The following is a 44765-nucleotide window of genomic DNA, read 5'->3' on the forward strand; positions in this document are numbered from 1 at the left end:
GTCCCGCGATGACCGCGGCAGCGTTCTCACGAACGCCCCCAACGTTCCTGGGACATCAAGCCCTGGCAAGCCTCAGACAGCGACGGTCATAACAGTGCAGCCCGCCGTCCAGACGGTCTTCGAGCAGCTGCACCACGTCGCCACGCAGATTGCTTGCCAGTTGGCGCGGCGGAGGGCTGACCGCGCCCATTGCACCTCCGGCTACAAGCATCGCCAGGACCGTCGCGGTTGCGCGCATTGCGCGCAGGCCGTCAGCGCTTGGCGGGCGGCGGCTCGACCCAGGCTTCGTCGTCATCGGCATGCGTGGTGGCTTTGGGAGTTTGCCGTGGCACAGGCGTCGCGGCAGTAGGCAGTGGCGCAGGCTTCATGGCGGCAGGCACGCTGATCGGGCCACGGTTGCTGCTCCGGGCGGAGGCTGCCGACGCAGGCGCGTTGGAGGCCGACGGGTCAACAATGACGGGCTCGGGCAAGCCGTCGTAACTGCGATCGGCCACCAGGCTGCGCGGCAGCCGCCCATCGGGCTGCGGGCCTTGCCCTGCCACGTCGCCAGCCACAGCCAGCAACTGGCCCGCACGGTTGGACTCGGGCGGAGTCTCCCAGACAAGCAGCGCGCGCGGCATGATGGCGGCTGCCATGCCGGGCCGATGAAGGTCCACCACCTCGCGCTGCGGGAAGGGGCCGGCATTGAGCGCGCCGAGGGCGCGCACATCGAACACCAGTTCAGCCCATACCAGGCGGTCCGGATTGATCCGATGCAGCAAAGCGTCGGCACGGGTTTCGTCCACGCGAAGCCGCGGCCAGAGGCCCGCATTGGAGACACCGGGAAGAATGAGCTGCATGGTCGGCGGCAGTTCGGCGTTCCCGGGTTGCGGAGTGCCAGCTCGCCACTGCGGATTTGGCCGCTGCTGGCACAGCGTCAGCAGCAGGAAGTAGGGGGCGACCTCATCGGGGCGGACGTACTCGCCTCCATAGTTTTCCCAGACGCAGACGCTGCCCCGGCCGGTATAGCCGCGAGGTCCGGAACGCGGCGACTCGCCGCCATAGACACCGGTGTTCAGGCGCGGCTGGCGGCTGCGGGAGAACAGCGGATAACGCACCGCGAAGCTCTGGGTGGCGAGGTCGTAGTCCAGCAACTGCACCCAGAGGCCCAACACCAGCCGCGGCTCGGCCACTTGATTGCCCAGCCGCTGAACGAGAGCCTGGATCGCCCGCGGTCGGGCGATCTCGTTGCCACGGGTGCTCTGGGCCACCTGCGGGTCCATCTGCTCCAGCAACTGGTTCTGGAAGTCCTGATCACGCCGGGCGTTGCCACTGGCGGGCCCGAACAGGCGCTGCGCCGCGTACTGGCTCAGCAGCGCCTGCGGCGCCTCGGGAATGAAGTCAGCCTCACCTGGGCGATCCAGTCCCGTACCCACCTTGCCCAATTGCTGGGCTGATACCGGCGCACGGCCCAATTGGGCCGAGACGCCCCGCAGCCGCGCGACGATGTCCTGCGGAAAGTGGAAGCCGGCGCACATGTTCTGGACGGAACTGCAGCGGGCCGTCGCATCATTGCCCGTGGCCAACGCGCCTGCCATGCGGTAGTAGCGGTCGGCGGCTGCCCAGGCCTGCATCCCCTCGGCCGCCACGCCCAGGTAGAAGTAGGCGATGTCGCGCCGATAGCTGGTCTTGGCCGTGGCCAAGGCCAGCCCGGGCCAGTCCTGTGAACGATAGAGCTGCTGCAACCGGGTCTGGTTGATGGCGTAGATCGGCATACAGGCCAGTCCGCAGTCCATCTGCACGGTACCGGCCTTGATGTTGGCCAGAAGCTGCGCCTCGCCACCGGGCGGGACGGCGTTCGGTGCGGTGCAGCCCACAAGGACGAATGCCAGCGGAGCACAGAGCTTGAGGAGCAGGGCGTGTCGTGTCATTTCCATTGACCTCGCTTGGCAGCCATGGCCTGGTCCATGGCATCCTTGTAGTTGGGCGGCGCATCGGCCGAGGCGCTGGCCACGCCGTTGAGCAACAGGGCTTCGGCCACGTCGATCTGACGCCGCGTCAGGCAGCGGAAGGTGCCGGAGGAGGCGGGCTCGCAGCTGAGGTAGTTCTCATGGCTGCCCAGCCAGCTCTCGAAGCGGCCGCGCTGCGCGGCGGCGATGAAAGCGACACCGTGCAGCGGCAGAGCTCGGCCATCGATCTGTGGCCATCCGTCGACTGAAATGCCCTGCACGGCGCCAGCCACGGCTGTCGCCTTGGAGGAAGCCTGGATCTGAGGCGCAGGCACAACTGCCGGCGTGGCCGGGCCAGCCACAGGCGCGCTGCCTCGCCGGACTAGCGCCTGCGGAATAGCGACCTCCGCATTGTCCAACCGACTACCGCAACGGGCCGGCGCTTTGGGCACATGGGCAGACCAGCGAGCTTCGGGCCAATTGCCGACGGCAGGACGCAAGCCGGTGACGGGGGTGCCAGGTGGCAGGGTGCAAACGGAGCCATGGCCGTCGCGCACAACGAAGTTCGTCAACAGCACGCCATCACCCAGGCTGGCCACCACGGCAGGCGTGCGCGCAGGTTCCACGGCGCGGTGCTCGCCGCTCCATTCCAGCAGCGCCCACACGGGCAGCAAGATGACGCCCATCAGCGCCAACGTCGTCAGCAGTGATCGCAGCTTGCCGTGCTGCGCCTGGGCCGGCCCCCCGGCGTTGCGGTATTTCTCATAGGGCTCGGCTGACGCCACGGCACGGCTGGTAACGAAAGCCGAGGCGGCAGCCAATATCAGGGCCACGAACAGCAGTGGCTGCCCCCAGAAATACATCAGCCTCAGCGGGCCGAGAGGCAGGTTGTGCGAAGCCTGCTGCAAGGCTGCCGCCGCCATGACGCCCAGCACACCCAGCAACAGCGGCCCGGCCACGAGCCAGCGTATCCAGCCGCCGAAGGAGCGCACCGCGGCCTTGAGGCGTGCGCCCAACCGCTGCCACGCACCGTCCAGCGTCAGCCATAGCGCGAGCTCGATCACCAGCATCTCGCCGTAACTCAACCCCAGCGCCACCGGGTCAGCGCCGATTGCCCCGCCGGAATGCAGCACCCCACCCCCCAAGGTCAGCAGCGGAGAAAGCAGAGCCAGCAGCGTGAGCGCCTTCAGCAGGGAGGCACCCAGCATGCGCAGCCGGCCACGCCACACCAGGCCGGCGCCAGGCGCCAGCAACGGCTCCAGCGCCGCGGCCTTGCGCATGCGGGCGTAAGTACCTGGCAGCATGGCGGCATCGCCCGCCTGGCTGCGCGAAGCGCCATGGGCAAGCAGCAGTCGCGTCAGCCCCTCATGGCCCCAGAAGGCGGCCCAGTGCAATGGCGCCTTGCCCTGGCTCAAACCGTCCACGCGAGCGCCCGCCGCGAGCAGGCGCTCGATGACGGGCAGGTAGGCCTCGGCGTCCTGGTGCAGGAAGTGGAAGGCGTAGAGCGCCGTGAACAAGGAGTCGCAAGGCGGCTGCCCTTCGACCGCGAGGTTGGGGCCCATGCGGTGGATGTCGGCGCCGCGCGCCAACAGCAGCTCCAGCAAGGGCGGCACCCGGTCCAATGGGCTGGTGGTCAACGCCAGATGCAGCGGCAACCGGCCGTCCGCACCGGTCGTCTGGTTGACGTCGGCACCCGCATCAAGCAGGCGCTGCACCAACGCCACGTCCACCGGGTACTGGTTCTTCTGCGTCCGGAAGGCGGTCAGGGCCAGGCCCAACACGGTATGGCCGTCGGGCCGCACATGGCGATGGCTGGCGCCGCGCGCCAACAGCAGCGCCACCATGTTCTCGCGCCGATAGCGCGCGGCAGCCGCCAGCGCGGTGTCCCCCTCGGTGTCTGCCACTTCCAGATCCGCACCGTGGTCCAGCATGTAAGTGACGGCAGGCTCGTTGCCGTTGGCCGCGGCCGTGACCAGCGGCTTCCACGGCTCGGCCGGAGCATTGAAGTCCAGGCCTTGGGCGACGAACTCCTCCAGCAGGTCCAAACGCTTGGCCTTGAGCAGCTCATGGGCAAGGGTGCCCTGGCGCTGGGTCAGGTCGGGGACGAACTCGGCCAGCCTCAGTCCCTTGAAGGCCCGCACTGCGCCAAGTTGGTCGGCTGGCTGGGCCTGGGGCAGCGCCTCCAGGTGTTCGACGATGCCCAGGCGCTGGAGCCAAAGCAGCACCCGCGAATGGCGCTCGGCCAGGCCTGCACGCAGCGCCGCCTGCACATCGGCCGGCGCGCCTGCCAGATCCTCGGGCAGGAAGAAGTAACGCCCCGCCAGCTGCAGGCGGTTGCGGCCGCCGCTGTGAAGGTCATAGACCAACTGGTTGAAAGCCAGCAATGCGCCCTGTGGGCCCAGGAAGCGCGCACGCGCCGCAGTGGCAAACTCGCCCTCGCCGCGGGCCTGAAGGAAGAGGTAGAACGGGTCAAACGGCTGTGTCAGCGCCTGCACGTAGTGGGCCTGCTCGGCCAGCAAGGCGTCGCCCAGCTCGTCCTCGGTGGCGCAGCGTCGGCCTCCGGCCGTGACGAAGGGACGGGCCGCGTCCAGCGTGTAGACCGCGCGCAGCAGGCCAGCCTGCCTGTGGGCATCGTCCTGGTCGAACTGGCGCACGATCTTCTCGATCTGGGTGGCCAGCTCCATGTCCCGGGCAGCATCCAGCCATTTGCCGATGGTGCCGAGGTAGAGATAGTCCAGCCCCAGCGCCGTATGTTTCTCCAACAGGGCTGCCAGCTCGGCGGGCGTCTGGTAGTACTCGTCGCCGCGGAAGGCCAGGCGCTCGTAGACGCGCTGAGTACGGGTGTAGTCCACCTCCAGCGCCTGGCGGTCCACCCACCGCCGCACCTGCTCCAGTCCGAAGCGCTGCTTGGCGCTGGGATTGAGCAGGCCCTTGATGAGCGTCTCCAGCGAGGCATCCATGCCCGGAGGGAACGGCACCTCGCAGTCCTGGACCTGGCGTTTGCGCACGCCGTCCGAAACGCCCTGGAATGGGCACTGGCCCTGCCAGCACTCCAGCAGCGTGATGCCCAGTGCGAAGTAGTCCACCTTCTCGGTGACCAGGGTCTGCGTCTCGTTGGCGAAGCGGGAAAGCTCGGGCGCCGCGTACTCGCGCGTGCCGTTGGCGGTGACCTGCACCTCCGTCGCGCCGGGCGCTCGCAACGAGGAGATGCCGAAGTCCGCCACCGCCACGCTCTCGAAGCCAGGACCGGAGATCAGGATGTTTTCGGGTTTCAGGTCCTGGTAGATCAGGCCCACGCGCTGATGCAGATGCTCCAGGCCGTCGGCCAATTGGCGCACCAGGCGACGCAGCCGCTCGAGATCCTGCAGCGGACCCTCGCGGCGCAGCAATTGGTCCAGCGTGCCAGCAGGAAAGTACTCGAGCAGCTCGTAGTCCTGGCCAGACTCGCTACCGAAGCCGTGGATGGCAACGACATTGGCATGGGGACGGGCCTGCAGCGCTGCCAGGGCGGAGAGCGGCGCGTGAAGGCCGGGGCGGTAGTGCTTGAGCACCAGACGCTGCGTACCGTCGCTGACCACATACGTGCGAGCCTCGCTGGTGGTGGTACTGAGCGCCGACTCGACCCGGTAGCCAGTACCACGCAGCGTCACTGTCTGGCCGATCATCAGATGCTGGCCGCCATCGCTGCCCATCTGGGCCGCAGGCGACCCGGGTGCGGCGGACTGCGCGTCGACGCGTGCCGTCCCCTCGGGGCCCGCTGCGGCCTGGGGCGCCACGCGCGCCGTGCCTGCCGGGCCTGCAGCGGCAGGATCGACACGAGCGGTCCCCGCGGGGCCTGCGTTGGCGGCATCGATGCGCGCGGTGCCTGCCGGGCCTGCCGGGCCTGCCGCTGCAGCGTCAATTCGGGCAGTGCCGGCGGGACCCGTCGGGACGGCGTCGATGCGGGCAGTGCCGGCCGGGCCTTGGTCGGTGCTGGATCTCATGGTTAGGCAGAGGGCTGGAGTTCTGGGAGTGCCGGGCGCGGGATGTCAGCCACCAGCACGGAAATGTTGTCGAGGCCGCCGGCCTGGCGCGCGAGCTGCACCAGGGTCTGTGCGGCGGTCTCGCGATCGCCGACCAGGGCCTGGGCGATATGGGTGTCGTCCACCATCTCGTGCAAGCCGTCGCTGCACAGCAGGAAGCGATCGAATGGCTGCACACCGTCGGCGATCTCGGCCAGCTCCAAGTAACTCTGGCCGCCACCGCCCAACGAGTTCACCAAGAGGTTGCCGGGCAGATTGGCATCGCCCGCCGCTTGCCGAAGAGAATGATCCCGGGTAAGGCACTCCAGCACGCCTGCGCGACGGCGATAGAGCCGGCTGTCGCCCGCATGGAAGCGCCAGGCGCGCCCCTGACAAAGCAGGAGCCCGACCACCGTGGTCCCCATGCCGGCGAGCTGCGGGTCTGTCTGGGCTTGTGCCAGCAGCATGGCGTTGGTGCGGTGAGCCCACATGGGCAGCACGCCGGCCAGCTCATCACCGTCCAGGCCCTCGGGAAGGGCTTGAGTCAGGTCGCGCAGCTGGGTCAGTGCAATCTCGCTGGCTCGCTCACCAGCGGCAGCGCCACCCATGCCATCGGCGACAGCCAACACCAGATGCCCCTGATGGTCTGCAGTGTCCAGCCGCAGGCTGAGCGAAGCGTCTCGCAGCAGCCGGGTGCCGAGCAGGACCATGTCCTCGTTGTTGCCACGCACGCAACCGACGTCGCAGCAGGCGTCGACATCGGCCCTCATTCGAAACTCACCGTGAAGGCCACATCGCCCAGCGACAGTGTGGCCCCCGCCTCCAGGCGTTGTGGCTGACCGGGTACCAGCTGGCGCCCGTTATAGAAACTGTGGTTGAAGGAGTTCATATCCTCGCCGAACCACTGGCCGGCCGCATCGCGCCGCAGCTCCATGTGATTGCTGGATATCTGCGAGAAACGTGCAAGCACTTCGGCGTGCGGGCCGAAGCGCCGCCCCAGAACGTCGCCCGGCGCCGGCTTCAGCTCCACGCCGTGAGCTGCGCAGCGCAGGCACAAGCCAAGGGCGGATGTGGCTGGCGCACCTGGGACCGTCGGAGCGGCTACCGACGCACCCGTCGAAGGCTGTGGGGCCGGGGACGCAGCCGTCGAACTGCTGCCTGCCAGCGCCTTGGCGGGCAGCAGCGGCGTGCGGTCACGGGGGCAGACTTTGCCCTTGCCGGTGTAGCCGCACATGCCACACTTCATCAGCTCTGCGCCACATTGGTCGCAATAGAAAGAGTCATCGTCGATGTCGGCCTTGCAGCCGGGGCATTGCAAGCTCATGCGGGGTCTCGCTGCTGAAGGTCGGCGGGGGTGAACAGCCGCATCGCGGCAGGCTGCTCAGCCTCGGACAGCTGCAAGGCCGTCACACGTTCGCCGCAGGCCGACTTGACGTCATTGAACAGCCGCCGTACGGCTCGCGCATTGCCAAAGTTGACGGTGCGCGCGGCATGCAGGGCCCGCAGACGCTCACTCAGCACGTCGTCGAAGCCCGGTGCGCGCTGGCAGCCTTCAGCGTCGCACATCGAGATGAAGATCTGCTGCAGTTCGGAGGGCCCGTAGTCGGTGAAGTTGATGGTGTCGCTGAAGCGGTCCTTGAGGCCGCTGTTGCTGTCAAGGAATTCCTTCATCTCGCGGTGGTAGCCAGCGGCGACGACGACGAACTTGCCACGGTCGTCCTCCATGCGCTTGAGCAGCGTATTGACGGCCTCGATGCCGAAGTCGCCCTGGGCGCCGCGAGGCAGCAGCCCGTAGGCCTCATCGATGAACAGCACGCCGCCCATTGCCTTGTCGATGAACTGGTCGGTGAGCTTGGCCGTCTGGCCCACGTAGCCGGCCACCAAGTCGGTGCGCGTGACCTCGACGACACGGTCCGTGGGCAGCATGCCCAGGCCGTGGAAGACGCGCCCCATCAGCTTGGCAACGGTGGTCTTGCCGGTGCCGGGACCGCCCAGGAACAGGAAATGCCGCTCCAGCGGCTTGTTGCTCCCGAGCACACGTTCGCGGTTGAGCGTGGCGGCCAGCCTACTGACCGCGTCCTTGACCTCCTGAAGGCCGGTGAGCGCCTGCAGTTCACCCAAGGCAGCGGCCAGCGTCTGCGGCGAGCCCGTCGCAACGCCGGGCACGTCCTCGGGCAGCAGTACGACCATCTCGCCCGCGTCGGGCGCCCGGCCCTGGCGGCTCAGGCGCCCGGACTGCGCACTGCGCACGTCGTCGAACAAATTGCGCGCCTCACGACCATTGGCGAAGTCGCCGGTCTTGCGCGCGCAGCGCGCCGCGAAAAACGCCAGTACCCGCTCGCGCGTGCCGGCGCCAAGCGTGTAGCGCTTGGCGGCCGCCTGCACATTGAAGATCTCGGTGAGTTCGTCCGGGGTGTAGTCGTCAAGGTGGTAGGTGCGCTTGAATCGGGACTTCAGTCCCGGGTTGGTTCGCACAAACTCCTGCATCTCACCGTCGTAGCCAGCGGCGATGACGACGTATTTGCCTCGGTCGTCCTCCATCCGCTTGAGCAGCGTGTCCACGGCCTCTCGGCCGAAGCTGTCGTTGTTGCCCTGCACAAGTGCATAGGCCTCGTCGACGAAAAGCACACCGCCCTCGGCCTGCTTGCAGGCGGCCACAACTTTGGTGGCCGTGTGCCCCTGGTACTCGCCGACAAGCTTGCTGCGGTCCACTTCCACGACATGGCCGGTAGGCAGCACGCCCAGGGCCTCGAACACCTCGCCGAGCTTGCGAGCCACCGTCGTCTTGCCTGTGCCAGGGTTGCCGGTGAGGATGAAGTGATAGGCCAGCTTGTCGTCCTCGTCCCCGGCCAACCCCAGCGACGCGCGCAGCCGGTTGTTCTCGATGTCACGGTGCAATGTGCGCATCTCGGTCTTGATCGATCCCATGCCGATCAGGTCATCGACCGCGGCCATGATTTCCTCGATGGACTTGACGCGATCCACATCCTTGCCCATGTCCTCGGGCAATAGAACGTTGTCGCTGCCGCCGCGGGTGTAGTAGCGACGCTCGATCTCGGCCGCTTCGTCCAGCGCCAGCCGGCCATTCACGGCGCGGATATCCGGGCCGCCCGACTTGAGCCGGCGGTAGAGCCAGCGCATGCGCATCAGCAACTGCCCCCGCGTGTCATCGGGCAACGAGAAGCTGTTGCCCAGCAGCGCATTGGCGCAGATCTGCGCCAGTTGCTCCGGCAAGTAGTCGGCGATGCGGAACACGTGGCTGAAGCGGCCCAACAGGTTGCGCGACGCAGCGCGCTGACAGAACGCTTCCAGGCCAGACGGCAAGCCCGCCATGACGACCACGGGGTCAAGCGGCGAGCCTTCCATCAGATGCATCAGTTGGTTGAAAGGCGCCTGCGGCTCACCCTGCGGGCTCAACAGGAGTTGCGCGTTGTCCACGAACAGAACGCTGCCCTTGGCCTTGGAGAAGGCGGCGGCCAGCTTCTGGCTGTCCAGGTCGTCCTGCTGCAGGCCATTGACGACGACGGGCTGCACGCGCGCCACGAGCTGCAGGTCATGCAGCACGCTGGCGAGCATCGGGCCCAGCTGCGACTTGGCGGTACCCGAGTCGCCGATGATCAGCAGCGCCAACGCCCGCCGCGGGTCGCGGCCGCTGCGCCGGCGCCCCTCGGCCTCAAGGCGAATCGCGTCCAGCGCGGCTCGCAGGTTATCCAGCCCCACCAGGGATGCCAGCGTCTGCGCCGCCGTGGGCGCAGCAAGACCGGTTCCGCAGAACTTGCAGAACTTCGCGCCAGGGCGGTTGGCCCCGGCGCAGGATGCACAAGCTTTCACGTCCTCTCCTGCCCTCTTGTCTTGTTATGGGCTCAACGGCTGCGGTTCACCTAGCCGCCCTCCCCTCTCTTCTTTCAGCCCGCGCTATTTCGCGGCGAGATCATTCAAACAGCCAGCGCCCTCCCAGCGACGGGTTGCCGCATTCGTTCGGGTTGTCGTGCTTGCAAGTGGCCCAGTTGCACAACCACTTGGTGGGCGTCTGGCCTTCGCCGACCAACTGGCTTCGAATCTGCATGAAATACCGACGTGCCGACTGGGCATCCGGGAAGCTGCGAGCGTCGGACACAGCCATCAGCGCCTGGATGCGCTCGCGGGCCTCCTTCAGCCGCAGCGACAGCCCGAAGGCCTTGACCTCGCTCTGCGCCATCTCCTGTTGGCGTGCGGCGCGCAGCGCTTCCTCACGCGCAGCCTGGGCCGCTTGGACAGCAGCTTCGGCTGCGCTAGCCTGGGCCTCCTGGCGGGCACGGGCGGCTTGTTCACGGGCCTGTTCGGCTGACGCCGCGTCTCGTGCTGCCGCGTCCTGCATGCTTCGCCGTGCACCGGAGAGATCAAACCGCGGCTTCGCCGCGGGCGATGGCGGCCGCGCCTGACCGACGTCGTCCCGGATCTCGGTGCCGATCTGGCGCAACTGTTGCAAGGCCTGGGCCAGCGCCGCATCCTGCGGCGGCGCTTGCATCAGGCCCAAGGCAAGATCGGACAGCGCGTCGCCACAATCACTGCAGAAATCGAAAAAACCGCGAGTGCCGCAACGCGTGCAACTCAGGCCCAATTGGTCGGCACTGCATTCGACGCAGAAAGCAGCCCCCTCGGGCAACTCCGCATAGCAGAAGCGGCAGCAGCCCGGCTTGAGCCATAGACCGCAGGCCTCGCAGAAATCGCAGCCGCCGACCTCGGTGCCACATTGAGGGCATGGGCTGCCAAGCGCATGACCACACTCGACGCAAAAGATCGCGCCCGGCACGAGCGCCTCATTGCAGCAAGGGCACGCTTGTGCGGCGTCGGACCGGGTCTTGCCTTGCTCGACCTGTCGAGTGGCACTCCGCTCGTCCGACAACTGGCTCAACGCGTCGTCGGCACTCAACGCCTGCACCCCTTCGCGCAGTCGACGTCGCTCGCGAACTTCCTAGCAGTCAAGCTTGACGCCACGTCAATTGCGGTCATCGAAAGGTGCGCTGCGTGCCACATCGATGTCTATCGGTCATTGTTGGAAGACTCAAAACATCTTATCCAACAAATCCGTCGCCGCCGTCCCCAGCCTCCCACGCAGTCAGAGGGTAATCCTCCTACTGCGCCGGCCAACATTGCACCGTGAATCGCAACTGCCCGTCGAAGCGAATTTCCTGGCGTTCCAGCCTTCAGATTCCAGGTGTGGCAGGCTCTCACGGGCTTGACCTGCAGTTCGGTCTCCTCGTTTTCGGCAGCAAAGCGTATGCACGCCGCACCCCTGCTTCCTGGTGCGAGCAGCGTTCACCGCCGCGTTCAACGCTAGACATGGTCGCCGCTGAGTAGGCGGCCGGTCTCCAACATCGTAGGTTGCACGTCGAGGCGTGTAGAGCTACATGCTGTGAGTTGCGTCGTCAGCAACCAGGAGACCGACCATGGAAGAGCGTACCAAGATTCACGTGGGCCTGGACGTCCACAAGGACAGCATCAGCGTGGCTGCCGCCGAGCCGGGACGCACCCCGCGCGTTTGATCGGCAACGCGGAGCGCCTGGGCGCGGTGCATCCAATAGGCCTTCCAGCCTCAGTTGGACGTAACGACCTCGCCACTTGGACACCGTCTGAGGCGTCACCAGCTGGCGCGTGGCGACCGTGTTGTTGTCCAGTCCGTCGGCGCATCCCAACACGATGCGCGCCCGCAGCGCCAGTGCCTGCGCGGTCTTGCGTCGCAGAGTCAGCGCAACGAGCTCGTCTCGCTCTGCATCGCTGCCGGCAGTTGAACGTTGCCGAACTCGGCTCCTCGTCGACCATCGGAGCGAACGCCCCATCGCCACGTCGCCACCACTTCACGTCGAAGTGGTATCGGGGCCCGAATGCAACGACTCGCTCGCCCGGCCCAATGGCTAGCGTTTTCTGGTCAGTCTCAGGAGGCCGCCATGGAATCGCCCTCGCTCCCAATCGCCGAGGCTCTGGCCAGCAGCGACCCGTCAGACATTCAGAGGTTGCCGCTCGTGCGTCGACGACGGGCCTCGGCCGCTCCACGATCTATCGTCTGATGTCGAACGGCAGCTTCCAACGCGCAGTTCAGCTGACGCCGCGCGCCGTGGGCTGGCCCAAGGCCGTCATCGACGCCTGGCTTGAAGCGCGCCCGAAGGTCGCTCACTGAACGGCGGGTGACAACCACAGCGCCAGCTTCATCACGACCCCGACCAGCGCCAGCAACGCGAAAAACCGCGCCACCCACCAACTGGTGAACCAGTAGCGGTGGTTGTTGAAGATCGCGCCGCTCAGCCTGAAAAACGCACACAGTGCGGCGACGATGGTCACCGGGACGACAAGCCCTGCCGCCTGTGGGTACTGGTGCACGAGCACGACCCAAGCGAGAGGCCAACCCACCGCATCCACGGCTGCAAGCAGGCGGCGCCCAGGCCAATAGGGAGCATCGGGGCGTGGCTCACGCTGCACCAAGACAATCATTGCGCCTCCCGTGATCGCGACTAACTGCTCGGCGCGCAGACGCAATGGAATCACCAATCGCCTTCGCGTAGGCACAACACGGAAACAAAACGTAAAACTGCAGTGACCAAAACAGCACTCCCTAAGCAGAGAACGAATGGCGCCCCGAAATTTCCTAACCCTTCATCCACTCGAAAACCCTATCAGCACGAACCACCGAACGCGACGTCGCTGAAAACGTTCGGTGGAACGAGTGCACCGGGACGTTGAGAGACATAGTGGCGATGCCGCAGAACCCGCTCGCGACCGTTCGGTCGGCGGCGGACCGATCTAGACAGTCCATCCACAAAAGTCTGCAATGCGCCCCGGGGGCATGTCACTCGCCACTCCAGACCCGCCGCAAGAGCGGATCGCTGTCAGGCGCAGCCACCGGAGAAGGGGATGGATTCATCTGACACCGACCAAGGCGCCATCAACCGCGGAAGGCGAAGCGCCATCTTTCGTTCCGCGCACAAACGCCTCGATCCGATTCCCAGGCCACTGGGCATCAAGCGGTCGGCACTCCAGGCCCAGAAGCTTCGACGCACCGCGCTCGAGGGGCACGTCGGCCTGATCAGAACAGCCGGCAGGCCAGGCGCCAGCGTCCTGATCTCGGCAGATGGCATGACCGCGTTCGCCGTCAGCGAGATGGCCACCGCGTTGGTCATCGAGAAGCGGCACTGCCCTCAGGACGGTCCGCGAACTTCCCACGTGATGCTGTTCGAGAACGCTGCGGTGTTCGACCGCTGGTGCGACATCGAGCCCTCCCGCTTCGAGGACCCACTGCTGTGCGACCAGTTGCGCCGCAAAGGCCATGAGTTCTTCGCCGCGCACGGCTGACCTGTCGGACTCCACAGCGCAGGCTGACACTGCGGAACCTGTGCTGCGCGTCGTCCAGTACCTCCCGCGCATCCGTCAGGCAGGCAGCGCGGAGTCGGCCGTCGCGGTGTTCCGACACCTGCTTGGCATGCTGGGCGCTGACGGAGGCATCTTCCTCAGCGTCATCACGGACGACGCCATGCGCACATCCGTTCGATCGCTGCTCGCCTGCGATCCCCGATGGGTGATCGAGTACTCGCGAGACGGCTGGCACGACCGGGATCCGTGGCTGAGGTACGCCATGGATTGCCAAACGCCTGTTCGAAGCGCTGAGCTATTCGTGCACCCCTGGGAAGAGGAATTCGCGATGAAGGCATCGACTCTCGGCTTCGCGTCGGCTGTCGTCGTCCCCGCCCCAACCAGCTTCGGCGCGGCACGCGTTGGCGTGCTGGTGCTGGGATCGAACAACGCCGGCCACTACGACGGCGAGGACTACCAGCTGGTTCAGATCGTCGCCAGGGCGCTGGCGATGGAGCTTCATGAGTGGCTGCTGCGCACCATCCGCGACGACTTACTGGCGCGGTCACGGATCACGCCCGATCAGATCGAACTGCTTCGGTACGAGGCGGCCGGACGCAGCAGCAAATCAATTGCCGCCGAACTGGGCATCAACCCGAAGGCCGTGGACCGTCGCTTTCAGCGGGTGTGCGAAAAGCTCGATGCCCCGGACCGTCGCATCGCCGTCCGAATTGCGCGCCTGTACGACCTGATCTGACCGTGAGTGGCATCGGGACGCGAATGCCCCTCACGACCCAGGCCGCCCGACAACTAATTTGACTTCATGGCTCCTCAGCGAGCCGAACGAAACGCCAGCGATGGCGCACTTCATTCAAGGTCAATGCCATGAAGTTCCAGTTGCTCGAGAGGACACCCCAGCGCGGCGACACCGGCATTTGCCTGCGGATCGGCAAACTCGAATCGCCGCTCTGCAGACTCGGCACCTTTGTCGTCTGCCTGGCCACGCTGACGCCTACAGCCTCGCATGCTGTCGATGGCTGCACGGTCCTGCTGTGCCTGGCCGCCCCCAGCTGGCGATCCATCTCGCAATGCGTGCCGCCGGTCGTGCAGGCGTTTCGGGACCTGGCGCGCGGCAAGCCGTTCCCGACCTGCGCCATGGCAGGCGCCGGCAACTCTGCGTCGCACACCTGGTCCAGCGCCCCGAGCTTCTGCCCGCCGCAATACACGCATGAATGGCCCGGCCCCAACAGGTCGACCTACACCTGTGATTTTTCGGGCGCCATCTCGGTGTCGATCAACGGCGCGCCGTTCAGCCAGACCTGGTGGTCGGCGTCGGGCGACACCGTCACGTCTTTCAGCGCGGCTGCCAAGGCCCAGCTTGGCAGCTGGGACACCCGATTCGATGACGACTACGCCGCCTGGCTGGCCTCCCAGCCGGCGCCCGTCAATGCGAATTGAGACGGCCATGGACGCATCCACCTTCATCACCCTCGCCTTGGCCTGCGCACCCCGCGTCCATGTGGACACCGCCCGCGCCCTCGCCCAAGTCGAAAGCGGCCTCAATCCCTGGGTCATCGGCGTCGTCGGTGGCGCGCTGCAGCGGCAACCCTGGAGCCGGGCCGAAGCGCTGGCCACCGCAAGAGCCCTGCAGGCCCAAGGCTGGAATTTCAGCGTCGGCCTGGCACAGATCAACGTCCGCAACTTCGCGAGGCTCGGGCTGACCCTCGAGACGGCGTTCGAGCCCTGCGCCAACCTGGCCGCCTTGCAGATCGTGTTGACCGACTGCTTCGACCGAGCCGGCAGCTCGGGAGACGGCGAGCAGCGCGCTCTCAGGCAGGCCCTGTCCTGCTACTACAGCGGCAACTTCGCCACCGGCTTTCGGCACGGTTACGTGCAGCGTGTCGTCCATGCCGCGACCAGACCGAAGCCTTCTGTTTCCCCAACGCCCTCGAAGGAGCAGTCATGAACCGCAATGCCAAGTTCCAGAGCACCCTGCCCGCACTCGCCGTCCAGCTTCCCCTGGTCGTGACGTCGCCTGCGTTCGCCGCCGGTTTCGACAAACTCAACGACACGGTCACCAACGTCAACACGATCCTCGTCACGATCTCGATCGCCGTGGTGACCATCGCCATCATCTGGGCCGGCTTCAAGATGATCTTCCAGGGCGCCCGTTTGGTCGACGTCGCCAATGTGCTGATTGGCGGAACGCTGATCGGCGGTGCCGGTGCCATGGCCTCCTACATCGTCAGCTGACAACCGAGGAATGGTCGTGCAAGGCGAAGCCATCTACAAGGGCGCCACACGCCCGGCGATGAAGTTCGGCGTCCCACTGGTGCCTCTCGTGGTGCTGTTCGGCGGCGGCACGCTGCTGATCCTGTGGAGCGGCGCCCTGATCAGCTGGTGGTGCTCTCTCGCCGTTGCGCTGGCCATCGTGCCAACCCTGCTCTGGATGCGATTCGTCACCACCAAGGACGACCAGCGCTTCAGGCAGGTGTTCGTTGCCATGAAGCTGCACCTGCATGACCACAACCACCGTCTCTGGCACGCGCGCAGCTACTCACCCACCGTCTACAGGGGAGCACGCGATGCTTGGCATGCCTGACAGTTCCAACGGCAGTTCACGCTGGAGCGGCCGTCGCAACGCGATGCCACGGCTGTGGACGCGGGCCAGGGTCGAGAACCCGCTTGGCAGCTTCGTACCCTTCTCGTCGCTGGTCAGCCTGAACGATGTCGTCACGCGAGGCGGCGACTACTTCCGGGTCTGGCGCCTGGATGGCATTCCCTTCGAGAGCGCCGATGAGCACTTGGTCGCCGAACGCCATGAAGCGCTGTGCAGCCTGCTGCGCAACCTCGCCGGCGGCCAATGGGGCGTCTGGACGCACAGGCTGCACCGTGCCGTGACTGACCGTCTCCAGGATCCGGAAGCGCCGGGTTTCGCGCAGGATCTGTCGCGCGCCTATCAAGCCAAGCTCGCCCAGCTCCCGATGATGAGCAACGAGCTCTACCTGACGTTGCTCTACAGGCCCCAGGTGTCCCGCATAGGTCGGGCGCTGCAGCCCAGGCAGCGGACGCGCACCGCGATTGCCGATGCGCAAGCCGACGCGCTGCGCGTCATGGAGGAACGGTCGGCCCTCGTCGAGCGGGTCCTGCGCGGCTTCACCCCGCGGCTGCTCGGGACTCGACAGGCGCAAGGACGCACGTTCTCGGAGCTCGCCGAGTTCCTCGGCTACCTGGTCAACGGCCGCTGGCGTGCCATCCCGATGGCCAGCGGCCCGCTGTACCGCACGCTGCCAACCACGAGGCTCTCCTTCGGTGGCGACAAGCTCGAGCTTCGGCATGGCGACGAGCGTCGGTTTGCCGCACTCGTCGATATCAAGGAGTACGCCGACGCGGTCGAGCCCGGAGTGCTCAACGCCCTCCTCTACGAAGCCAGCGAGTTCATCGAGACGCAGAGCTTCTCCATCCTGCCGCGGCGGGAGGCGATGCGCGCGCTGGAGCTGCAACGCGATCAGCTGATCGCCAGCGACGACGTCGTTGCCAGCCAGATCGAAGAGATGGATGTCGCGCTGAACGAGCTGGGCGATGGCCAGTTCTGCATGGGCGAGTACCACTACTCCCTGGTCGTCTTCGGCAAGAGCGTTGCCGATGCCGGTCGCCGGGCCGCGAATGCCATCGGTGCCGTCGGCGAATCCTGCAGCCTGCAGCTGTCGCCCATCGATCTCGTGGCTGACGCCGCCTGGTTTGCCCAGTTGCCAGGCAACTGGCAATGGCGTCCCCGCGACGCCAAGCTGTCGTCCCGCGCCTTTGCCGCCCTGTCCAGTGCCCACAACTTTGCCTGCGGCAAGCGCGACGGCAACCCCTGGGGCGAGGCCCTTGCGCTGATGCGCACGCCGTCAGGCCAGCCGTTCTATCTGAACCTGCACAGCAGCCCGAGCGATGAAGACTCGGAAGACAAGAAACTTCCGGGCAACACGCTGATCATCGGCTCGACCGGCGTAGGCAAGACGACCCTGGAAATGTTTCTGCTGGCGTTGACCCGCAAATGGAATCCTGCTCCACGCCTTGTGCTCTTCGACCTCGACCGCGGCTGTGAGATCGCCATTCGGGCATTGGGCGGCCGCTACTTCACGCTCGAAGCAGGCAAGCCGACGGGCTGCAATCCCCTCCAGTGGGAACCGACGCCGGCCCGCGTCCAGTTCTGGGAACAGCTGATCCGGACCTGTATCGCCACGCTGGCCCTGCCATTGATGCCGGCCGACGAACGGGCCATCGCCCATGCAGTCCGAGCGGTGGCCCTGATGCCCACCGCATTGCGACGCTTCTCCACCGTCCGCCAGAACCTGCCCAAGGCCGGCGAGAACAGCCTCTATGAAAGACTGGGCAGGTGGTGCGAGGGTGGCGCGCTCGGCTGGGTGTTCGACCAGGCCGATGACCGGCTTCAAGAACTCCACAGGGCGCCGGCCATCGCGTTCGACACCACCGAGTTCCTCGACCTGCCCGAGGTGCGCACGCCGGTGATGATGTACCTGCTGCAGGTCATGCAGGAGCTGGTCAACGGCGAGCGGCTGATCTATGTGATCTCAGAATTCTGGAAGGCGCTGGACCACGAGATCTTCAGCGACTTCGCCAAGCAGAAGCAGAAGACCATCCGCAAGCAGAACGGCCTGGGCATCTTCGACACGCAGAGCCCGTCCGACGTGCTGCGCCATCCCATCGGCCGCACGATGGTCGAGCAGAGCGTGACCAAGATCTTCCTGGCCAACCCGGAGGCGGTTCGCGAGGAATACATGGAGGGCTTCGGGCTCAGCGAGGCCGAGTTCGACATCGTCCGCAGCCTCGGCGCCCGGGGCGGCCGGCGCTTCCTCATCAAGCAGGGCAATGCCAGCGCGATCTGCGAGCTCGACCTGGCCAGCCTGGAGGACTTCGTCACCGTCCTCTCAGCCACTACGGACAACGTCGCACTCCTGGACGCCATCCGCGCCCGTCATGGCAACGACCCGATCCAGTGGCTTCCCGTACTGCTACGCGAGGTCCAGGACCGAAAACTTCGCAACCTCGGGAGATCCACATGAATGTCGTCACCAACATCGTCGCGCTGGCGTCAGCGGCCATGCTGGCCGCGCCGGCCCAGGCTCAGTTCGTCAAAGGGAATGAAGCCGTATCGGTCAGGGCCGATGGGGCCCGAAAGGTCGAAACCCCACCCATCCCCTCTGCCACCTTGGGTCCGCCGTGCAAAGCGGTCGACCCCGCCTGCTGGTCGTTGGGCGCCTGGCTGATGCTTGAGACGGCAGACGGGCTACAGGAATGCACCGAGCTCTATGCCCGACCGGAAACCTGTAGGGCATCGACGTTCGGGTCGCTCAAGAGGCTGAGGCTCTGGGTGGTCAAGGTGAAAGGCCAATGGATGCAGTGCCCGCGCCCCGACATCGACAGCGGCTGCCTCAGCACAAAGGCTCTGCCGCCGGTCACCACCGTTCAGTGAAGAAACCGAGGCATCACCATGTTTACTTGGGTCGGCGCTCAATTCGACATCGTGCTGAACGGCTACGTTGTCGACGTCGTCACCGCGCTGATGAGGGCGATCGCTCCCATCGCGTTGACGACGATGACGCTGTGGATCGCCCTGTATGGCTGGGCCGTCCTTCGGAACGAAGTCTCGGAGACCGTGCCGGCCTTCATGTGGAAGGTGTTCAAGATCGGCATGGTCCTGGCCTTCGCACTGCAGTCCGGCTTCTACGTCAGCAACGTGGTCGAAACCGCGAATGCTCTCGGCACCGGCGTGGCGACAACGTTCCTGCCTCCATCGGCGGATGCAACAACGATCAGCGGGCCCTACGTGCTCCTGGACGCCTTCAACGACAAGGCCAGCCAGCTGGTCCTCGACCTGCTGAAGGACGCGGGCATCACGCGGCCTGACCTGCTGTTCGCCGCAGCCGCGACCTCAATCGCCAATGTGATCTTCCTGTGCCTGGCCCTCTTCGTGGTCACGCTCGCAAAGGTGTTCCTCACCTTCACGCTCGCGGTCGGACCGCTGTTCATCCTCTGTCTCGCCTGGCGGCCCACTGCACGTTTCTTCGACAGCTGGCTGTCCATGCTGCTGAACTCCGTGGTGTTGGCCTGGTTCGCGTTCTTCGCACTCGGCCTGAGTTCCTTTATGGGCGGATCGCTGGTCAAGGCCATCCAGGACCAGGGCGGCTTCCAGGGACCGACCTTCAACGTCGTCGCCGAATCCCTGAAGTACTGCATCGTCATGATCCTGATGGCCATCCTCTGCTTCCAGGCACCCAGCCTCGCCTCAGCGCTCACCGGCGGCACAGCGATCCAGCAAGGTGTCCAGATGATCCAGAACGCACTGACGGTCTCAAGGCATCTGACCAAGACCGGCGCGGGTCATGCAACCGGACCCGGTGCCCAGGGTGGCGTCGTGCGCGCCGGCGTCGGCCTCCCATTCATGGCCGGCAAGGCCACCGCTACGGCTGCAGCTGGGGCGGCGAGCGCCGCGCGCTACGGCTACAGAACCGCCAGGACCGCTGCCTACAAGCTCGCCGCGATGCGCGGCCGCATATGACACCCCACTGCACAGGAGCTTCACCATGAACCTGTTTCTGAAGTTCGCCGCGTCCATCGCCGCCACGGCCTGGGTGGGCGCCGCAGAGGCCCAAGGCATCCCCGTGATCGACGTGGCCAATCTCGTGCAGACCGTGCAGCAGGTGATGAACGACATCACCAAGATCAACAACCAGGTACAGCAGATCACGCGGCTCCAGGCCCAGCTGAACAGCATGAACGGCTCGAGGAACCTCGGCAAGGTCTTCAACAATCCCGCGCTGATGAACTACGTTCCCGCCAAGGCCTACACGCAGTTCAACGCGCTGGACGCGTCGGGCTATGCCGGCCTCACGTCGACGGCGAAGACGCTGCGGGATGCCGGCATGGTCTACAACTGCATGGACCTGTCCGCTGGCACCCGCAGGAGCTGCCAGGCGAGGCTGGCCCAGCCCTACCAACAGAAGGGAATGATCCAGGATGCGATGGCCGCGGCCGCCGGCCGTCTGAGCCAGATCCAGTCCCTGATGGGCCAGATCAACGCGACGACGGATCAGAAGTCGGTGCAGGAAATCCAGGCCCGCATCGGCGCCGAGAGTGCCCTGCTCGGCCACGAGATGTCCCAATTGCAAATGCTCCAGGGGCTTGCGGACAGCGAGGAGCGCATTGAACGCTCCCGCGACCGGGAGCGTCAGTACGAGATGCTGAGCCGCACCGGCAAGGTCTCCACCTACCTGCCCTGAGCGGCAAGGCCCGCCGCCCCCCAACCGAAAGCCCCTCATGAATGCCATCCTGACACCAGGAAGAGCCGCCGCATGGCCGATTCGACCTGATCGGCCGGCCCCAGCCGACGACGACGACCATGAACTCCAAGCGAACCGCGCCTGGGAACTCGACCGCACCGAAATGCTCGAACGATCCGAGCGCCGCGCATGGTGGGTCGCCACAGCCGGCCTGGTCGTGGCCCTCGTCGGCATTGCCGCCGTGTTCGCCCAGGGACCGTTGCGCCGCGTGGTCGAAATCCCCATCGTCGTCGACCGGGTCACCGGCGAGGCCACGGTGCAGCAGCGTCTCAGCGTCGAGACCATTCCACCGATGGAGGCCTTGGACAAACACAACCTGGCCACCTTCGTCCGTGCGCGCGAGGGGTACAGCTGGGCGTTCCTGCAGCGGGACTTCGACCAGGTCGCGCGCATGGCGGTGCCGGCGGTGTTCGCTGACTACAACCGGCAGTTCGAGGGTCCCGACGCCCTGCAGAAGAAGATCGGCGCGGCCGAGGAATGGCGGATCGACATCGTCGGCGTCCGCCTCTCCGCGGCGGGCCGGGCCGGCAATCGCGGCGAGGCCACCGTCACCTACGACAAGTTTGTCCGCCTGACCGACCGCAACCTGGCCGAGGTCAGGACGCGGCATGTCGCCAGCATCGTTTACCAATACCAGCCCAAGGTGCTCGCCAAGGAGCGGGATCGGCTGGAGAACCCCTTCGGCTTCGTCGCGACCGCCTACCGGTCTGATCCCGAGATCAACACGGCGCCGCAGGAGGCCAAGCCATGACATGCGCCCCAGCTCTGCGACGCCTGGTCGCAATCCTCGGCGGCATCGGCTGCGCGGCTGCATCCCTGGCCGAACCAGCAGACCCTCGACTGCGCGAAGTCACCTACAACCCTGCCGGCGTGGTGACGGTGCCGGTGAAGCGCGGCACCGTGACGCTCATCGTCCTGGGAGCCGACGAGGCCATCACCGAAATCGCGTCGGGCCTGGGCGCCGATTGCGCCAAGCCGGACTCGGCCTGGTGCGTCGCGGCGCAGCCTGGCGGACGAACGATCTTCGTCAAGCCCAAGACATCAGCCGGCGCCAGCAACAACCTGGCGGTGGTCACCGACCGGCGCGTCCACACGTTCCGCTTCGACGTCCTCGCCGACGGCGAGTCCAAGCCACCGGTCTATCGACTGGTCGTGAAGCCGCCGGCGCCGGCGAGACCACCTACATCTGCGCCCTCACTCACGGCCGTCCAGCACCTACCGCTCCTCCCAATGCCGGAGCCCCCACCGGCGCCGCCGCCCGAGCAGATCGTCGCGGAGCGGCTGCAGGCGAAGCCGCAGGTGATGAACACGCAGTATTCGCTGGCCGAAGGCGCCAGGTCCGAGGACATCGTGCCGACGCTGGTGTTCGACGATGGCCGGTTCACCTACCTCCGGTTTCCGGGGAACCGCGAAGTGCCCGCGGTCTTCCATGTGCTCGGTGACGGCAGCGAAACCCTCGTCAACTCCCGGATGGAAGACGACCTTCTTGTCGTGGACAGGGTCAGCCGGCGGCTGATGCTGCGCGCCGGCAATGCCGTCGCCGGGATCTGGAACGAGGCCTTTGACCTGAACGGCTCCCCGCCAAATCAAGGGACCACGATCCCAGGCGTCCAGCGCGTCCTCAAGGCCGCGCAAGCGAACTCCACGAGCGCGCCGATGGGAGTCCAGCCATGAACGCCGAACCACGCTCAGGCGCCGGGGCAGACGGTGCAGCAGACGACAGCATGCTGTCCCCGCTACCTGGCGAGCCGGGCATTCCCAGCGTGACGGCGCCATCGAGGGTGGCCGTTTCCAGGAAAGGTCTGCTGGCCGTCGGCCTGTTGGTCCTCAGCCTCGTCGTCGTCTCGGCATTGGCGATCCATCGCTTCGCGACGAGCACTCGAAAGGGCGCCGACGACGACAGGATGCTGCGCGACAAGCCGGCAGCGGCCGGGACCGAGCCCCGTCGGATCGAGATGCCTGTCGCGGCCGCATCCGCTGCCTCAACCGTCAACTCGCCGCGGGTTCCCGCAATTCTGCCCACGGACGACGAGCAGGCGGAGCCCATCGGGGTACGCCGCACGGGTTCGCAGCCGCCTTCGGGTGGCGGCCAAGCGCCGACCTCCCCTCAGGATGCGCCGGTCCTGCTGGTCTCCACGCGACCGGCGCTGGCCAGTGCCGCACCACGGCCGACAGATGCCGGCCAGGCGACGATGGAACAGGTATCTGCCGATGCCGAGACACAAGACCCGCTGTCCGCGACATCAAGGAACCTGCAGGCCTACCAGCGTCAGCTGCAGGGCCTGCTGGACAACCTGACCCGAACCGCCGAACTCGCCAGTGCGGGCGGTCCCCAACCGGGTACGCCGCTCGTGCCGCCTGCAGGCCCCCTCCCCGCGCCCATGAGCAGCCAGCAAGTCTCCGGACTGTTCGGCGGACAGCTCCAGGGATCGGCGACGCCGCGCGTGGCAGCCGCGATGCTCGGCAACCGCAGCCTGACCTTGCCGAAGGGCACCGCCTTCACCTGTGCCCTCAAGACCCGCGTGATCAGCGCCGCCTCCGGCATGGTGGGCTGCCAGGTGCAGCGCAACGTCTACAGCGACGACGGGCGCGTGCTGCTGATCGAGCGAGGATCACACCTCGACGGCGAGTACCGCATCGCGGCCGTCCGTCCGGGAATGGTCCGCATCCCGGTGCTGTGGACGCGCCTGCGCACGCCGTTCGGCGTCACCGTCGACATCGAGTCTCCCGCGACCGGTCAGCTGGGTGAATCCGGCATCGACGGCGATGTCGACAACCGCTGGACCGAGCGCATCGGGGCCGCCATGCTGCTGTCGCTGATCGACGACTCGGTGAAGCTCGTCATTCAGGGTCAGGCCAACGACCGCCAGGCCAGCACCATCGTCCTGCCGTCCACGACGGCCAACACCAGCAAGCTGGCCGAGAAGGTGTTGGACAGCACCATCAACATCCCGCCGCTGATCTATCGGAACCAGGGCGGCATCGTCGGCATCTATGTCGCCCGCGACCTCGACTTCTCGTCGGTGTATGAGTTGAGGCCGACGCCCGCGAGCTCTCCGAAGCCCTGACGCCATGGACGCCTTCGATCTCGACACCGGCAAGAACGACCAGCCCTGGTGCGGCGACGCCACCTCGGTGGTGGAGTTCCTCCGTCCATTGCGCGAGCAGCTGGACATCGAGGGAGTCCAGGAGGTCTGCGTGAACAGGCCGGGCCAGCTGTTCATCGAAACGGCCGAAGGCTGGCGAGCCCTGACCGCTCCCGACATGACGCAGGAGCGCTGCCTGTCGCTGGCGACGGCCGTCGCCACCTTCAGCGACCAGCAGATCAACCAGGAGCGGCCGCTGCTGTCCGCAACGCTGCCAAGCGGCGAGCGCGTGCAGTTCGTGATCCCGCCGGCCGTAACGCGAGGGACCGTCTCGATCACGCTGCGCAAGCCCGCCACGGTGATCAAGCGCCTGTCCGACTTCGAGCGCGAGGGCCTGTTCGAGCGGACGGTTTCAACCGCGGCGGGTGAGAGCCAGATCCTTCCCTTCGAGAGGGAATTGCTCGAGCTCAAGGACGCGCGCCGCTACGCCGAGTTCCTGCGCCTGGCGGTACTCATGCGCCAGACGATGGTCATCAGTGGCAGGACAGGCTCCGGCAAGACCACGTTCATGAAGGGCCTGGTCGAAGAGGTGCCCAGGCAGGAACGCCTCATCACCATCGAGGACAGCGCCGAGCTCACGCTGACCAACCACCCCAACGGCGTCCACCTCTTCTACAGCAAGGACGGCCAGGGCACCGCACGCGTCACGGCGAAGTCGCTGCTGGAGGCCAGTCTTCGCATGAAGCCGGACCGCATCTTCCTCGCCGAGGTCCGCGGCGACGAGTGCTTTCACTTTGTCCGCCTGGCCGCCTCCGGCCATCCCGGCAGCATCACCAGCGTCCACTCGGGCTGCTGCGCCCTGGCCTTCGAGCAGATGGCGCTGATGATCCGTGAGACGGGTGCCGGCGGTGGCCTGACGATGAACGAGATCAAGCGGCTGCTGGGCATCGTCGTCGACGTGATCGTCCAGTTCGACCGCGACGAGCGCGGGCGCTTCATCTCCGAGATCCACTACGAGCCACGCGCCCGCCGCTTCGGCGCAGGTGCTCATCAGGGAGCGACGCCGCCATGAGCACCGGAACCGCCCTGCACTTCTCAGCCTGGTCTACCGGGCGCAAGGTCGCTGCGGTCGTCTTCGGCCTGGCAGGTTATGCGGCACTGGCCTGTGCGGCGATCTACCTGGCCGGCACACTGTTCCTGATCCTGAACAAGGCCAACCCGAGCCAGGCTCGGTTTGCGAGCATCGCCCACTACTGGCGGCTCTATGCCGGTGACCCGCCGCTGCGCAGGAAGCTGCAGATCGCTATCGGCACTTCCGGCATCGGGCTTCTCGTACTGCTCCCCATCGGCCTCGTTGCAGCCGCCCGGCAGAGGCGACCGCTGCATGGCGATGCCCGATTCGCGACTGCCGCCGAGATCTCGCGTGCCGGCCTCACCGGGCACATCCCCTTGCAGCGCATCCTGGTGGGCCGCTATCGCGGCCGATTCCTGTCGCTGCCCGGCCAGCTCTCCGTGATGCTGTCCGCCCCCACCCGAAGCGGCAAGGGCGTGGGCGTAGTCATCCCGAATCTGTTGAATTGGCCGGACTCGGTCGTGGTGCTGGACCTCAAGGGCGAGAACTACGCCATCACGGCGGGCTACCGCGCCGCGCACGGCCAGGCCGTGTATGCATTCTCACCCTTCGATGAGAACGCCTGCAGTCATCGCTGGAATCCGCTCAGCGCCGTACGCGTCAGTCCCCTGCACCGCGTCAGTGACCTGCTCAACATCGGACAGGTGCTCTTCTCTGGCGACGGCACGGGCACCTCGTCCGAAGCCTTCTTCAACGATCAGGCACGCAACCTCTTTCTGGGCCTGGGCCTGATGCTGCTGGAAACGCCGGAGCTGCCACGCTCGATCGGCGAGATGCTCAGGCAGTCGTCCGGCCAGGGTCGCCCCCTGAAAGATCACCTCGCCGGACTGATCAGCCGGCGTCGGGCGCGGGGTGCCGCGTTCTCGGACGAATGCAGGGACGCGTTGCAGCGACTGCTGTCGAATTCCGAGAACACGCTGGCCGGCGTGGTGGCCACCTTCAATGCGCCACTGACGATCTTCGCGGATGCCATGGTCGACGCGGCGACCAGCGCCGACGACTTCAGGCTCGCGGACCTGCGCCGCCGCCACATGTCGATCTATGTGCGCATACCCCCGAACCGACTGGCCAATGCCCGACCGCTGCTGAACCTGTTCTTCTCGCAACTCGTCGCGGCCAATACGGACGTCCTGCCGGAGCAGGACCCCGCCTTGAAGCTGCAATGCCTGCTGATCAACGACGAGTTCACCGTGATGGGCCGCGCCGCCGCCATCACGCAGGGTGCCGCCTTCCTCGCCGGCTACAACCTGCGGCTGCTGACCGTGGTGCAGGCCATGTCACAGCTCGACGCCCTGTACGGGGACAAGGAAGCGCGGAGTTTCGCGACCAACCACGGCCTGCAAATCCTGTTCGCCCCCCGCGAGCAGCGCGATGCCGATGAATACAGCGCGATGCTGGGGAACTTCACCGAGCGCGCCCTGACGCGCGGGCGCAGCCGGTCCTTCGACGGCCGCAACCACAGCAGCGTCAGCTTCAACGAGAGCGAACAGCGTCGGGCCCTGCTGCTGCCCCAGGAGTTCAAGGAACTCGGTAGCGAACGCCTCGTGGTGATCCTCGAGAACTGCAAGCCCATCCTCGCCGAGAAGATCCGCTACCACCGGGACAAGGCCTTCACGTCTCGGCTGCTGCCGGCGCCCACAGTGCCGGCCATGGACATGAAGCTGCACCTCGCGCATGCCCAGGGACGCTGTCGCGACGCGGCCGACAAGCTAGCACCGGGCGACAGCCCAAAGCCCGCGGATGTCCGCCAGCAGCCCGAGCTGGCCTCGACACACCCCGCCGAAATAGCGAAGGACCTGAATGACTTCTTTGGTCGCACCTCGACGGACCGCACGCCAAGCGGTGGCGCGATCGAGCCGGTCAGCGACCCAGACGGCGTGCTGATGGAGCGGCCTGAGCCACCCGAGCGCGGCCACATGCACTAGACCCAGGAGCAATGCCATGCGATCAGCCCGCTTCATCACCCCTCTCGTGCCTTGGCTGCTGGCCCTGGCTTCATGCAGCGCACCGCCCAAGCCGCCCACGGTGGACGGGTCCTTGCGCCGACCCGTCAACTCCCTGTCTGCAGTCGAACTGCAGATCTGCCGCGGCGATCTCCAGGACAGCCGTTCACAGGCACACGAATCCGGGCGCCTGGCGCAAGCCAACGCGAGGGTCCTGGCCGAACTGAGATCCCGCCAGCAGAGGCTCGCGGCCATGCAATCCGTTGCCGGCTTGCAGGATCAGGCCAATCGCGTGTTCACCGTGCAATTCGACTTCGGCAGCTCGCGGGTGGCCGTCCGCCAGGATCTGGCTGCAGCGCTGATCGACGAGGCCAGGGCCTCGCCGCTGATCCTGGTTCGCGGACGCACGGACGGTCGCCAAGACCTTCCAGCGGAGAGCCGAATGGCACGAGCCCGGGCCATGGCCGTGCGCGACTATCTGGTCGCGGCCGGCGTGGATGCACTGCGCATCCGCACCACCTATCAACCCGCGGGCGACTACGTGGCCGACAACGACAGCGCAGGCGGTCGTCGCTTGAACCGACGCGTGGAGGTGGAGGTCTACCGCACAAGGCCGGTCCAGGCCGGCTTGGCCGCCGTTGCCGGGTCCTGAAGGCGGGCGCCACGATGAGTGCAGAACACATGCCTTCGCGCCCATCGGCGCCATCCTTGGGCCGCGCCGTCGAGCCTGCGCAGCGCTCGGGATCACCAAGTCCTCGAGCCCCGGACGGAGCCGCCGCAGAGCGATACGAGCTGCGCGACCCGGTCGTCGACGTGATCCACCGCGCCGAGCACTATGAAGACATGGTGGCCAGGACCGAGCTGCTTGGGAGCAAGCTCTTCGTCGCTGTGGCCATGGACGGCAAGCGCACGTCGATCGAAAAACGGGACGGCCAATGGCGGCGCGGGCCCCAGCGGCCGGCCTCGGCGGCGCACGCTCCCGATGCCAAGCCGGTACTCGCGCAGCTGCCCGAGGCGGGCCCCCTCGTCAGCACACTCCCTGGCGACACGAGGCGGCCCCACACCGCCCCCGTCGAGGAACGGCCGACGCCCCGGCAACAGGCACGGGATGAACAGGCCGCCCTGGCCGCCCGTCTGGAAGCCGGGCTGCTGCAGCGCTATGTCATCAGGCGCACCACGGTGACAGTCGGTGACGCCACGCTCCGGCGAACCGAATATCGGTCTCGGGGCGACAGGTCACGCGTGGCTTTCACCGAGTCGACCTTCAGGCTGGCCACCGACACCAACAGCCCTTCGGTCGCGCGTTCGATGGTCGATGTCGCTGAGGCGCGCCACTGGAAGGGCCTGCGGGTGTCCGGGCACGAGGATTTCAAGCGGATGGTCTGGCTCGAAGCGTCAGCAAGGGGTCTGAAGACGCAGGGCTTCGAGCCGACGGTCGAGGACTTGGCCCTGCTCAGGCGGGAGAGCGAGGCTCGCCGCCCCAACCGGGTCGAGCACCTCATCGGCAAGGACGACCCCTTCAAGGAAGCGCAGGGCGGCGGACGCAGCGCCATGCTGGCCGCCATCGAGGCGGTGCTGGTTCCCGAGGACATGCCCGTCATGACACGTGAGGCCGAGATGCCCGCAGCCGCGGAAAAACTGGCCCAGCGCGTCCGCGAGGGTCAGATGCCGCGTGTCAGGATCTACGACAAGGCGGCGCCCGCCCAGCGCACGGCTACGGTCGGGGCGCAGGAGCCGCAGCGCAATCCCGAGCGGGCCACCACCGCGCCGCGCCGCTGAGGGGCTGACCATGGCGCCCACCGTGCACCGCATCGCAGCCGCCGCCTCCGTCTACGAGGTGGACGGCCGCCAGCTTGCCATCGACGCTCCCGACTTTGCCGACATCGTCGCAGACGCTCACGCCGCCCATCTTCGGCTGCGGTGTCTGTGCCAACCCGATGGCGTCGAGATGTACGTGGCGCGCCTGGCCCGGCCCGATGCGGGATTCGTCGTCAAGCGCATGCCGGATACCGGCTGGCAGCATGCGCCCGAATGTCCGTCCTATGCGCCACCGGCTGCCCTCTCGGGCCTGGGTCAGGTGCTCGGAACGGCGATCACCGAGGACCCGGAGACCGGCGAAACCACGCTGAGGCTGGGTTTCGCGATGGACCGGCTCCCCGATCGCACGGGGATTGCGGCGTCAGGCGCATTCCGCAGCAGCGTGTGCGCGGACGGCATCAGGCTCTCGTTGCGGGGCCTGTTGCATTACCTGTGGGATCAGGCCGGACTGACCCGCTGGCATCCGGATCTGGCAGGCCGCAGAACCTGGCCGATCGTACGGGGGCTGCTGCTGCAGGCGGCGCAGTCCATGATCGCCAAGCGCACATCGCTGCGGACGCGGCTCTTCATCCCCGAACCGTTTTTCGTCGAGCAGCGGGACGCCATCGATGCGCGCCGGCGGGCAGCCTGGTCGCAGGCACTGTCCCGCCCCACCGGGCGGATGCCGATGATGCTGCTGCTCGCCGAAGTCAAGGAGGTCGCGCCGGCGCGCTACGGCTTCAAGGCCACGATCAAGCACATGCCCGACCTGGCCTTCGCGATCGAGGCGGCGCTGTTCCGGCGGCTCGAACGCTGCTTCGAGAGCGAGCTGACCCTATGGGCGGCGAGCGACGACATCCACATGGTCCTGATTGCGACCTTTGGCGTGGGCAACTCCGGTGTTCCGTCGATCCAGGAACTCTGCCTGATGCCGGTGTCTCGGCAATGGCTGCCCGTGGACGATGGTTTTGGCAAACAGCTGGTGGACCGGCTGGTCGCCGAGGAACGGGCATTCACGCGGAGCTTGCGTTATGACCTGGGCGCGCAGGAGTCGCTCGCGTTCGCCGTGCTGTCGGACAGCGGTGCGCGCCCGACGACCTTGCGCGTGCTGCATGGGGACCCACAAGAGCCAACCGCCTGGCCCGAAACCGAGAGCTCGGACGACTCGACCTGGATATGGCACACCCACCTCGAGCCCCTGCCCCCGCTGCCATCCCATGAACAGCAGGGGCTTTGGGGTCCCGTCATCGCGGCGTCGAAGGATGCCGCCCGTCGGGCGGCGGACCAGTCCGCCGAGACGACCGGCCGCGCCGTCCTGGGCCGGCACCGGACGCGGTCGGGGAGCACACGACAGGACGCTGGGTTTCCGGATCGCGGGGGGAAATCAGCGCCAGGCATCGTCATTGCCCGCGGCGGGGAAGACCTATGAGCGAGACCAGACCGATTTCCAAGCGAATCTCGCCCGCGGCCAAGCGGGATCAGCTCCACCTCAATCTGGTCGGGCTCGGCGAGGGGCTGCGTGAGCACGCCCGGCGAAGCCATCTCAGCCTGTCCTGCGCGGCGCGGATGGCCATCGCCCAGATGCTCGAGGCAGGCTCAGCCGCCGCGGCGACAGGCCTCTGTGACGACGACGTTGGTCAACGGAATTCAGTGCGGGTGTTGCTGCGCCTGTCGCCGGCATGTGCCGCAGAACTGCTGAAGCGAGCCCGCGCCAGCGGCGTGTCCAGAAGCCACTATGTCAAGGCACTGATGGACCACGGGCAACTGGCTGCGCTGCCGGTCGATCACCCGGCCATGATCGCGGCGCTGACGAAGTCGACCGACCATATCGCGGCGATGTCCGTCGATCTGCTGGCCTTCTTGCGCCTGCTCCGTACGGCGGACTCCGCAAAACTCGAGCCCTATCGGATCCGCCTGCAGTCATTGAACGACGATGTCCTGACCCACCTCCGATTGGCCGCCAGCTTGATGGCTGAACTGGAGTCCACGAGGAGATGGCGGTGAGCGCGACGCCTGCCGTGGATGCCGTGCTGGTGCGTTGGGGCGAGCGCCTCTTCTATCCGCGCCTGCGCATCGTGAAGCCCGATCCGACGCCGCGACTGGGCGTGCTGACGCGGCGCAAGGCCGTGCTCATCCGCAATCGCATCGAGGCCGTGGTGGTGCGACACGCGCCGGAAGTGGTGGTCAAGGTCGCTGGGGGCGGCCGAGGCATGCGCGCGATCGCGGATCAGTTCGACTACATCAGCCGGGACGGGACCCTCGATGTCGAGGATGACCGGGGCGAGCACTTCGTCGGCAGGGAGGCTTTGCGTGACCTGGCCGTTCTGTGGCGCTATGGCTGCTCGACGATCGAAGAGGTCTCGCATCGGCGCGAGGCGCTCAACGTCACGCTTTCCATGCCGCGAGGGACCGATCCGGAGCTCGTGCTGCAGGCGGCACGCGCGTTCGCCCGGACCGAGCTCGCCGACTACCGCTACGTCATGGTCCTGCACGACAAGCAGGCCAATCCGCATGTGCACCTGGCGGTGCGGATGCAGTCCAGGTCCGGTGAACGCATCGATGCCTGGCCCGAACGCCATCGCTGGCGCGAAACCTTCGCCGCCCAACTGCGCAGCCTGGGTGTCGACGCCGAGGCAACCAGCCAGGCTTTGCGCGGCGCGAACCGAAAACCGGAGTCCGCGTGGCGGAGAAAGGCCCGCGAGGATGCAGAACCCCTGGCGCGGAGCGAACCCAGGAAGTCAGGCGAGCGCTACTACCGCAATCGTGGGGATGCGATGCTGGCATGGGCTCAAATCATGTCCGCTCTTGCCGGATCGGCCGCCCCCGAGGATCGCGAGTTGGCCTGGCGGGTCGGCGAGTTCATCCGCCAGACCCCCTTCATCAGGGAGGTGGCCGCAACGCGAAAGCGCCCGGGAGCAACTCTCGAGCGCGAGCCCAGGGACATATCGCCATCGCGTGGATCAGGCTTGACGCGGACCGAACCGGATCTGGAACGCTGAGCCCGCCTCGAAAGGCCGCCGCTGTCGAAGTCCAGATCCGGCGCAGGGCTTCATGTGGCGGGCGTGCCACCCGGGACAGCTGTGTTGGAAGCAACATGCTCACCTTCCAAGCCCGCTAGCGCCTCCAGCGCCGCATTGGCGGCTCTTTGAACGAGTTCAGGGCGATGCCCCTTGGCGATGAGTTGCTTGGTCCGGTTGTTGGAGAGCTCGCCGTTCTCAGCGACGGTTCTGGCCACGATGACCAGATCGTGGTTGTTCATGTCGACCGCTGCGTTGACGGCCCGATACACCGCGTCGAACCGGTGCAGGAAGTCCATCTCCTGGCGAAGGTCCCGCTGCAGGGCCTCCCGAGCCATCTGCAGGCCGAACTCAACGCAGGGGGTGGCATCCCAGTAGCGGTAGATTTCCGGCTGGCCGCGGAAGTCCTGGTGGATCTGGTCGTCCGAGAGAAAGGTGACGTCCCAGAACGCCCGGGCAGGTTTCGAAAAGGACTGCAGCGCCGCGAGGTAGTCTCGTTCGTTGCGCTTCATGGCGACGGAGACGGGCAGCACCAGGCCGTTGGCCAGCCGCGGGTCGGCGCACGCGACCTTGTGGAAGAGAAAGCGCGAGAGCCGGCCGTTGCCGTCCATGAAAGGGTGCGCGAAGACGAAGGCGAAGCTCGCCAAACTGCCTCGCACGAGCGCATCGACCCCGCTGTCGCGGTCGTTGCATAGCGCCATGACCGCATCCATGACCGGTCGCACGAGCTCCGGTGGCGGTGGAAGGTAGGTCACACCCAGCGCGCCGCGCATCTCGTTGCGCAGCCGGTTCTGTTCTTCGCGGAACCCATCGGCCTGGTCCAGCGGATTGCTGACTGCCAGGTTCTGCAACGCCACGAGGTAGTCCTCGCTGATGACCTCAGTGTCATGCGCCCTAGCCAGCAGGGTCGCGAAGGCCTCGGCCTTCGACGCCGACGGCTTCTCCCGCTCGATCGCGTAACTGTTGTCCGTCTCGCTGAGGTAGGCCCAGCGAACCGCCCGGTCCAGCACTTCCTGGTCGATGCTCGAGACGAACTCCGCCACCTGGCCAAGGATGTCCGCCTTGAGCAGCTCGTCGATCGCCGGACTGCGCCGCACCGTGATGCAGTAGCTGGGCGAACCAATGCCGTTGAAGTCCACACGCCAGCGTGGGTCGCGCAGCGTTCGGGCCGTGACGAATTGGTCCTCGTCGAAGAGCTTCTCGTAGGCACCGACAGCCGGCGGCAGGCCGTCGAGCCGTTGGCCGTTGGCAATTTCCCAGAGGTAGCAGGCAATCCGCGCGTAGCCGCTGCTGGGCGACCGCTGGAACGCCTGGGCCAGGGACTGCGCAGGGATCTTCTTCAACGCCAGAATTGCGGCCTGCAGGTTCGTTCCCTCATGCTTGAGCGCGAACTGCAGATGCGTCAGCGGATCATCTGTGCTGGGAGCGACCGCAGGCGGCACGAGGAGGACATCTGCACGTTCTGTCACGCGCGTCACCGGGCCGGTCCGCGCCGGGCGCGCGATGGGGAACGCGCCGCTGTGGAGGGCGGATGCCAGAAAATCGTATCCAATGCTCCGGGCCACAGCTTTTCTCTCCGCTACACAAAGAAAATTGTACGGAATCAGCCTCTTGCCGATTTTTTTATTTGACTGTCGCAACACCTGCGCGCTATACGGAATTCCGCTAAGCCGGATGCAGCATGAGCAAGATGCTGCCGGAGGAGCCATGAGCCGCCTGTAGCGCGGGCCGCCAGGCTCCCGTCGGCCTGCTGGCTGGCTGGAACGCCGACGAATGCCAGCTGTTCATTGCCGGCCAGACGATCACCGCCGCGAGGCTGGAGAGTGGCATCGCGGAGGAGATCGGCCAGTTCCTCGCACCGCTGCAGCCCTCGTATCGCGCCACGACCGACAGCCAGCGTTTCGCCTGGGCGCAGCACCGCGTCGAGGCTTGCACGCAGCTCGCTCTCGACAGGGTCTGGGGGGATGACTGCGTCTTTCATAGCCGCACCGTGGTGCAAACGCACTACGAATTCAACTCTCTCGGCGAGGCCGGCCTGTCCGGCCAGTTCGGGACGCCTCGAAGCTGCCGCTCGCGACCGGCAGGTTGTGTTTAGGTTTGTCCGACACCTGCCCGTCGATCAGGCACAGCGTTGCGCTCCTTCAGCCGTCAGCCCCAGACGACTGGCCGGCCCTCGCCATACCACCCGGCCACCCGATCCGCGACGCCGCCTTCGATCCGTCCCCGCTTGATCTTCAAGGTCGGCGTGAGGCAGCCGTTTTCCAGGGACCAGGGCTCGCGCGCCACCACCAGCTGGGAAAGAACGTATCTACAGGTGGTAATTGCTGAGTCGGCATTGGCGTCGCATAGCAAATACGGCAATAAATAGCCGCTGCGATAACAGAGGGAAATGCCTTATTTGCTACAGTCCGGGACGCGAGAAGCCTCTCCAACCCAATGGGAGAGGGCTTCGAGCCAACCACGGCGATAGCACATACAGCATATGGACAGCCTTTATTCCCTCGGCAGAGCGGTAGCGCAGCTCAGGCAAGAGCGCGGCATGACGCAGAAGCAGCTCGCGGCCCTTAGCGGCTTGGGCCAGTCGACCCTCGCCCGCTTTGAGACAGGCGGCGTCGCAGAGTTCGGCTCGCGAAAATTACTTCGCCTCCTTGGGGTCCTGGGCCACGAGTTGTCGTTCACGACCAAGAGCAGCAGCTTCACCCTGGACGATGCCCTGGCGGAGCGACAGCGTCAGGCTCAGGCAACGAGTGACGCAACTGCCCCAGGGCGTACCCAGCGATGAAGCTCCACGTCTACGTCCATAACCAAGCTGTCGCCACGCTGGAGTCGACGGATGGTTTCCGGCATGTGATGACGTACCACCCGGACGTTGCGCCTGAGCAGTTCGTCTCGCTGCTCATGCCCGTGCGCACGGAGTCCTATGCCTATCCGGAGCTGCATCCGCTGTTCCGGATGAACCTGCCCGAGGGCTTCTTGCTTTCCATCCTGCAAGAGCAGCTTGGACCGCACGTCGGCGCATCACCACTGAATCTGCTATCGCTCGTCGGGCGCAACGCCATCGGGCGAGTCAAGGTCGCCACGCCAGGTGCGGACCCCACGCAGCCGCCGATGCCATTCGATCTCAACGGCATCCTGCGGGGCGACAACTCGGAAGAGGCTTTTGTTGACCTTGTGCGCCGGCATGCAGCGTCGGGTGTGTCCGGCGTCGTTCCAAAGTTCCTTTCGCCAAACACATTCGGTGAGCACGCCAAGGGCACCCTGGCTACCGAGCGCTACATCATCAAAGGCACAACAGCTCGGCTGCCCGGCGTCGCCCTCAATGAGCATCTGTGCATGGAGGTGTCGCGTCAGGCGGGGTTTCCGACGGCGACGACCGAAGTCTCCGACGACGGACAAGCGCTGGTGGTGCATCGGTTCGACTTCGAAGCCGACGGCACGACACGCAAAGGCATGGAAGACCTGTGCAGCCTGCTCACGCTGCGGCCGGAGCAGAAGTACGAATCGACCTGGGAGCGCGTTGTCGGCCGCATCAAGGACGTCACGCCTCAGGCAGAACAGCAGAACGCAGCGCTCTCGCACCTCGCAGACCTGCTGCTGCTGACCTACGCGCTCCGCAACGCCGATTGCCACACCAAGAACATCGCCCTGCTCTACAGCTCCCGTGAGCACATCGAGCTGGCTCCCGTCTACGACATGCTGACCATCACGGTCTACGACGACTACGCGAAGAATCCAACGGGCATGCCCATCGACGGGCGCAGCACGTGGATGCCTGGCAAGGCCCTGGAGCGGTTTCTGCAGGCCAGGTGCAATGTGATGCCGGCGCAGACGCTAGAGCGCGTCGAACGCATCTGTGAGGCCATCGTCCAGGTCACGCCTCAGGTTGTCGAGGCCACAGAGCGGTACCCTGCGTTCTATGAGACGGGCAAACGCATGCTGCACGCGTGGAGCGACGGGATGAACAGCCTGCGTCTTCAGAAGACCTGGAGCCTGCCGTCACTGGACGAGCCCATCGCCGCGGCCGCGGCCAAGTTTTCTGCCCCAGCGCCAATCAAGGCAGCGAAGGTCGAGAAGATTGGCCGCTCGCCTCTGCTGGGGCAGCGCTAATCGCTGTCCTGGCAGACCATCCGCCCGGCGCCCACTCTCGGGTCTATTCGATGGTCCATCGACATCGCCGCGATCCCAATGCCCCGGCTCAGCGATGACGCCGTGGTGCAGATCCACAACTTCATCGGGCACGTCCTCGACCTGTTCGAGGCCCGCTACGGCGACCAGATCCATCGCTACTACGACGAACGCTCGGCGCACAACATCGTCGCGCCCGACCCGCCGCCGAGCCTCGACGATCCGCCGTTCTGACCCGCCACCGCATCACAGGAGCGCCGCCAGCCTGACCGCTGCCGGCGCTCTCGTTCATGGTCGCGATGCCCATCGCCCAGCGCGATCAATTCCATCGACATCGTGATCACGACGGCCATCGGCGGTGCCCGTCACGTCCATCGTCGAACGTGATCACCAGCCCATCGAATTGCGCGCCCACACTCAGCTTTGAACCACGCCCGAACTCGGTCGCTTCAAAATGGTGTAAATTTGGTGCACTTCATTTTTGGAGTGTCCGAAATGACCGTCCGTTTTTCCATCACCCTTTCTGATCGCCTGAATCAGGAGCTTGAGCAAGTCGCCGGCAGCAACGACGACAAGAAGGTCGACGCCCTGCGCAAGGCCATCCACCTCTACATCGCGGCCACCAAGGCCACCCACGAGGGCAAGAAGGTCGGCATCGCTCGGCCCAACCAAGAGCTGGCCACGGAATTCGTCGGCCTGTGAGCGAGGTCGATCTCGCCAAGCTGGTTCGTGACGATCACGAAGTCAGCATCAAGATTGAGAAGTCCGAGCTGCCCGGCGATGCCAAGGTGCGCTAGATCAAGGAGCTGGCGCTGTTCTTCTTTGCACTCGGCGGGGTTTCCGTGCTGCTGGGCCTTTGCATCTACGTCGCCGTGACCAGCGCGTCGGCCGACGACAAGCGCTGGTCGACGTCAATCCTGACCGCCATCGTCGGCGGCCTGGTCGGCTACCTGATCAAGAAGTAGCCGCCCGCACAACCCGACACCACCAAGTGTGCTCCTGGCCGGCCTTGACCGGGGCTCCCTCGCCCCGCTGGCGGTCGCTGCCACATGAGGTTGTCGAAGTGGCGACGATCCGTCACGGTGACGGTTTTCGTCTATGGCTTGCCGCGTGGCGGTGCGACGGTGGATGCGCGTGACATGGCCCACCGGGATCACCTCCTTGCCGTCATCGAAGGTCGCCTTGTCCCCAATCCTGAAGGCGACGATTGCCGCCGGTGCTGCAGGCTCCGGCGGCGGCCCGTAGTCCTGCACGCCGGGCGCGACGTACGGGACCTTCCAGGTCCGGCGCACGTCTTCTTCGAGCACGGTCGCCTGCTTGTCGTGCCGCACGATGAACTCGCCATGCCGGACCGGGCCCGTTCGACGGTCGATGAACTGCACAGCCTGACCGAGGTTCAGCTTCATGCACGCCGCCATCTCTCTCTTGGGCTCATCCGGCAGCGCATCATGAGCGCGCGCATATGGCACCCGAAGCGACCTCATCCCGCGATGCGCGAATACACGCAGCTGTCACGCGGATGGCCGTCGACGCCGAGGTAGTCGTTCCTCAGGACGCCTTCGAGCTCGAAGCCGCAGCGCTTGGCCACCGCCCTGCTCTTTGCATTGCGCGAGTCGCAGCGGATCTCGACGCGCCGCGCCGCCAGGCCGCCGAAGGCCAGGTCGGTGAGCAGCCGCACCGACTCGCCGACATGCCCCCCGCCCTGTCGCGTCGGGCCTGATCCAGTAGCCGATCTCGAACTTGCGCACTTCCCAGTCGATGCGGTGCAGGCCGGTGCCGCCCAGCATTCGCCCAGGGCTGCCGTCGGCACGGCGGGCATAGATCTGCCAGCACAGGTCGCGGCGCGCGATGAAGTCGGCCATCATGCGGCGCACGACCAGCTCCGCGCTCTCCGCCGTCGGCGCCTGCTGGGCCCAGATCATCCAGGGCCGCAGATGGGACAGCGACTGCGCGATGACGACGGCCATCTCCGCGCCCAGGCCGGCGCGCGGCGCCAGCAGCATGGTGCGCTCGCCGTCCAGGCGCTCGGGGATGTCGATCAGCGGGGGCTCCGGCTCGCTCATGCCGCAGCCACCTCCACCGGCTTGGGCAGTTCGCGCACGCCGCGGATGGCCTCGTGCCGCCAGGCCAGCACGGCCAGCAGGCAGGCACCCACGCCCGAGAAGCCCAGCGCCGAACGCAGGCCGACATGCTCGCCCAGCCAGCCGCCGATCAGCGCGCCCGGGCCCGCCGGCAGCAGGATGAGCCAGCGCATCGTGCTCGTCATGCGGCCCAGCATGGGCGCGGGCGTGACCGCCTGGCGCAGCGACAGGAAGTTGATGAAGATCAGCACGGCACCGACGCCGAAGGCGAACAGCATCACTCCGAAGCTGACGACGCCGTAGCGCCCGGTCGGTGCGAGCGCGAGCTGCAGCCAGCCGACGCCGCAGGCCGCATAGCCCAGCACCAGGCAGGGCCCCGGGCCGATGCGCCGGCTGATGCGGTGGCCGAAGACGCTGGCCAGCACCGTGCCGGCGCCCAGCGCGACATAGGACAGGCCCACCGTCTGCGGGCTCAGCTGCAGCTCGCGCGTGGCGAACAGGATCTGCACGACCAGGGCCGCGTTGTGGAAGAGCTGCCAGCCGCCGCAGGCCGTGGCCAGGCTGACGAGCAGCCGGCGCTCGCGCACGAAGTGCAGGCCGGCCTTGAGCTCGGTCCAGAAGTCCTCGCCGCGGCGTGCGGCCAGCGTCTCGCTGACGCGGATGCCGCGCAGGATGGCGGCCGACGCGAGCAGCAGGGCCGCATCCACGGCCAGGGCCAGCGGTGCACCCAGCATCTTGATCAGCGCGCCCGCCAGGCCCGGGCCCGCCACCTCGGCACCCGACGAGGCGAGCGCGTTCTTGGCATGGGCCTCCACCAGGCGCTCGCGCGGCACCACCTGGGTCAGCACGATCTGGGCCGCACTGCCCGCCACCGTGTAGACGCAGCCGAGCACGAAGCCGACGACATAGAGCCAGCCCATGCCCAGCGCGCCCATCCACGCCGCCAGTGGCACGCTGGCCACGGCCACGGCGAGCAGGCTCTCGCCGGCGACATAGACCGGTAGCTTGCGCACGCGGTCCAGCAGCACGCCGGCCGGCAGCGAGAACAGCACGAAGGGCAGGATCTCCATCGCCTGCAGCAGGCCCATCTGCGTGGGGCTGGCCTGCAGCAGCACGGCCGCCGTCAGCGGCAGGGCCAGCATCGTGATCTGGCCGCCGAGGGAGGAAATCAGGATGGACGACCAAAGCCGCCGGTAGACCGCATCGCGCAGCAGGTCGCCGGGCGCGAGGGAAAAGAACTTGGAGGACATGACGCTAAGGCTCCGACACGACTCGACAGGCGGGCAGCCCCGCCGGGATAGGTTGACGCGCTTGCGGCGTCAGTCGAGGTCGAGCAGCTTGGTCATGCGGCGCATGCTAGCAGCGCGGCGCAGCGGCGTCGCGTGCCAACGGTCATGCTCGGCGCACGACGAGTTCGGCGTAGCCCGTCGCCTCGTCCCACTCGCGACTCAGCGAGCCCGGCGGCAGCGGCGCGATCAGCAGCTCGGCCGTCGTCCGCACGGTACAGCCGGCACAGACATGGCCGCCGAGCACGCGGCCCGACGCATCGGACACGCTCGCGTGCAGATGGACGCCCGCCGGCGTGAGGCTGCCACTCAGGGTGAGGATCTCGAGCGGGCCGTCCACGTGGGTCGGGCCGGCTGCGCCCGCGAAGCGCAACTCGGCATGGCCGAGGCTGCCCAGGCCCGCAATGACGAAGCCCGTGCGCCCACCGGCCTCCAGCGTTGCACGCAGGTCGTCGCCTGGGTTCAGGCGCAGGGCTTCCATGCTCAGAAGCCCACCGCCGCGCCATCGCGCCGCGGGTCGCTGGCAGCCACATAGCCTTGCGCGCCCGGCTCGCCCAGGCGCCAGATGAACTGGCCGGCACCGAAGTCCTGGTAGCTGTCGTGGATGTCGCCGACCTGGTGGCCGCGTGCGCGCAGGGCCTCGATGGTGGCCGCCGGCATATGGGGCTCGATGTTGATGGACAGGCCCTCATTGAAACGCCAGCGAGGCGCGTCGCAGGCGGCCTGCGGGTTCTGGCCGTAGCAGAGCATGCGCACCAGGGTCTGCAGATGGCCCTGGGGCTGCATATTGCCGCCCATCACGCCGAAGCTCATGACCGGCGCGCCGTCCTTCGTCAGGAACGCCGGGATGATGGTGTGGAAGGGGCGCTTGCCCGGTGCGACCTGATTGGGATGGCCGGCCTCCAGCGTGAAGCAGTGGCCGCGGTTCTGCAGGCTGACGCCATAGCCCGGCAGCACCAGGCCCGAACCGAAGCCCATGTAGTTGCTCTGGATGAAGCTGACCATCATTCCCGACTCGTCCGCCGCGGTCAGGTAGATGGTGCCGCCCTTGACCGGGTTGCCCGCACCGAAGACCTGGGCGCGCCCCGGGTCGATCAGCTTGGCGCGCTCGGCAAGGTAGCCGTCGTCCAGCAACTGCGCCGCGCTGACCGACATCGCTCCCGGCTCGGCGACGAAGCGGTAGACGTCGGCGAAGGCCAGCTTCATCGCCTCGATCATCAGGTGCTGGGCCTCGGGGCTGTCGACCGCGTAGGCCGTCACGCCGCAGTGTTCCAGCAGGCCCAGGGCCATCTGCGCCGCGATGCCCTGCCCGTTGGGCGGGATCTCGTGCAGGGTGTGGCCGGCGAAGTCCTTGGCCAGGGGCGTGACCCACTCGGGCCGGTAGGCCGCCAGGTCGGCCTCGGTCAGCGCGCCGCCGGTGTCGCGCGCGAAACGGGCCAGGGCCTGTGCGATCTCGCCACGATAGAAGGCCTCGCCCCGGGTCTGGGCGATCAGCCTCAGGCTGCGCGCCGCGTCGGCGAAGCGGAACTGCTCGCCCACCACCGGCGCCCGGCCATGGGGCAGGAAGGCCTGAGCGAAGCCGGGCTGCGAGGTGATCTCGTTCAAGGCCGCGGCCATCGCCCATTTGCCCTGCACGATGGGCGGCACGGCATAGCCGCGCTCGGCGATCTCGATGGCGGGCTGCAGCAGGTCGGCGAACGGCAGTGTGCCGAAGCGCTCGCTCAAGGCCACCCAGCCTCCCACGGCGCCAGGCACCGTCACCGCACCCCAGCCACGGCGAGGCATGCCCTGACCCTTGAAGAACTCGGGCGTCCACGCCGCCGGCGCCGGGCCGGAGGCGTTCAGCCCGTGCAACCGGCGGCCATCCCACAGGATGCAGAAGGCGTCCGAGCCCAGGCCGTTGCTGCAGGGCTCGACCAGCGTCATGCAGGCCGCCGTGGCGATGGCCGCATCCACCGCATTGCCCCCCGCCTGCAGCATGCGCAGCCCGGCCTGGGCTGCGAGCGGATGCGAGGTGGACACGACGTTGCGCGCGAACAGTGCGCTGCGCCGGCTCGGGTAGCCGGCGGTCCAGTCGAAATGGGGCGAGGTATTCATGCGCGTTGATTCTGCCGTTGTAAAGCTTTGCAACCGAATCGCCCGATGTCAACGAGCGAGGCACAGTCGTCGTTGTTTGCCCAAGCTCTCGCAAGAGCCGAACCGAAACCCGAAACCACCCTGGAGCCCTCAAGATGAACACGCTGAAGACCACCATCGCTACCGCCCTCATCACGCTTGCCTCGGGCGTGGCCCTGGCCCAGACCCCGGCCTCTGCCCCGGCCGCCGCCGCCAAGCCGGCTCCGGCCGCCACCGCAGCGCCCGCCGCGGCTGCCGCCCCCGCCGAAGCCGCCAGCGGCGCCAAGCATCACCACAAGCATCACCACGCCAAGAAGGCAGCCGATGCCAAGGCCGGCGACGCCGCCAAGACCGAGACCAAGACGCAGTAAGCGCAACAGCGCGCCGCGCGAGGCCGCAGCCTGCAAGGGCTGCGGCCTTTTTTCATGGGCGCTCAGCGTGCGCATGGTCTTGCCGGTGCAAGTCCTACCGCAAGTTGATCGCGATGAGCGAAGCGCGGCAGGGCCGCAAGGTGGTCACGATGATGTTCAGCATCATGCGAGCAAACATCGAACGTGCCCCTCACATGTCGCCCACGTGGAACGACCCACGAGGGTCTATGAAGCACCCTTGCGGATTTCGGCTTCGAGCTCAGGCGACGCAATCTCGCTGATGTCACGGAAAGCACGCCCGATATGGTCCAGAAGCTTGCCGTCGGCTCCGTTTTCTTCGAAGCAGGTCTTCCACTGGCGCACCTCGCCCCACACGCGGCGCATGATGCCAACAGCCACGGGGCGCTCCGGCACGAAAGCAGAGCAGTGGCTCAATGCATTGTTCAAAGTCGCAAGCTTGCCTTGCTCTCCAACACCGAGGTGCAGCCTGCGCTCGCCCGAGATAACCGGTCGCGGCACGACGTCATACAAGGGGCTGAGCCTCCAGCCACCAAGCCGTGGGTCGCGTACGAAGCCGTGATTGCGCAGGTGGTCATCATCGTTGGTCACGAAGATGTTCAGCACCATGCGAGCAAACATTTCCTCGCCGTTGGCTCGCACGCAGCTTGGATGCACATACCTGTGGATGGCGCGTCCCAGATCTGAATATGCCTTGCCTGGCGATTCGGGCTCGCTGCAAGCGACCAGCGTGAGGCCACTGACAAACGGCAGGCGCCCCTCTACACAGCCCTCAACCGGCCGAGTGTGGTGCAGCGCTCCCTCGGGCGGCTGCTGGCCAGTCTGCCCCCAATAGCGGTCAAACCGCCGAATGAGCATGACCGGCTGCCCCCCGATGTCTTGATAAAGCACCTCAGGGACAGTCAGACCGCAGCGACGCGCAAGCTCCAAGGTGCACGACTCCGCCTTGGCCACATTGAACGCATCGCCCTTGGCCGGGAACTTGGCAAGCCAAAGCGCTCCGTCATCGTCGCGCACTGATGCTTTCGGCCGAGCGCCGCCCGCCGACGACCCGGCACACAAGAAACGTTCTAGGTTCGCAGGGACGGGGGCGCCGTTCTCAACAGCATCAGCCGCCTCCAACACGTACTGCAGGGAGTGCCAGTCGCTCGCGGACGTCGAATCAGGGCTCGTCCGCAGTTCGCGCACGTCAAGAGCGCCCACGCGATCACCGCCGGCGTGCAGCAGGTACTGCACCTCCAACAGGCTGTTGGCTGGCACTTTCAGGCGAGCCTCGATGACCCTGCGTCCCCATGCATCAGGCGCAGCATCGCGAATCCCGCCGAACTCACGAAGCCCGTCGACCGGAAAGAGCATCTTGCCTTTGATGCTCTGCCGGTCTCCAAGCCCCAAGCTCACTGGGTCAAGCTCAAAGGACTCTTTGCGCCCGATATACCCAATGCCGTAGGCGAACTCACTGGCGAGGTCGCGGTTCTGCGCATTCGCGCCGAGCGTCTCTGTCAGGCCCAGAATTCCCGAAGGCACGAACCGATTCCCGTCGGCTTGTGCGATGTGACTGAAGATGAAGACTTCGGCTTTCTTGCGAGCCATCAGAAGTCCAGACGTTGCAGCTCCGCCTTGCTCAGCTCCCGCACCCGCTGCGTGGCCTCCCGCGCTGCTAAAGCTAGCAGTGACGGGTCGTCTTCCTTCAGAAGCGAAAGCAGGCTCACGCCAGGCGCAATCGCGTCCAGGTACCGCAGTATTTGGGCCAGAGTACGGCTAAGGTCACCTTTCTCCAGCAGCACAGCCGTGGAGCGGGAAATACCCGCTCGTGTCGCCGCATCCGCTTGCCGGATCCGCCGCGCCATACGCAGGCGCGCCAGTTTCTCCCCGAGCTGGCGAGCTTCGAGCAGGCGCTCAGGACTCATCAGAGGTTGCTCATTGCGCTTCATGTCTGCAATTCCAGTCTCAAATTGCATAGTGACTGTTATTGAAGACAATATGACCTCACAGCCACTTCTGTCAAGTACGCAATCACAGTCACTATCTTCGTTAAGACTGATATTGCAGACGCGCTATTTGTCGAGAGCGGTGCACGGCGAGGTCATGGCCCAGGCAGTTCGAGCATCCGAGAAACGAAATCCAGAAGGCCGCGCAGGAGGTCGTTCGCCAACAAAGCAACGGGCAAGCCCCCCACCCCAGAGCCTTCGTGAGGGGGGCTCTCAAGACTCAACGCCAACAGAGCCGATTCTTTTGTGAGGCTGGCAGGCCGTGAATTGTTTCGCAAACGACCTTTCCAACCCCCGCGACAAGGCGTGACGCGAGCACGGCCCGCTTTCTAGACTGGCAGGCTATGCCCAACGCCATGCCCCGCTCGATGCGCCGCCTCGCCCTGACCATCACCCTGCTCGCCGCGAACGCCGCCCACGCCGGCCCGATCAGCCTCGGCCTGGACGGCAGCCTCAACCTGCTTGCGTTCGGCAACATGAACGTCGGCAGCAGCGATGTGGAGGGCCGCGTGGCCGTCGGCGGCAACGCCAGCATCGGCAGCTACTCGATCAACACCAAGACCGGTGCCGGCGCCCTCTATGGCGGCACCGGCCTGACGGTGGGCGGCAACCTGAGCTTCTCCAGCGGCTCGGTCTGGGGCGGCGCCATCGTCGGCGGCAGCTACACGCCTAGCCAGTCCGGCACCGTGATGGGCGGCGTGCTGAGCGGCCAGGGCTTCGCCTTCGCGAGCGAGCAGCAGCGCCTGGCCACGCTGTCGTCCACGCTGGACGCGCTGACCAACACCGGTACCGCGGTCGACCAGTGGGGCACGCTGCACTTCAACGCGGCCGGCCAGACGCTGGCGGTGTTCGACATCCAGGCCGCCGATGCGGCGAAGAACCTGCAGATCGACGGCCTGGCCGACGGCGCCCAGATCCTCATCAACATCCACGGCACATCGGTCGACTTCGGCAACCACGGCTACACCGGCTTCAACAAGGGTCAGGTGTTGTTCAACCTGCCCGAGGCCAAAAGCGTCCTGCTCAACGGCGGCATCAACGCTTCGCTGCTGGCCTTGAACGCCAGCGTCGGTCAGGGCTGGGGCCAGATCAACGGCCAGGTCGTTGTGAAGGACTGGAACAGCAGCGTGCAAGTCAACGACGCACCGATGCCGGCCCTCCAGAATCAGGCCCAGGTGCAGCATGTGCCGGAGCCGGCCTCGCTG

42 protein-coding genes and 2 pseudogenes are annotated in these 44765 nt (G+C 66.5%); 27 read left to right on the top strand and 17 right to left on the bottom strand.

Annotation, left to right across the window (positions count from 1 at the left end; all coding sequences use genetic code 11):
• Nucleotides 1-251: 251 nt before the first annotated feature.
• From EV671_RS22165 to EV671_RS22195, 7 genes and pseudogenes are all read right to left on the bottom strand, one after another.
• Nucleotides 252-1910: a hypothetical protein gene (locus EV671_RS22165; protein WP_132575909.1), complete on the bottom strand. Its 1659-nt coding sequence runs from the start codon at nt 1908-1910 to the stop codon at nt 252-254.
• The gene (locus EV671_RS22170) at nt 1907-5911 is read right to left on the bottom strand and encodes a protein kinase domain-containing protein (protein WP_132575911.1); all 4005 of its coding nucleotides are present in this window, start codon (nt 5909-5911) and stop codon (nt 1907-1909) included. The genes EV671_RS22165 and EV671_RS22170 overlap by 4 nt, the downstream gene beginning before the upstream one ends.
• A 2-nt stretch (nt 5912-5913) precedes the next feature.
• A complete protein-coding gene (locus EV671_RS22175; RefSeq protein ID WP_132575913.1) occupies nt 5914-6699 on the bottom strand; it encodes a PP2C family protein-serine/threonine phosphatase in 786 nt (261 codons plus the stop codon).
• Complete coding sequence (locus EV671_RS22180; RefSeq protein WP_132575915.1) at nt 6696-7253, bottom strand: FHA domain-containing protein; 558 nt, start codon at nt 7251-7253, stop codon at nt 6696-6698. Before EV671_RS22180 ends, EV671_RS22175 begins: the two co-directional genes overlap by 4 nt.
• On the bottom strand, nt 7250-9760 hold the full coding sequence (locus tag EV671_RS22185) for an AAA family ATPase (protein WP_132575917.1): 2511 nt from the start codon (nt 9758-9760) through the stop codon (nt 7250-7252). The genes EV671_RS22180 and EV671_RS22185 overlap by 4 nt, the downstream gene beginning before the upstream one ends.
• Before the next feature lie 100 nt (nt 9761-9860).
• Nucleotides 9861-10841 (bottom strand): zinc ribbon domain-containing protein, encoded by a 981-nt coding sequence (locus EV671_RS22190; protein ID WP_132575919.1) that lies wholly within the window; start codon nt 10839-10841, stop codon nt 9861-9863.
• 601 nt (nt 10842-11442) lie between these two features.
• Nucleotides 11443-11748, bottom strand: a pseudogene (locus EV671_RS22195) (helix-turn-helix domain-containing protein); the annotation flags it as partial.
• 71 nt (nt 11749-11819) lie between these two features.
• Here EV671_RS22195 and EV671_RS28025 point away from each other — a divergent pair.
• Complete coding sequence (locus EV671_RS28025) at nt 11820-12086, top strand: helix-turn-helix transcriptional regulator (RefSeq protein ID WP_132575991.1); 267 nt, start codon at nt 11820-11822, stop codon at nt 12084-12086.
• Here the strand turns inward: EV671_RS28025 and EV671_RS22205 are convergent.
• The gene (locus EV671_RS22205) at nt 12080-12442 is read right to left on the bottom strand and encodes a hypothetical protein (RefSeq protein ID WP_243655844.1); all 363 of its coding nucleotides are present in this window, start codon (nt 12440-12442) and stop codon (nt 12080-12082) included. The two genes, EV671_RS28025 and EV671_RS22205, sit on opposite strands and share 7 nt — an antisense overlap.
• 375 nt (nt 12443-12817) lie before the next feature.
• Here EV671_RS22205 and EV671_RS22210 point away from each other — a divergent pair, with 375 nt between their 5' ends.
• From EV671_RS22210 to EV671_RS22305, 20 genes are all read left to right on the top strand, one after another.
• A complete protein-coding gene (locus EV671_RS22210) occupies nt 12818-13255 on the top strand; it encodes a hypothetical protein (protein WP_132575923.1) in 438 nt (145 codons plus the stop codon).
• Nucleotides 13230-14009, top strand: coding sequence for a helix-turn-helix transcriptional regulator (locus EV671_RS22215; RefSeq protein WP_132575925.1), 780 nt, complete (start codon nt 13230-13232; stop codon nt 14007-14009). The genes EV671_RS22210 and EV671_RS22215 overlap by 26 nt, the downstream gene beginning before the upstream one ends.
• Nucleotides 14010-14137: 128 nt before the next feature.
• Entirely contained in the window at nt 14138-14710 is a 573-nt protein-coding gene (locus EV671_RS22220) for a hypothetical protein (RefSeq protein WP_132575927.1), read from the top strand.
• Nucleotides 14711-14717: 7 nt separating this feature from the next.
• Nucleotides 14718-15218, top strand: a complete 501-nt coding sequence (locus EV671_RS22225) for a lytic transglycosylase domain-containing protein (protein WP_132575929.1) — start codon at nt 14718-14720, stop codon at nt 15216-15218.
• Nucleotides 15215-15505, top strand: a complete 291-nt coding sequence (locus EV671_RS22230; RefSeq protein WP_132575931.1) for a TrbC/VirB2 family protein — start codon at nt 15215-15217, stop codon at nt 15503-15505. The genes EV671_RS22225 and EV671_RS22230 overlap by 4 nt, the downstream gene beginning before the upstream one ends.
• Nucleotides 15506-15515: 10 nt before the next feature.
• Nucleotides 15516-15854 (top strand): VirB3 family type IV secretion system protein, encoded by a 339-nt coding sequence (locus EV671_RS22235; protein ID WP_415840496.1) that lies wholly within the window; start codon nt 15516-15518, stop codon nt 15852-15854.
• Nucleotides 15838-18324, top strand: a complete 2487-nt coding sequence (locus tag EV671_RS22240) for a VirB4 family type IV secretion/conjugal transfer ATPase (RefSeq protein WP_132575935.1) — start codon at nt 15838-15840, stop codon at nt 18322-18324. Before EV671_RS22235 ends, EV671_RS22240 begins: the two co-directional genes overlap by 17 nt.
• Nucleotides 18321-18734, top strand: coding sequence for a hypothetical protein (locus tag EV671_RS22245; protein ID WP_132575937.1), 414 nt, complete (start codon nt 18321-18323; stop codon nt 18732-18734). Before EV671_RS22240 ends, EV671_RS22245 begins: the two co-directional genes overlap by 4 nt.
• 18 nt (nt 18735-18752) lie before the next feature.
• Nucleotides 18753-19820 (top strand): TrbL/VirB6 family protein, encoded by a 1068-nt coding sequence (locus EV671_RS22250; protein WP_132575939.1) that lies wholly within the window; start codon nt 18753-18755, stop codon nt 19818-19820.
• Between the two features lie 25 nt (nt 19821-19845).
• Nucleotides 19846-20541: a TrbJ/VirB5 family protein gene (locus tag EV671_RS22255; RefSeq protein WP_132575941.1), complete on the top strand. Its 696-nt coding sequence runs from the start codon at nt 19846-19848 to the stop codon at nt 20539-20541.
• A 37-nt stretch (nt 20542-20578) separates the two neighbouring features.
• Complete coding sequence (locus EV671_RS22260) at nt 20579-21352, top strand: VirB8 family type IV secretion system protein (RefSeq protein ID WP_132575943.1); 774 nt, start codon at nt 20579-20581, stop codon at nt 21350-21352.
• Nucleotides 21349-22275, top strand: coding sequence for a TrbG/VirB9 family P-type conjugative transfer protein (locus tag EV671_RS22265; protein WP_132575945.1), 927 nt, complete (start codon nt 21349-21351; stop codon nt 22273-22275). The genes EV671_RS22260 and EV671_RS22265 overlap by 4 nt, the downstream gene beginning before the upstream one ends.
• Complete coding sequence (virB10, locus tag EV671_RS22270) at nt 22272-23669, top strand: type IV secretion system protein VirB10 (protein WP_132575947.1); 1398 nt, start codon at nt 22272-22274, stop codon at nt 23667-23669. The genes EV671_RS22265 and virB10 overlap by 4 nt, the downstream gene beginning before the upstream one ends.
• Before the next feature lie 4 nt (nt 23670-23673).
• On the top strand, nt 23674-24759 hold the full coding sequence (gene virB11, locus EV671_RS22275; protein WP_132575949.1) for a P-type DNA transfer ATPase VirB11: 1086 nt from the start codon (nt 23674-23676) through the stop codon (nt 24757-24759).
• Complete coding sequence (locus EV671_RS22280) at nt 24756-26744, top strand: type IV secretory system conjugative DNA transfer family protein (protein WP_132575951.1); 1989 nt, start codon at nt 24756-24758, stop codon at nt 26742-26744. The genes virB11 and EV671_RS22280 overlap by 4 nt, the downstream gene beginning before the upstream one ends.
• A 16-nt stretch (nt 26745-26760) precedes the next feature.
• Nucleotides 26761-27414, top strand: coding sequence for an OmpA family protein (locus EV671_RS22285; protein WP_132575953.1), 654 nt, complete (start codon nt 26761-26763; stop codon nt 27412-27414).
• Between the two features lie 161 nt (nt 27415-27575).
• Complete coding sequence (locus tag EV671_RS22290; protein ID WP_243655846.1) at nt 27576-28541, top strand: LPD7 domain-containing protein; 966 nt, start codon at nt 27576-27578, stop codon at nt 28539-28541.
• Nucleotides 28542-28551: 10 nt separating this feature from the next.
• Nucleotides 28552-29988 (top strand): DUF1173 domain-containing protein, encoded by a 1437-nt coding sequence (locus tag EV671_RS22295; RefSeq protein ID WP_132575957.1) that lies wholly within the window; start codon nt 28552-28554, stop codon nt 29986-29988.
• Complete coding sequence (locus EV671_RS22300) at nt 29985-30563, top strand: hypothetical protein (protein WP_132575959.1); 579 nt, start codon at nt 29985-29987, stop codon at nt 30561-30563. Before EV671_RS22295 ends, EV671_RS22300 begins: the two co-directional genes overlap by 4 nt.
• Nucleotides 30554-31558, top strand: a complete 1005-nt coding sequence (locus EV671_RS22305) for a relaxase/mobilization nuclease domain-containing protein (RefSeq protein ID WP_415840497.1) — start codon at nt 30554-30556, stop codon at nt 31556-31558. Before EV671_RS22300 ends, EV671_RS22305 begins: the two co-directional genes overlap by 10 nt.
• A 50-nt stretch (nt 31559-31608) precedes the next feature.
• Here the strand turns inward: EV671_RS22305 and EV671_RS22310 are convergent, their stop codons facing one another.
• On the bottom strand, nt 31609-33141 hold the full coding sequence (locus EV671_RS22310; RefSeq protein ID WP_243655847.1) for a Fic family protein: 1533 nt from the start codon (nt 33139-33141) through the stop codon (nt 31609-31611).
• A gap of 917 nt (nt 33142-34058) precedes the next feature.
• Here EV671_RS22310 and EV671_RS28030 point away from each other — a divergent pair.
• The 4 genes from EV671_RS28030 to EV671_RS22335 all read left to right on the top strand — a co-directional run bounded on the left by EV671_RS28030 (nt 34059) and on the right by EV671_RS22335 (nt 36403).
• The gene (locus EV671_RS28030; RefSeq protein ID WP_132575967.1) at nt 34059-34358 is read left to right on the top strand and encodes a helix-turn-helix domain-containing protein; all 300 of its coding nucleotides are present in this window, start codon (nt 34059-34061) and stop codon (nt 34356-34358) included.
• A complete protein-coding gene (locus EV671_RS22330; protein ID WP_132575969.1) occupies nt 34355-35683 on the top strand; it encodes a type II toxin-antitoxin system HipA family toxin in 1329 nt (442 codons plus the stop codon). The genes EV671_RS28030 and EV671_RS22330 overlap by 4 nt, the downstream gene beginning before the upstream one ends.
• A 78-nt stretch (nt 35684-35761) precedes the next feature.
• Nucleotides 35762-35935 (top strand): hypothetical protein, encoded by a 174-nt coding sequence (locus tag EV671_RS26875; RefSeq protein WP_165917684.1) that lies wholly within the window; start codon nt 35762-35764, stop codon nt 35933-35935.
• Between the two features lie 261 nt (nt 35936-36196).
• Complete coding sequence (locus tag EV671_RS22335) at nt 36197-36403, top strand: transcriptional regulator (protein ID WP_132575971.1); 207 nt, start codon at nt 36197-36199, stop codon at nt 36401-36403.
• Nucleotides 36404-36612: 209 nt separating this feature from the next.
• Here EV671_RS22335 and EV671_RS22340 read toward each other — a convergent pair whose 3' ends face one another.
• The 6 genes and pseudogenes from EV671_RS22340 to EV671_RS22360 all read right to left on the bottom strand — a co-directional run bounded on the left by EV671_RS22340 (nt 36613) and on the right by EV671_RS22360 (nt 41165).
• Complete coding sequence (locus EV671_RS22340) at nt 36613-37107, bottom strand: hypothetical protein (RefSeq protein ID WP_132575973.1); 495 nt, start codon at nt 37105-37107, stop codon at nt 36613-36615.
• A gap of 74 nt (nt 37108-37181) precedes the next feature.
• Nucleotides 37182-37379, bottom strand: a complete 198-nt coding sequence (locus EV671_RS28035) for a GNAT family N-acetyltransferase (protein WP_207911223.1) — start codon at nt 37377-37379, stop codon at nt 37182-37184.
• Nucleotide 37380: 1 nt separating this feature from the next.
• A pseudogene (locus EV671_RS27570) lies at nt 37381-37764 on the bottom strand (GNAT family N-acetyltransferase); the annotation flags it as partial.
• Nucleotides 37761-39032, bottom strand: a complete 1272-nt coding sequence (locus EV671_RS22350) for an MFS transporter (RefSeq protein ID WP_132575977.1) — start codon at nt 39030-39032, stop codon at nt 37761-37763. The gene EV671_RS22350 and the pseudogene EV671_RS27570, both read right to left, overlap by 4 nt.
• Nucleotides 39033-39174: 142 nt before the next feature.
• Nucleotides 39175-39549: a PPC domain-containing DNA-binding protein gene (locus EV671_RS22355; protein ID WP_132575979.1), complete on the bottom strand. Its 375-nt coding sequence runs from the start codon at nt 39547-39549 to the stop codon at nt 39175-39177.
• Nucleotides 39550-39551: 2 nt separating this feature from the next.
• Entirely contained in the window at nt 39552-41165 is a 1614-nt protein-coding gene (locus EV671_RS22360) for a gamma-glutamyltransferase family protein (RefSeq protein WP_132575981.1), read from the bottom strand.
• A 134-nt stretch (nt 41166-41299) separates the two neighbouring features.
• Between EV671_RS22360 and EV671_RS22365 the strand changes: the two genes are divergently transcribed.
• A complete protein-coding gene (locus EV671_RS22365) occupies nt 41300-41554 on the top strand; it encodes a hypothetical protein (protein WP_132575983.1) in 255 nt (84 codons plus the stop codon).
• 225 nt (nt 41555-41779) lie between these two features.
• Here the strand turns inward: EV671_RS22365 and EV671_RS22370 are convergent, their stop codons facing one another.
• Both EV671_RS22370 and EV671_RS22375 read right to left on the bottom strand, forming a co-directional pair.
• On the bottom strand, nt 41780-43162 hold the full coding sequence (locus EV671_RS22370) for a type II toxin-antitoxin system HipA family toxin (protein ID WP_132575985.1): 1383 nt from the start codon (nt 43160-43162) through the stop codon (nt 41780-41782).
• Nucleotides 43162-43503: a helix-turn-helix domain-containing protein gene (locus EV671_RS22375; RefSeq protein ID WP_132575987.1), complete on the bottom strand. Its 342-nt coding sequence runs from the start codon at nt 43501-43503 to the stop codon at nt 43162-43164. Before EV671_RS22375 ends, EV671_RS22370 begins: the two co-directional genes overlap by 1 nt.
• Nucleotides 43504-43928: 425 nt before the next feature.
• Here EV671_RS22375 and EV671_RS22380 point away from each other — a divergent pair.
• On the top strand, nt 43929-44765 hold an 837-nt coding region (locus EV671_RS22380; RefSeq protein ID WP_165917685.1), incomplete at its 3' end, for a choice-of-anchor A family protein.

Origin of the sequence: Roseateles saccharophilus (genome assembly GCF_004342485.1) — a bacterium.
GTDB classification, from domain to species: domain Bacteria; phylum Pseudomonadota; class Gammaproteobacteria; order Burkholderiales; family Burkholderiaceae_C; genus Pelomonas; species Pelomonas saccharophila.

Coding starts and splice junctions, on each gene's coding strand:
- EV671_RS22165 (WP_132575909.1), bottom strand. CDS start 1,910: ATGACACGACACGCCCTGCTCCTCAAGCTCTGTGCTCCGCTGGCATTC.
- EV671_RS22170 (WP_132575911.1), bottom strand. CDS start 5,911: ATGAGATCCAGCACCGACCAAGGCCCGGCCGGCACTGCCCGCATCGAC.
- EV671_RS22175 (WP_132575913.1), bottom strand. CDS start 6,699: ATGAGGGCCGATGTCGACGCCTGCTGCGACGTCGGTTGCGTGCGTGGC.
- EV671_RS22180 (WP_132575915.1), bottom strand. CDS start 7,253: ATGAGCTTGCAATGCCCCGGCTGCAAGGCCGACATCGACGATGACTCT.
- EV671_RS28025 (WP_132575991.1), top strand. CDS start 11,820: ATGGCTAGCGTTTTCTGGTCAGTCTCAGGAGGCCGCCATGGAATCGCC.
- EV671_RS22210 (WP_132575923.1), top strand. CDS start 12,818: ATGGATTCATCTGACACCGACCAAGGCGCCATCAACCGCGGAAGGCGA.
- EV671_RS22215 (WP_132575925.1), top strand. CDS start 13,230: ATGAGTTCTTCGCCGCGCACGGCTGACCTGTCGGACTCCACAGCGCAG.
- EV671_RS22220 (WP_132575927.1), top strand. CDS start 14,138: ATGAAGTTCCAGTTGCTCGAGAGGACACCCCAGCGCGGCGACACCGGC.
- EV671_RS22225 (WP_132575929.1), top strand. CDS start 14,718: ATGGACGCATCCACCTTCATCACCCTCGCCTTGGCCTGCGCACCCCGC.
- EV671_RS22230 (WP_132575931.1), top strand. CDS start 15,215: ATGAACCGCAATGCCAAGTTCCAGAGCACCCTGCCCGCACTCGCCGTC.
- EV671_RS22235 (WP_415840496.1), top strand. CDS start 15,516: ATGGTCGTGCAAGGCGAAGCCATCTACAAGGGCGCCACACGCCCGGCG.
- EV671_RS22240 (WP_132575935.1), top strand. CDS start 15,838: ATGCTTGGCATGCCTGACAGTTCCAACGGCAGTTCACGCTGGAGCGGC.
- EV671_RS22245 (WP_132575937.1), top strand. CDS start 18,321: ATGAATGTCGTCACCAACATCGTCGCGCTGGCGTCAGCGGCCATGCTG.
- EV671_RS22250 (WP_132575939.1), top strand. CDS start 18,753: ATGTTTACTTGGGTCGGCGCTCAATTCGACATCGTGCTGAACGGCTAC.
- EV671_RS22255 (WP_132575941.1), top strand. CDS start 19,846: ATGAACCTGTTTCTGAAGTTCGCCGCGTCCATCGCCGCCACGGCCTGG.
- EV671_RS22260 (WP_132575943.1), top strand. CDS start 20,579: ATGAATGCCATCCTGACACCAGGAAGAGCCGCCGCATGGCCGATTCGA.
- EV671_RS22265 (WP_132575945.1), top strand. CDS start 21,349: ATGACATGCGCCCCAGCTCTGCGACGCCTGGTCGCAATCCTCGGCGGC.
- virB10 (WP_132575947.1), top strand. CDS start 22,272: ATGAACGCCGAACCACGCTCAGGCGCCGGGGCAGACGGTGCAGCAGAC.
- virB11 (WP_132575949.1), top strand. CDS start 23,674: ATGGACGCCTTCGATCTCGACACCGGCAAGAACGACCAGCCCTGGTGC.
- EV671_RS22280 (WP_132575951.1), top strand. CDS start 24,756: ATGAGCACCGGAACCGCCCTGCACTTCTCAGCCTGGTCTACCGGGCGC.
- EV671_RS22285 (WP_132575953.1), top strand. CDS start 26,761: ATGCGATCAGCCCGCTTCATCACCCCTCTCGTGCCTTGGCTGCTGGCC.
- EV671_RS22295 (WP_132575957.1), top strand. CDS start 28,552: ATGGCGCCCACCGTGCACCGCATCGCAGCCGCCGCCTCCGTCTACGAG.
- EV671_RS22300 (WP_132575959.1), top strand. CDS start 29,985: ATGAGCGAGACCAGACCGATTTCCAAGCGAATCTCGCCCGCGGCCAAG.
- EV671_RS22305 (WP_415840497.1), top strand. CDS start 30,554: ATGGCGGTGAGCGCGACGCCTGCCGTGGATGCCGTGCTGGTGCGTTGG.
- EV671_RS28030 (WP_132575967.1), top strand. CDS start 34,059: ATGGACAGCCTTTATTCCCTCGGCAGAGCGGTAGCGCAGCTCAGGCAA.
- EV671_RS22330 (WP_132575969.1), top strand. CDS start 34,355: ATGAAGCTCCACGTCTACGTCCATAACCAAGCTGTCGCCACGCTGGAG.
- EV671_RS26875 (WP_165917684.1), top strand. CDS start 35,762: ATGCCCCGGCTCAGCGATGACGCCGTGGTGCAGATCCACAACTTCATC.
- EV671_RS22335 (WP_132575971.1), top strand. CDS start 36,197: ATGACCGTCCGTTTTTCCATCACCCTTTCTGATCGCCTGAATCAGGAG.
- EV671_RS22340 (WP_132575973.1), bottom strand. CDS start 37,107: ATGAAGCTGAACCTCGGTCAGGCTGTGCAGTTCATCGACCGTCGAACG.
- EV671_RS22350 (WP_132575977.1), bottom strand. CDS start 39,032: ATGTCCTCCAAGTTCTTTTCCCTCGCGCCCGGCGACCTGCTGCGCGAT.
- EV671_RS22355 (WP_132575979.1), bottom strand. CDS start 39,549: ATGGAAGCCCTGCGCCTGAACCCAGGCGACGACCTGCGTGCAACGCTG.
- EV671_RS22360 (WP_132575981.1), bottom strand. CDS start 41,165: ATGAATACCTCGCCCCATTTCGACTGGACCGCCGGCTACCCGAGCCGG.
- EV671_RS22365 (WP_132575983.1), top strand. CDS start 41,300: ATGAACACGCTGAAGACCACCATCGCTACCGCCCTCATCACGCTTGCC.
- EV671_RS22370 (WP_132575985.1), bottom strand. CDS start 43,162: ATGGCTCGCAAGAAAGCCGAAGTCTTCATCTTCAGTCACATCGCACAA.
- EV671_RS22375 (WP_132575987.1), bottom strand. CDS start 43,503: ATGAAGCGCAATGAGCAACCTCTGATGAGTCCTGAGCGCCTGCTCGAA.